This window comes from Glycomyces halotolerans, from assembly GCF_054779575.1.
This window is the reverse complement of sequence record NZ_BAAGXZ010000012.1, coordinates 1-57,671: the sequence shown is the minus strand read 5'-3', so window position 1 is coordinate 57,671 and position 57,671 is coordinate 1. Positions and strand designations below refer to the sequence as shown.

Sequence of the window (57,671 nt, the reverse complement as noted above, 5' to 3'; positions counted from 1 at the left end):
GGCTCCCACGGCGACACCATGGTGCCCGTGCCCAGCCAGTCCTCGGTCGACGGCAAGCCGCTGGCGGATCTGCTCCCGGCCGAGAAGATCGACGAGCTCGTCACCAAGACCCGCAAGGGCGGCGCCGAGATCGTGGCCCTGCTCAAGACCGGCTCGGCCTACTACGCCCCGTCGGCCGCCGCGGCGCGCATGGCCAAGGCCGTCGCCGAGGACTCCGGCGCGGTCATGCCCGTCTGCGCCTGGGTCGACGGCCAGTACGGCATCGAAGGCGTCTACCTGGGCGTCAACGCCCGCATCGGTGCCGAAGGCGTCAAGGAGGTCGTCGAGACCCCGCTCACCGACACCGAGCTCGCCAACCTCAAGGAAGCCGCCGAAGCCGTGCGCGCGAAGCAGGCGGACGTCGCGGACCTGTAGGAGCGGTCAGCAGGTCGACACCGCCGGCCGGCAAGTGCCTGCCGGGCCGATAACGGTCCGGTATTTCACCGCGATCGCCGGCCCGTATCAGATTGGCGGCGTTTTCTGATGTCGCTAGGCTTACGGCCGTGACCGTCATGGACCAACGTCATACTCGAGCCCCCAAGAGCGACTGGAAGCCGTTCCTGGTCAAACAGCCGCGCTCGTGGGGGCTCGAGATCGCCATGGCCGTGGCGTTCGTCCTGTGGACCGTCCCGCTGACCTGGCCGAGTCCCGTCGTCCACCTCGACATCCGACTCCGCGACTTCTTCGGCGCCCACCGCCCCGACTGGGCCTTCGACCTGGTCGACCAGGCCAACAGACTCGGCCAAGGCGGCGCCCTCGGCGGCATCGCCCTCGGCCTCGCCGCGCTCATCGCCTGGCGGGCCCGCACCGTCAGACCACTCGTGGCCTTCCTGGCGACCTACTTCATGGCCGGATCGGTCCTGATCTTCAAATACCTGCTCACCCCCCGCGTCTACCCCTACTGGCCCGAACGCGGCGACCCGCCCTACGCGGACGCCTCCCAGGCCACGATCTTCACCGCCCTCGAACCGGACCACGCCTATCCCTCAGGCCACGTGCTCAACACGATCGTCTGGTACGGGTTCATCATCCTGCTCGTCGGCGCCGCCATCCGGCCGTGGCTGCGGCACCTGATGGTGTTCGCACCCCCGGTGATCGTGACCTTCTCGACCACCTACCTCGGCTACCACTGGTTCAGCGACACCCCGGCGGGCATCTTCATCGGCGTGCTCATTCTGAGAATCGTCCAACGCATCCGCTGGGGCACAGTCGAACTGCCGCGCTGGCTCGAACCAGAGAAGCGATATCTTTAGGACATGCCCGCACAGTCGCCCCGAAACCGCCCACTCGAGCCCCTTCGGCGCCGACTCGGGCTGCCCTCCGCGATAGTCATCGGCCTGGCGTCCATGCTCGGCGCCGGGGTCTTCTCGGTCTGGGGCCCCGCCGCCGCAGCCGCCGGCAGCACGCCGGCGCTGCTCACCGCTCTCGTCATCGCCGGATTCATCGCCTACTGCAACGCCCGAGCCTCCGCCCGCCTGGCCGCCGTCCACCCGCGCGCCGGCGGCGCCTACGTCTACGGCACCGAGCGCCTCCACCCGACCGCCGGTTTCGCCGCCGGCTGGGGATTCCTGGTCGGCAAGACCGCTTCGGCCGCCGCGATGGCCCTGACCCTCGGCCACTACCTCGTACCCGACCATCCCCGCGTCCTCGGCATGGCCGCGGTGGTGGCCTTCTGCGCGGTCAACCTCCTCGGCGTCAAGAAGACCGCATTCGCTTCGGCGGGCTTCGCCGCGATCACCATCGCCGTCCTCTCGGCGGTCGTCGTCGCCGGACTGACCGGCCCGGTGGCGGTGCAGGACCTCGACGGCGCCCGCCCCTGGGGCGTGCTCACCGCCGCCGGATTCATCTTCTTCGCCTTCGCCGGCTACGCCCGCATCGCCACCCTCGGCGAAGAGGTCAAGCGTCCCGAATGGACGATACCGAGGGCGATCCCGATCGCCCTGGCCATCACCCTGGTGGTGTACGCGATGGTCGCCTTCACCGCATTGATCGTGCTCGGCCCCGGAACCCTCGCCGGGAGCACCGCGCCGCTGGCCGAACTGGCCGCCGCCAGCGCCCCGGCGCTCGAGCCGCTGGTCGCCGTCGGCGCCGGCATCGCCGTCGCCGGAGTCCTGTTGAGCCTGTTGGCCGGCATCGGCCGCACCGCCATGGCCATGGCCCGCGACCGGCGCCTGCCGTCCGGCCTGGCGGCGGTCTCCCGACGCTACGGAGTGCCGTGGGCCGCAGAGGCCACCGCCGGAGTCATCGTCCTCGTCATCGTCGCGACCTTCGACCTCGCCGACGCGATCGGCTTCTCCAGCTTCTGCGTCCTGGTCTACTACGCCGTCGCCAACGCCTCGGCGGCCACACTGAACCCCAGAGCCCCACTGCCGTGGATCGGATTGGCCGGCTGCCTGCTCATCGCCGCGAGCCTCCCGGCCGCCGCGACGCTCGGCGGCCTGGCCGTCTTCGCCGCCGGCGCGATCTGGTTCGCGGTCAGCGAGCGCCTGCGGCGCTGAGTCAACGCTCCCGGCGTCGCTCCCTGGCCTCGCGCAGCCGGCGGATGACCGCGGGCTGTTCCGAGGCGGCCTCCGGGTGGTCGATCAGCCGCGCCAGATGCTGGTAGTACTGCTCGGGCGAGAGCTCGAGCTCATCGGCGATCGCCTGGGTCTTCGCGCCCGAAGCGCGCCACCAGCGCGCCTCGAACTCCAGAATCCGCTGCTCGAGACCGGTGAGCTTCAGCTCCGGCTCGCGCGGCGCCCGGCGCGGGCGATCATCGGAGTTCCCCTGAGGCCCTGCGCTTTCAGGGCCCCGGCGCGGGCGGGGTGCGGGCACGAACTCGTCAGCTTCCCGGCGCTGGCGCGCCGTAGAGGCCGGGGTGCTGCCGGGAGGCATATCGGCTCCTCATTCGATCCAATCGACCAGGTCCGCCACCGAATTCTTCACATGGTTGGGGCGGAAGGGGTATTTCTCCACTTCCTCCATACTGTCAGTGACCCCCGACAGAACCAGGACCGTCTCCAGGCCCGCCCCGAGGCCGGAGAGCACGTCGGTGTCCATGCGGTCGCCGATCATGACCGTCGACTCCGAGTGGGCTTCGATGCGGCGCAGTGCGTTCCGCATCATCAGCGGGTTCGGCTTGCCCACGAAGTACGGGTCGGAGCCGGTCGCCTCGGAGATCATCGCCGCGACCGCGCCGGCCGCCGGCAGGATGCCCTCCAGCGACGGGCCGGTGGCGTCCGGGTTGGTGCAGATGAACCTGGACCCGGCCTTGATGAGCCGCACCGCGGTGGTGATCGCGCCGAAGTCGTAGCGCCGGGTCTCGCCGAGCACCACGTAGTCGGGCCGGTAGTCGGTGAGCACGTAACCGATCTCGTGCAGCGCCGTCGTCAGGCCCGCCTCGCCGATGACGTACGCCGAGCCCTCGGGGCGCTGGGAGTGCAGGAAGTCGGCGGTCGCCATCGCCGAGGTGTAGATCGACTCCACCGGAACGGTCAGCCCCGAGTTCTTCAGCCGCATATGCAGATCGCGCGGGGTATAGATCGAGTTGTTGGTCAGCACGAGGAACCGCTTCCCCGCCGTCTGGAGCTTCTCGATGAGTTTGTTGGCCCCCGGCACGGGGACCCCCTCGTGGACGAGCACGCCGTCCATGTCCGAGAGCCAGCTGTCGAAGGGTCCAGGTGTAGTCATGGAGAACATCTTGCCATCGCGAAAACGAATCGACGAGAGCCGGACGTAAAGTGGTCGCCGTGGAGACGGCACTGACGGCCGTGCTCGTCATCGCCGCCGGCGCGATGGCGGGGGCATTCGGCTACTGGACTATACGAACGGGGAGGAACCGATGAGCGAAGAGCAGCCCGCGGAGTTCGCATCGACTTTCGAGGCGGTCGAGCCCTACCCGTTCGAGGAGACCGCCGACCTGCGGCAGGGCCCGAGCCTGCACGACGACCTGGTGCCGCTGCTGCCGCTGGTCGGCCGCTGGCGCGGTCGCGGCCAGGGCGGCTATCCCGACAGCGAGGACTTCATGTACGCCCAGGAGGTCGCCTTCACCCACGACGGGCGGCCGTTCCTGCGCTACGAGGCGCGGTCGTGGATCATCGAACCCGACGGCAAGCCGATCCGCCCGGCCGCCCAGGAGTCGGGCTGGTGGCGCGTCATCGAAGGCGGCGACCCTAAGAAGCCAGAGGTGGAGCTGCTGCTGGCCCACCCCACCGGGGTTCTCGACCTCTACTACGGGCACGTCGACGGCGCCAGGATCGAGCTGGCCACCGACGCGGTGGTCCGCAGCCCGAAGGCCAAGGAGGTCACCGCGGCCAAGCGCCTCTACGGGATCGTCGAAGGCGCCCTGATGTACGCGGTGGAGATGGCCGCCGAAGGCCACCCGCTGAGCCCGCACCTGTCGGCCCGCCTCGAACGAGTCGCCGGGTAACTCGGGCTGCCGGCGTCTCGGCATGCCAGGCGTGGGCGACCGCGTCGACGCCCCCGGCGTCGACTTCGGTGAGATCGACCTCGACGGACTCGATCGGCACCTCGAAGACCGTCGCGAGGAGGTCCCGCGCCATGTGCTCGACTTCCGGCCGGTCTTCACCCTGCGTCACGGCCCCTTTCGCATCGGGGGATCGCGACGAGTCAGCCGCCTTCCGGCGCCGCTTCCGCGATGGCGCGATACCGCATCGCAAGCCTCCTCCGTCTTTGTTGATCGACTCTCAGCGGCGTGCGCTGGTACGGGTTCAGAAATCCCCGGGCCAGAGGTCCTCTTGCCGTTCGGCTCGCGGTTCGGAGTCCGCTCCGGTTCCCGTTGCGGGGGCGGGGGAGTGGACCACCACTTCGGCGTCCTCGCCGTCGGCCTTCAGGACCGTGTCCAGCACGGCGACCGCGTCGGCCTTGTGCAGCGGCTCGTTGCCGTTGCCGCACTTCGGCGATTGAATGCAGCTGGGGCACCCGGTCTTGCATTCGCACGAGGCGATCGCTTCTCTCGTCGCGCCCAGCCAGTCGGTCCACTTCCGGAACGCCTGCTCGGCGAACCCGGCCCCGCCGGGGTGGCCGTCGTAGACGAACACCGTAGGCAGCTCCGTATCCGGATGCGCGGCCGTGGACAGCCCGCCGATGTCCCACCGGTCGCACGTCGCCACCAGCGGCAGCAATCCGATCGAGGCGTGCTCGGCCGCGTGCAGCGCCCCCGGCAGGTCGCTCACGCCCACCAGCGTTTCCGGTTCGGCCGTCCACCACACCGCCACGGTCCGCAGCGTCTGCGGCGGCAGATCGAGCGCCTGCGTGTCGATCACCTCGCCCGAAGGCATGCGCCGCTTCTGATACGAGATGACGTTCGAGGTCACCTCCACCTCCCCCAGACACAGCGTCACCTCGCCCATCCTGCGGCTCTCCCGGGTCGCGAGGATCTCCAGGTGCGTGATCTCCTGCGCGCTGGTCGTCCACGGCGGCTTCGCGGCGTGGACCAGCGCCAGCCCGTCCTCCAGATCCAGCTCGTCGACCAGATACGACTCACCCTGATGCAGGTACAGCGCCCCGCGATGGACGATGCGGTGCGCCGCCGCGGTGTCGATCGTGCCGATGAGCCGCCCGGTGCTCGTCTCGGCGATGTCCACGGCCATCGGGCCCGACCCGCGCAGGCTCACCTGCGGCCGCTCCGAACCCACCCAGTAGTAGCGTCCGCCCGGCCGGCGCCGCAGCAGCCTGCGCTCGCACAGGTCCTCGACGACCGTTCGACTCCCCGGGATCGCCTCCAGGTCCGACTCCCGCAGTGGCAGCTCCTCCGCGGCCAGGCACAGATGCCCGGACAGCACGTACGGATTCGACGGGTCGCACACGCTCGCCTCGACCGGCCGGTCGAAGATCGCCTCCGGATGATGCACCAGATAGGTGTCCAGGGGATCGTCCTTGGCCAGCATGATCGCCAGCGCCTCGCTCTCGCCGCGCCCGGCCCGCCCGATCTGCTGCCAGAACGAGGCCAGCCGGCCCGGGTAGCCACACAGCAGGACCGCCTCGAGCCCGGTGACGTCGATGCCCAGCTCCAGCGCGTTCGTGGTCGCCACGCCCAGCAGCCTGCCGTAGCGCAGGTCGTCCTCGAGCTCGCGCCGGTGCTCGCGCAGGTACCCGGCGCGGTAGGCCGCGATGCGGTCGGCGGCCGGGTCCGCGCCCAGCCGCGACTTCGCCTCGGCGGCGACGATCTCGGCGCCTCGCCGCGAGGGCACGAACGCGAGCGTCCGAACGCCTCGCTGCACCAGCTGCGCCAGCATCCGGGCCGTCTCGCTCAATGTGGAGGCCTTCTGCGGTTCTCCCTCGATCTCGAAGGTCTCGGGCTCCCACAGCGCCACCTGCGCTCCCGGCGACGGCGACGAGTCTGCGGAGACCGCGACGGCGGGCCTGCCGGTCAGCGTCGTGAGGGATCCGGCGGGGTCGGCGGCCGTCGCGCTGGCGGCGACGACCGTGGGCGAGGCCCCGTAGTGCTCGGCCAGTCGCAGCAGCCGGCGCAGGGTCAGGGCCACGTGGGCGCCGAACACGCCCCGGTAGATGTGGCATTCGTCGACCACCACGTATTTCAGGTTCTTCAGCAGCGAGCGCCACGCGCGGTGTCGGGGCAGCAGGGAGTGGTGGACGAGGTCGGGGTTGGAGAACACGAGGTTCGCGAACCGCTGGGCCCACTGGCGGTGCGCGTACGGGGTGTCGCCGTCGACGATGGCGGGGATCAGGCCGGTCACGTCGAATTCGCCGACCGCTCGCGCCTGGTCGGCCGCCAGCGCCTTGGTGGGGGCGAGGTAGAGGGTGCGGCCGTCGCCGCCTCCGGCGGCCTCGGCCAGGATCGGCAGCAGGTACGCCAGGCTCTTGCCGGAGGCCGTGCCGGTCGCCACCACCACGTCGTGCCCTTCGAAGGCGTGTGTGGCCGCTTCGGCCTGGTGCGGCCACAGCCGCACGATGCCCTGGTCGGCGACGGCCTGACGCACCTCGTCGGGCACCCATTCGGGCCATGGGCTGCCCACCGCCGGCCGCGGCGCCAGACGCCGCAGGTGGCGCAGGCCTTCGTTGTCGGCGCTCAGAGCGCTCAGCAGCTGGTCGGACGGCACGTGACCAATGATGCCGCAGCGGCCCGACGCTCGGTCCCGTGCGGTCGGGGAACCCAGTGACCACTGACGGCTCTCCGCGTGCTCGCGGTCCGGGATCGGAGTGGCGCTACCGTCACGGTTCCACCACGGACGAAGTACGCTTATGGGCCAGGACACATCGATTCCTTGGGGAGTGCGCGTGAGGGGATCATCCAGTGACGGGGCGCCCGAGCCCGATCTGGGGCTCAGCCTGTCCACGGTCGGCGCCTACGCGGTCATCTCGGTGAGCGGTGAGATCGACATGTACACCGCGCCGAAGCTGCGCGAGGCGGTAAGGCAGCTGTCCGCCGAGGGCCGGATGCGGGTCGCCATCGATTTGACGCCCACCGAGTTCTGTGACTCGACGGGTCTGGGCGTGCTCATCGGCGCCCGGCGCCGCCTGACCGACGCGGGCGGGGCGCTGGTGGTGGTCTGCGCCAATGCCCGCATTCGCAAGCTGCTCGACCTGACCGGACTGGACAAGGTGCTCGATGTCCGGGAAGCGGTGCCCAGCGAGTGAACGCCTCGAAGCACGACCCCCGCCGTGACCCGGTGACGCTGCGGTTCGCGTTCACGCCCGCCGCCGCCTACGTCCGCGCCGCCCGGCTCGTGGCCGCCGACGTCGCCTCCCACGCCGGGGTCGCGACCGGGCTCCTCGACGAGGTGCGGCAGGCCGTCGGCGAAGCCTGCACGCGAGCGGTCCTCAGGCATCGCGACAGTGACATCGATGATCTTGTGCGCATAGAGTTTTCGATCGGTGATCGTTTCGTTGCGAAAATCACCGACAACGCGCGAGACCTGCGCGCGCAGTCCGAGAGCCGTCTCGCGCCCTCCCACTACCGAGGCGAATCGCGAGCGAACGATCATGACACGATCGAGGAGGACACCCTCTCCGAGGAGATCACCCTCATCGTCCTCGGCGGACTGGTGGAAGACCTGGTAGTGACCGGACCCGACGGCGAACACGGCACCACCGTCGCCATGAGCTGGCCCCTGCCCGGCCGCGGCCAGTCGGCCGACCACTGAGCCCGAAACGCGCTCAGCGGCGCGCGCGACCGACCACACTCGTATTGAGCTCACATCGTTACACTCCGCACGTTATGCCAGACGCGTCCGCCGTGCCGAAATGACGTCGCTCCGCGATCGGCGAGGCTGACGCGCACCCACCACCGCCCGTGCCCCGCGCGAGCGGTGTTTTATGCCATCCGAACGCGCGCCGCGCGCAGCAGTATCTGGAGGATCGACATGCACACGTTGCTCGCCAATGGCGACGGGGACGTAGGCCAGCTAAGCGGCTCCAACCTGAGCCTCGTGGTCCTGGCCGCCGCGCTCGCGCTCGTCGCACTGGGGGGTGCCGCCGCGCTCGTCAAGAACATCCTCGGAGCCGGGACCGGCACCGACAAGATGCGCGAGATCGCCGGCGCCGTCCAGGAAGGCGCTTCGGCATACCTGCGCCGCCAGTTCCGCACCCTGGGCGTCTTCGTCGTCATCGCCGTGGTGCTCCTGTTCCTGCTGCCGGTCGGCGACGCGGGCAACGACGTCCGCATCGGACGCAGCCTCTTCTTCGTCGTCGGCGCCGGATTCAGCGCCTTCATCGGCTGGGCCGGCATGGGCCTGGCCACCCGCGCCAACGTCCGCGTCGCCTCCGCCGCGCGCGACGGCGAACCGGTCGGCGCGATGCACCTGGCCTTCCGCACCGGCGGCGTGGTCGGCTTCCTCACCGTCGGCCTCGGCCTGCTCGGCGCCGCCATCGTCGTGTTCTTCTACCGCGGCGACGCCCCCATCGTCCTCGAAGGCTTCGGCTTCGGCGCCGCCCTGCTCGCCATGTTCATGCGCGTCGGCGGCGGCATCTTCACCAAAGCCGCCGACGTCGGCGCCGACCTGGTCGGCAAGGTCGAACAAGGCATCCCCGAAGACGACCCGCGCAACCCCGCCACCATCGCCGACAACGTCGGCGACAACGTGGGCGACTGCGCCGGCATGGCCGCCGACCTGTTCGAGTCCTACGCCGTGGTCCTGGTCGCCAGCCTCATCCTCGGCCGCGCCGCCTTCGGCGAGACCGGCCTGGTCCTGCCGCTCATCGTCGCCTCGGTCGGCATCGTCTGCGCCATCATCGGCGTCATCATCACCCGCATGCGCGCCTCCGACGCCTCCGGCCTGACCGCAATCAACCGCGCCTTCTACATCTCGGCGGCCGTATCCGGCGTCCTCACCACCGTCGCCGTCCTCGCCTACGTCCCGGCCGACTGGGCCGCGCTCGGCACCGGCATCGACTCCGGCGACATCCCGGTGAACCCGCAGGGCCTGGCCATCGTCGCCGTCATCATCGGCATCGCGCTGGCCGCGGCCATCATGACGCTCACCGGCTACTTCACCGACACCCGCTACAAGCCCACCCGCACCGTCTCGGCCTCGACCCGCACCGGCGCGGCCACCAACATCCTGTCGGGTTTCTCGCTGGGCCTCGAATCGGCCGTCTACTCGGCGCTGCTCATCGGCGGCGCGGTCATGGGCGCCTACCTGCTCGGCGGCGGCAACCTCCTGGTGAGCCTGTTCGCCGTCGCGCTGGCCGGCTGCGGTCTGCTGACCACCGTCGGCGTCATCGTCGCGATGGACACCTTCGGTCCCATCAGCGACAACGCCCAGGGCATCGCGGAGATGAGCGGCGACGTCAGCGGCGAGGCCGCCCAGACGCTCACCGACCTCGACGCGGTCGGCAACACCACCAAGGCCATCACCAAGGGCATCGCGATCGCCACCGCCGTCCTGGCCGCCACGGCCCTGTTCGGCTCCTACACCGACGCGGTCGCCTCCGAGGGCCTCGCGGGCAACGCGCTGTTCGAGGCGCTGAGCATCGCCGACCCGGCCAACATCGTCGGCTTCATCATCGGCGCTTCGGTCGTCTTCCTGTTCGCCGGGCTGGCGATCAACGCCGTCGCCCGCTCCGCCGGGGCCGTGGTCCAGGAGGTGCGCGACCAGTTCGCACGCTTCCCGGGCATCATGACCGGCGAGCAGCGCCCCGAATACGGCCGCGTGGTCGACATCTGCACCCGCGACGCGCAGCGCGAACTGGCCACGCCCGGACTGCTGGCGGTGCTCGCACCGGTCGCGGTCGGCTTCGGCCTCGGCGTCGGCCCGCTCGCGGCCTACCTCGCCGGCGCCATCGCCACCGGCGTGCTCATGGCGATCCTCCTGGCGAACTCGGGCGGCGCCTGGGACAACGCCAAGAAGGACGTCGAGGACGGCAACCACGGCGGCAAGGGCTCCGAGGCCCACGCCGCGGCGGTCATCGGGGACACCGTCGGCGACCCGTTCAAGGACACCGCCGGGCCGGCGATCAACCCGCTGCTCAAGGTCATGAACCTCGTCAGCCTCATCATCGCCCCCGCCGTGGTCGTGGCCACCGTCGGCGACGACGCCAACGGCCTCATGCGCTGGAGCATCGCCGGCGCCGCCGTGCTGGTGCTGGTCGGCGCCATCCTGCTCTCCAAGCGCCGCTCCGCGGTGGTGGAGGCGGGGGAAGACAAGAGCCCGGACCAGCGTGAAGCCGTGAAGGTCGGCTAGCCGTTCCGGACGAACCCGCAGCGCGCCCCGGCCGTCGAGCCGCCGGTTGGATCGGTTCGACGGCCGGGGCGCGGCCTTACCCGGACAGGGGACGGCGCTCGGGAAGGCGCGGGCCGCGGCCATACTCAGGGGACGGTCCGGTCAAGCGTGAGCTACGGTAACGAATCGAGTGCAGAATTCCCGTATCGAAATGAGTGGAGTGGTGGGAGCCGTGGCCGACCTCAAGCGCCTGGTCATCGTCGAGTCCCCGGCGAAGGCCAAGACGATCTCCTCTTATCTCGGTGCCGGCTACATCGTCGACTCCTCGCTCGGGCACATCCGCGACCTGCCCCGCAGCGCCAAGGAGATCCCCAAACAGCACAAGGACAAGCCCTGGTCCCGCCTCGGCGTCGACGTCGACAACGACTTCGCCCCGCTCTACATCGTCAACCCCGACCGCAAAGACCACGTCAAGAAACTCAAGGCGTACCTGGCCGAAGCCGACGAGCTCTACCTCGCCACCGATGAAGACCGCGAAGGCGAGGCCATCGCCTGGCACCTGCTCGAGGCGCTCAAGCCCAAGATCCCGGTCAAGCGCATGGTCTTCCACGAGATCACCCCCCAGGCCATCGCCGACGCCGTGGCCAACCCCCGCGAGCTCAACCAGGACCTCGTCGACGCCCAGGAGGCCCGCCGGATCCTCGACCGCCTCTACGGCTACGAGGTCAGTCCCGTGCTGTGGAAGAAGGTCATGCCGCGGCTGTCGGCCGGGCGCGTCCAGTCCGTGGCCACCCGCATCGTCGTCGAACGCGAACGGGCCCGCATGGCCTTCCGCTCGGCCGACTACTGGGACATCACCGCCCGCCTGGCCACCGACGACGAGCAGGTCTTCAAAGCCAACCTCGTGGCCGTCGACGGCGACCGCGTCGCCGGAGGCAAGGACTTCGACTCGGCCACCGGCAAAGTGAAAGGCAACGTCGTCCACCTCGACGAGGCCGGCGCCCGCGGCCTGGCCGACCGCCTCCGCGGCCGCGACTTCACCGTCGTCAAGGTCGACAAGAAGCCCTACCGCAGGCGCCCCTACGCGCCGTTCATCACCTCCACGCTCCAGCAGGAGGCCGGACGGAAACTGCGCCTGTCCAGCGCCCAGACCATGCGAGTCGCGCAGCGACTGTATGAGAACGGCCACATCACCTATATGCGCACCGACTCGACGAACCTGTCCGACACCGCCGTCCGCGCCGCCCGCACCCAGGCCGCGCAGCTCTACGGCGAACGGTACGTCTCGCCCGAGCCGAGGCGCTACGCCCGCAAGGTCAAGAACGCCCAGGAGGCCCACGAGGCGATCCGCCCCGCCGGCGACCAGTTCAGGACCCCGGACCAGCTCAAGAGCGCGCTGAGCGCCGAAGAGCACCGGCTCTACGAGCTCATCTGGCGGCGCACCCTCGCCTGCCAGATGGTCGACGCCACCGGGAACTCGACCTCGGTGCGCTCCCGCGCCGTCTCCACCGCCGGAGAAGAGGCCGACTTCGCGGCCACCGGCAAGACCATCACCAACCCCGGCTTCCTGCTCGCCTACGTCGAGTCCATCGAAGAAGGCGACGCCGACGACGCCGAGAAGCGCCTCCCCGAGCTCACCGAACGCCAGCACCTGGGCGAGCGCGGTCTGGACGCCGCCGGACACACCACCCAGCCGCCGGCCCGCTACACCGAAGCCAGCCTCGTCAAGGCCCTCGAAGAGCGCGGCATCGGCCGCCCGTCGACGTACGCCTCGATCATGCAGACCGTCCAGGACCGCGGCTACGTGTTCAAACGCGGCCAGGCCCTCATCCCCTCCTTCCTGGCGTTCGCCGTGGTCGGCCTGATGGAGCAGCACTTCCCGCGCCTGGTCGACTACGACTTCACCGCCGGCATGGAGAACGAGCTCGACGGGATCGCCGCCGGCGGCGAGCAGCGGCTCGACTTCCTCCGCAAGTTCTACTTCGGCGGCGACGACAAGGAAGGCACCGTCGCGGCCTCCGGCGGCCTGCGCCGCATGGTCGAAGAGGAACTCGGCCGGATCGACGCGCGCGGGGTCAACTCCATCCCGCTCTACACCGACTCAGAGAACCGCAAGGTCGTCGTCCGCGTCGGCCGGTACGGGCCCTACCTCGAACGCACCTCGCCCGAGCAGGCCGAGGCCGGCGAGAACGGCGAGCGCACCTCGATCCCCGAATCGCTCGCCCCCGACGAGCTGACCCCCGAGAAGGTCGAGGAGCTCTACGAACTCGGCGCCGGCGAAGGCGAACTCGGCACGCATCCCGAGACCGGGGAGCCGGTCTACGCCAAGACCGGCCGCTACGGGCCGTACGTGACCTCCGGCGAGAAATCGTCCTCGCTGCTGAGCGGCCAGAAGCTCTCCGAGATCACCCTCGATGACGCCGTCAAGCTCCTCACTCTGCCGCGCCTGGTCGGCCGCGACGCCGGAGGCGAGGAGATCCGCACCGGTCTGGGCCCGCACGGCCCCTACGTGGTCAAGAAGCGCGACTACCGGTCCCTGGAGAACGAGGAGCAGCTGTTCACGCTGACTCTCGAAGAGGCCGAGAAACTCCTGGCCCAGCCCAAGCAGCGCGGCCGGCAGCGGGCCCGGACCCTCCTGAAGGAACTGGGCACCGACCCGGTCACCGGCAAGGAGGTCACCCTCAAGGACGGCCGCTTCGGCCCCTACGTGACCGACGGCGAGACCAACGCCAGCATCCGGCGGACCGACACGGTCGAGGCGATGACCATCGACCGCGCCGCCGAGCTGCTGGCCGAGCGCCGCGAGAAGGTCGCCGCCGGCGGCGGGGTCAAGAAGACCGCGAAGAAGGCGGCGAAGAAGACCGCCAAGAAAGCCGCCGCCAAGAAGTCGGCCAAGAAGGCGGCGAAGAAGACCACGGCCAAGAAGTCCACCGCCAAGAAGTCCACGGCGAAGAAGACCGCCAAGAAGGCCGCGAAGCGGGCCCCGAAGAGCGGCGACTGACCCGCACGTTCGCCCGAGCTCGCCGACCTGACCCCAGTCCTCGATGTGGGTTCGAGGCTGACCCGCACACCAGTCCAGGGTTTCGCGCGGGTCCGAGCCCTCGTCGTGAGTCTTGGGACCGACCGACCCGGACGACAGCCGCAGCCGTCTCCGGGACGGCCGTCACTACCCATCGAGCCCACGCTGCACGCGGGCGCCCGAAGGCTAGTGTGCCCGTCGAACCAGAACATTCTTCATTCGGAAGCCGCGTGTGATCTCGGTACGAGACGGGCAACCGAATAACTGTTCTACGGCGTCGTGTAGCAGCGCCTGTATTTGGGTAGTTCGAGTACGGCTCGAGTCAGGCTTCCGGGAAACCCAACTGAGAATGGACTTCTCTCCATGCGAATTACATTTCTCGTCCGCAACGTCTGGGGCATCGGCGGAACCATCAGGACCACCATCAACACCGCGGAAGCGCTGGCCGAACGGGGCCACGACGTGACCCTGATGTCCTGTGTCCGAAACAAGGAGACCCCCGACTTCCCCATCGACCCGCGGATCACCGTGGAAGCCCTTTGGGACGTCCGGGATCCCGACCAGGGCGGCGAGCAGCTGTCGCTGGCCGACCGGCTCCGGGCACGGAGGCCGTCGTATCTGGACGCCGACAGCGTGAACAACATGAAGGAGTCCTCCGCGCTGCTCGACCACCGAGTCAAGCGGTTCTTCCGCGAAGTCGACACCGACATCCTCGTCACCACCCAGGTGACGCTCAACCTCTACGCCGTCAAGTACGCCCGGCCGGACACCATCGTGGTGGGCCAGGAGCACCTGTTCCTCGACAACTACAAGCCGGCCGTACGCCGGCGCATCGTCTCCGGCTACCACCGCTTGAACGCGCTGGTCACCGTCACCGAGAGCGACGCCGACTCCTACAGAGAAGCTCTCGGCGAATCCGGGCCCGTCATAGAGGCCATCCCGAACTCCGTTCCCGCCCCTTCGGGCGACCCCTCGCCGCTGACCGAGCCGGTGATCATGACAGCGGGGCGACTGACCAGCATGAAAGGCTTCAACACGCTGATCGACGCGTTCGGTGAGATCGCCGATCGCTATCCGGACTGGCGCGTGCGGATCTACGGCCGCGGGCCCGAACGCAAAAAGCTCCAGCGGATCATCGGAGAGTACGGACTGCGCGCCCGTATCAAACTCATGGGCCCGGTGTCGCCGCTCGACGACGAGTGGCGCAAGGCCTCGATCGCGGTGGTGACCTCCCACTACGAGGCTTTCGGACTGGTGCTCGTCGAGGCCATGGCCGCCGGGATGCCGGTCATCTCCTCCGCGGTCAGGCACGGCCCGCTCGAGATCGTCGACGACGAGGTCAACGGCCTTCTGGTCCCCGCCAAGAAGCCCGAGCCGCTCAGCGAGGCGCTGAGTCGGCTCATGGACGACCCGCACCTGCGCCGCAAGCTGGCCGAAGGCGGACTGGCGACCGCGAAGCGCTACGAGCCCGAACAGGTGATCGGCCGACACCTGGCGCTGTTCGAGCGGCTTCGGGAGCGGCCACGAGCCTGACTCCGGCCGTCCTAGGTCACCAAATGCAACGCTCGCGGAGCGGCGCATGCCGGCTCGTGGTGGGATGCACATTAGGAAGCCTCGGGTTACGAGAGGGTGTCTCGGTGATACGCTCAGGGAAACCAGGCGTTAACGGGCCAATATGGTCGAATAAGCAAACTAATGGTGGGGGTCTTCGGTTGTCCACGAATATTGTCATCCTGGCGGCTGGTGTGGGTTCCCGGCTGGGTAGGCCGCATCCGAAGCCGTTGACGCCGCTGAGTACGGGCGAGACGATTTTGGGGCGGTCGTTGCGGCTGCTCACTTCGCGTTTCAGTCGTCATTCGCTGCATCTGGTGGTCGGTTTCAAGAAGGAGATGATCATGGAGGAGGTGCCCGACGTCGGTTTCATTTACAACCAGGCGTACGGGGACACGAACACCTCCAAGAGCCTGTTGAAGGCGTTGAACATTCTGGGTCCGGGCGGTGTGCTGTGGCTCAACGGCGATGTGGTGTTCGATCCGCAGGTGTTGGACGCGCTGCTGCCGCATATCGCGATGGACCGGTCGTTCATCTCGGTGAACACCGCGTCGGTCGCCGAGGAAGAGGTCAAGTACACCCTCGGTGCCGATGGTTACATCAGTCGGCTTTCGAAGCAGGTGGCCGAGGGGGCGTTGGGGGAGGCGGTCGGTATCAATTACGTGTCCTCCGAGGATCGTGCCACCTTGGCCAGGCGGCTGGAGGAGGTCGGTGAGCAGGATTATTTCGAGGCCGGTATCGAGACGGCGATCGAGAAGGACGGTCTGCGTTTCGAGGCGATCGACATCTCGGCTCACAATGTCATCGAGATCGACTTCGCGGAGGACTTGCAGAGCGCCAACCAGCGGTTCGGATAAGACTTCTCAGTGACCGATGCGCACACCACCGTGCCGCTCGGTGATATTCGAGAACCCCGGAACACAGTGCTCGATCTGCCCTGATCTGCTGGAACTTGTCAAGGGAGTCGCAACCGCAAATGAAGAGCGTCCTCACATCCTGGGCCTCCAGGATGAACTTGCTGGCACTCGCCGCCATGACGGTCGCGGTGGCCATGCGTTCGCCGTTGCCCGCGTTCGTATTCGCTGTAGCCGTCTTCGGCATGGTCCTCTGGCGCGACCGCCATGCGGTCGCAGGGATGCGCATGGCCCGCATCCTCGCCGCCCTCGCCATCCTCGTCGCCGCATGGGACGACTCCGGTGTCGATCGGTGGCCGCTGCTCGTCGCAGGACTCCTCATTGTCTTCTATCTGATCTACGCCGATGTCGTCAAGCGCGCCCTCGACGTCCGTTTCCTCGAGACGATCAATCTCGACGTGAGGCGGAGCTGGCGGGAGCGGTTGAAGACCCCGCCGGTGATCGCCGCGATCATGAACTCGCTCATCGCCGCCTATGGGCTGGCCGCCATCGCCGGCATCTGGCCCGCCGTTGGAGCGGCCGACCCGGTCGTCCTCGTCCTCACTGTGGCCGCACTGCTGTGGACCGGCTCGGTTGTACTGGCCAACGCGCTCAGTCGCCGTGTCGACGCACACCCAATTGACGCTGCCGTGGCCGAGGCCATCACGCGCCTCGAACCCCGCTTCGTCATCCACTTCGCCGGCGCGCGGCGCTCCGAATACCAGATACGGATGTGGTTGCCCTACTTCGACCTGGTCGGCGATCCCTATATCGTCATCGTCCGCGAACGCTATCTCATGGCCGGCGTCGCCGAGGCGACCACCGCCCCGATCGTCCTGGTTCCCGCCCAGTCCGTGCTCGACCGCCTGCTGCCCGAGAGCGTCGGCGCCTGCTTCTACTCCAACCACGCGGTCAAGAATGCGCAGCTGGTCAAGCTCGACCAGTACACCCATGTCCAGCTCATGCACGGTGACTCCGACAAGGCCATCAGCCGCAGCCCCGTCTCGCAGATGTACGACCGGGTCTTCGTCGCCGGACAGGCCGGCATCGACCGCTACCACCGCCACGGCGTCGACATCCCGAACTACAAGTTCCGCAAGATAGGGCGCCCGCAACTCCACCAGATCCAAGTCGGCCCTCGCGTCCGCGAAGAGTCCGAACTCCCCACCGTCCTGTACACCCCGACCTGGGCTGGACTGAACAGCGACGTCGACTACTCCTCGCTCAACGAGGCCCGTCGGGTCGTGGAGGCGGTGCTGCGCCGCGACGTGCGGATCATCTTCCGGACCCATCCTTACACCGCTTCGAACCGCGCCTACCAGGAGCTGGCCGACCAACTCAAGGAGCTGATCGCGGCAGACGCGGCCGCCACTGGACGCGACCATTGGTGGGGGCCCCGCGCAGAGACCGAATCCTCTCTCACCGACTGCATCAACGCCGCCGACGTCGCGATCTCCGACATCAGCGGAACCGCCTCGGACTGGCTCTACTGCGGTCGCCCGCTGGCCATGACCGACCCGCGGGGATTCGGCGGCGACTACCTGGAGGAGTTCCCGCTGGCTCGCGCCGCCTACCTGCTTGAGACCGGCTCGGGGAACATCGAGGCGGTCCTCGACGAGCTCCTCGTGACCGACTCCCTCGCCGAGGTCCGCGCCGAAGTCCGCGAGTACTACCTCGGCGACATCGCCCCCGACGACCTCATCGACGTCTTCCGCCGGGCGGTCAAAGCGACCTACGATCCGACGGTCGCGGATGTGGCCGAATCCGGCTTCGCGGACGACTCGGCGGCGGAGCTGGTCGATAAGCAGTAAGCAAGGGAGCAGCGGGGGTAGTCGGCGGTGGCGCTGCTCGAGAAGCGGTACCACGGGCAACGCGCTCACGGCCGACGGGATCTGCTCAAGAGCGCTTCTGCGACCGCCAGGTCGGCCGGTTCGGTCACCTTCAAGTTCCGCTCTTCGCCGGAGACGACCCGAACCGGCACCCCGGGCAGGTACCGCAGGACCACCGAGCAGTCGTCGGTGGCGCTGAAGGACGGATCGGCCGAGGCCGCGGCGTAGGCCCGACGGATCACGGGCAGCCGGAAACCCTGCGGGGTCTGCACTCGCCGCAGCCTCTCGCGCGCCAGCGAACGGGCCATGTACGCCTCGCCGCCATCCGTCCGGACCTCCACAACGGTGTCCGACGACGGTACGGCCGCCGTGACCGCCGCATCGGTGTCGAGCGCCGCTGCAACAGCCGCGATCACCTCTTCGGAGACCAGCATCCGCGCGGCGTCGTGGACGAGGAGCCGGCATTCGGTCCCCGTGTCGCAGTGCTGTTCGGCCCAGTCGACGGCGATCATTGAAGAGGCCGAGCGGGTGGCACCCCCCGGGACGACGTCGACCAGCTTGCGCAAGTGCGCCTCGGCGGCCATCGCGCGGACCCGTTCGGCGTGCCCCGCGGCGATCACCACGAGCACCGCATCGACCGCCGCAGCGGCCTCGAACGCCTCCAGGGTGTGCAGGAGCACTGGTTTGCCGCCGACCTCGAGGAACTGCTTGGGCAACTCTGATCGCATGCGGGTGCCGGTGCCGCCGGCGAGCACTGCGGCCACGGTCGTCGATCGGGACGGTCCTCTCGTCGGATCTGGCACATCGGCTCCCATCGGTCCGGACACGGGTCGGGGCTGCCGCGAAAGGATACCGGGCCGGCCATCACGCCACCCGGCACGAGGTGCGAGTTCACTCGCCGGTACCAACCATTGGGCAGTGTGGGGACCGAACGAACGACAGGTAAACTTCAGCGGACCTGCTCACGATCATTTGAGGAAATTCGCGTGTCCACGAATATTGTCATCCTGGCGGCTGGTGTGGGTTCCCGGCTGGGTAGGCCGCATCCGAAGCCGTTGACGCCGCTGAGTACGGGCGAGACGATTTTGGGGCGGTCGTTGCGGCTGCTCACTTCGCGTTTCAGTCGTCATTCGCTGCATCTGGTGGTCGGTTTCAAGAAGGAGATGATCATGGAGGAGGTGCCCGACGTCGGTTTCATTTACAACCAGGCGTACGGGGACACGAACACCTCCAAGAGCCTGTTGAAGGCGTTGAACATTCTGGGTCCGGGCGGTGTGCTGTGGCTCAACGGCGATGTGGTGTTCGATCCGCAGGTGTTGGACGCGCTGCTGCCGCATATCGCGATGGACCGGTCGTTCATCTCGGTGAACACCGCGTCGGTCGCCGAGGAAGAGGTCAAGTACACCCTCGGTGCCGATGGTTACATCAGTCGGCTTTCGAAGCAGGTGGCCGAGGGGGCGTTGGGGGAGGCGGTCGGTATCAATTACGTGTCCTCCGAGGATCGTGCCACCTTGGCCAGGCGGCTGGAGGAGGTCGGTGAGCAGGATTATTTCGAGGCCGGTATCGAGACGGCGATCGAGAAGGACGGTCTGCGTTTCGAGGCGATCGACATCTCGGCTCACAATGTCATCGAGATCGACTTCGCGGAGGACTTGCAGAGCGCCAACCAGCGGTTCGGATAAGACTTCTCAGTGACCGATGCGCACACCACCGTGCCACCCGGTTGCGGTTGCTCGGCCGCCGAAGGCTCCGGTTCGGCGGGAGCGCCACCCCGAATCACCGCCGACGATCGTGTACACGGCGTGAACACCGTCGTCGCTCCAACAGAAGAGGTCAGTACATGCCCCTGAGCCCGAAGAAGACCGCGGTGGCCGCCGTTACGCGGCTGCCGCTCTACCATTTGTTCCCGCCGGGAGCGATGCGAGCGTTCGCATGCCTGCGGTACTACGGTGAGAACCGATCCGTCCAGGAGACGGTCGAGCTGATCGAGTCCATGGGCGGCATCTCGACCCGGTACTTCTCGATCGCCATCGTCGCCGCACGCGCCGCATTCAGGGCCGGTGCGGACGAGCACATGGAACGGGCGATGGTGGATCTGGACCAGCGGTTCCCCGAAAAACCGGAACTCCACAACCTGCACGCCGATGTACACGCCTTCCACGGCCGTGACGAGCAGGCCTACCTCGCCGCTCAACACGCTCGCCTGCTCCAGCCCTCGTCGGCCCCGGCGGTCTACCGCTCGGTCAAATACGGGTACCGTGTGCTGCCGCACGCTGAGGCGGACGCAGCGGCCGTGGCGGCGATCCGCCGCATGCCTCGCACCTCGACGGTGCTCTGGGCCATCGCCAAGTTGTGCGATTCTCCGGAACAGTACGGCAGGCTCCGTGACGCCTGGGAGTCAGCGGTGGACGAGCCCGCGGACCTCGGCTACGCGGTACGGCAGCTGTCCACGGCCGCAGCCCGTGCCGGCGAGATCGACGACGCGATCGAACTCTACCTACGGGTCATCGCTCTCATGCGCGACAACGTGGTACCACAGGAACCCGCGAACGAGACCAAACTGGCCGGGCTCGGACCTTGGAGCGCCATCGAAGACCTGCACTCGGTGCTCGAGCAGACCGGCATCCGCTACTTCTTCGCAGCCGGCACCACCCTGGGGCTGGTGCGTGAGGGCAGGCCGCTCAGCGCAGACGGCGACATCGACGTGGGCATCTTCGAAGAGGACTACGATCAGGAAGAGCTCGAGCGGTTGTTCGCGGCGCACCCGAAGTTCGACTTCGACGAGGTCCACCCAAAGACCAAGAAGGTCGGCCTGCGACACCGCGGAGGCGCGCCTGTCGACCTCTTCCGCTTCTATCGCGACGGCGATCGCATGTGGCATGATGCGGTCTTCGTGCGCTGGGGGAATCTCCCCTTCGAACTCGACCGGCTCGAACTGCGAGGTCGGTCGCTGCCGGTGCCCGCCCAAGCGGACCGCTATCTCACGGAGAACTACGGGGACTGGCGCACGCCCAACTCGGCTTTCGACGCATTCACCGACGAGGCACCGAACATGGAGCCGACCTGGCCGGAGTACCTCAGATTGCACTACGTCCGGCGGGCGTACAAGTTCATGTGCGCCGGTGACTCGGAGGCGGCGGCAGCGGAACTCGTTCGCGCCGAGCAGGACGAACTTGCCGACACACTCAACGGGGGACGCTGAATCATGGAGACGGAAGCCAAGCCGATGATCGAATCGCTCCCGGAACCGCTGCCCGAGGACCGAGAGCACCGCGAACAACTCGTCGAGGAGCGGTTGGCGCTGTCGCGGTCACTTCGAAGCGCCGGTGACCGCACCGCCGCTGAAGCCGTGCTAGCGGATTCCTTGCGCGCTGGTCTCTGGGGCTACCAGCGGCTGTGGTCCGAGCTCTGGGCTCTCATGGAGCGCCCAGAGGACTACGGCGTGATCCGCGAACTCTGGCTGGCGAGCCCTCGGCGCTGCCACAAGCGCATCCCGCTGCTTCGGACCGTGGCCCGGGCGGCAAGCGTCGCCGGCGAACACGACGAGGCGCGCGCACTCCTGCGGAAGGCGATCGTAATCCAGGCCGCCCGAACCCGGCGGCTCCGGAGCCGACTCAACCGGATCCGCCGCAAGGCGCTCGGAAAGGTGGGGGGGCTCTTGTCCCGGCCGAATCCGGAGGCGTTCGAACACCGTGCCCAAGTCGCGCTGGCCGCGCTGGACGAGGAATTCGCGCGCATAGGGGTGCGCACCTTCCTGATCTCCGGCACCCTGCTCGGGCTCGTCCGGGAATCCAAGTTCATCGGCTGGGACAAGGATATCGACCTGGGGTTCTTCACCTCCGAAATCGATACCGATGACCTGCAGAGCGCCTTCGAGCGCTCCGAGTGGTTCCATGTCCGCAGGCTCGACTTCAACACCGACCGGCTCCGGGTCAACCACGTCAACGGCATGATGGTCGACATCTTCCCGCACTATGAGGACGCGGACGGCCGCATCTGGCACGACGGCACCGCGACGCGGTGGGCCAACGCACCATTCGAGCTGCGTCGCGCCGAATTCCTCGGCCGGAGCGTGTTCGTGCCCGATCCACCGGAGCAGTACCTCGACGAGAACTACGGGGACTGGCGCACTCCGGACCCGGATTTCGACGCCCGATTGGACGCCCCGAACGCCGAGGTCACCGATCAGAGGTTCCTGGACACCTTGCTCTACTTCAGCCTCCTTGACGCCGTGAACAAGCGTGCCGTGCACAAGCGGGATCGCTATCGGGCTCTGCTCCGCGACCTGGGAGAACAAGGCTGGCTCGACCGCATCGGTGACTGATCCGCCGACGAGGGATCCGACAAAAAGATAGGCCTCAACATATGAAGAAACTCCTTGCAGCGATGCTGTTGAGGCTCGGAGGTCTCCTGCACCGCTTCAGAAGACTGCGCACAGCCGCGTTGGTCTACGCCGCTTCCGCGGCTCTGTGCCCGGCGAATCCGCAGCCGTCCTACCGTCTCGCGGTCGTACGCCAATCAACCGGCAGTCTCACGGCCGCTCGCGACGCGTATACCGCCGCTCTCGAAGCGGGCATCGGCGACCGAGTCTCCTGCCTTCGTCGGCGCGCGAAGGTCAACCGTCGTCTGAAGGACTTCGAGGCGGCACGGGCCGACTACGAGCTCCTCATCGAACTGGACCCTGGAGACCAGCAGTCGTGGAAGGGGTTCGCAAGCAGCCTCGAACGCCTAAGCCGCCTGGAGCACCTCCCGGATATCGTGCGTGCACTCGACCGCGCCTCCGAAACCGGGGAAGAGGCCGATGCGGAGACCCTCCACCGTGCGAAGCTCAAGGCCGACCTCGGTGACTGGGCGGGCTCGCTTCAACTGTATCGAGCACTGATCGCGCGGCATCCTGACGACTCGAAGCTCAAGTTCGACGCAGGATCGATCGCCGAACGCCTCTACCGCGTCCCGTTCCGGCTCACCGACGGCGGCATCACTCCCGCCGGGAGCTCGGAGCGGCGGGCGGCACTTGCAGAGGGCGTGGACCTCTTCGAAGGTGCCGCGACCGACCCGGACCGGGTTTGGGCACCGTACCGGATGGGTCTGCTCCATGAGCACGCCGGGAATCCTGAAGCCGCCGCACAGGCGTACCAGGACGCGATCAACCGGGCCGAGGCGGCCGACAAGTCCTGGTCCGAACTCCAGATGGCCATCTGGAGTTTCCGCCGCGACCGGACATTGCACGGCGGTGACGCCGACGCGGCCGATGACCGGCTGGCGTTCGAGCTCCACGAAGGAGAGCCGCTCGCGGACCCGGCGAAAGCAGTGGGCTACTGCAGCGTCGCACTCTCCAATTTCGGCCTCGTCGTGACGGGCTTCGTGCTGCCCGGCGCTGCGAAATCGGTCACCGTGTCCTTCGACGGCGAGCCGGTCAGCACGGTCAAGGTCGACACCGCCCATTGGCGGCCCGAGTACAAGCTCGCGATCAAATTCGATGTCCTGAAACGCCTCGGTCGGTCGACGACGCTCACGTTCTCGGCGGACGGGCGTCCGCTGGTGACATCGGAGATGTCCGACCACGTCCGATTGGAGAACCCTCGCGGCGACGGATCCTTCCTGGCGCTGCGTTCGGCGGGGCATACCGTCAACAAGAAGGGCCACTGGTCGCCTCGTCCCGACGCCGCCGACTGGAAGCCCGGTGCGGCGGTGGACGCATACGTCCGTCTCAGGGATTTCTTCGAGCGTCGGTTCGACCGCAAGCTCTTCGTCCTGTACGGGACGCTCCTGGGATGCCACCGCGACGGCACCCTTATCCCCGGAGACGACGACTTCGACGCCGCCTACGTCGCCCGAGGCGACACGCCCGAAGAGGCGAAGCGGGACAGCATGGAGATCATGCGGGTGTGTCTCGAAGCCGGCTTCGACGTAGGGCTCGGCTTCGAGGGGAGGCCGTTCAACATCCGCGTGGACGGCTACAGCATCGACGTGAACCCCGTGTGGTTCTACCGGGGCAAGGCCTGGGCGTTCAATTCGCACAAGCTGGCGCCCGAGCACTTCGAACCTCCCGTGCTCGGCACGCTGGAGGGCCGCGAGGTCTACGTCCCGGCCGACACCGAGGCGTTCCTGGAGGAGAACTACGGCCCCGACTGGCGCACGCCCAACTCGCGCTTCAAGTACTACCGGTCGAAGCGGACGGTAAACACGATCAGGCGCACCCAACTAGTGCTCAGCGAGGTGAGGGCCATTCGAGAGCTTGCCGAGCAGGCCCGGAAGGCCTCGCCCAATGCCGGGCGCTTCTACGGCTGGGTGGACCAATGAGCGATCGCGGACGCGCGGGCGGATCCCGCCCGCGCGTCCGCTCAGTCGATTGCGGTGAGCAGCTCGGTGAGTTCGTCGGTGGTGAAGAGGACCGGATTGTTCCCCAGCCGCTGAACATTGACGGACTCGGCCAACGCCTGGCGTGCCGCCCGCGTGTCGGCCCCCGCCTTGTCGAGACTGGTCTCGAGACCCAGTCGCCGCATCAATTCGGTGAAACTCGACCGCGCTCCGGCGCCGTCGGCGGCACCGAATGCGGCGAGGACCTCGCTCATGACGGCGCTGTGGCCCGCCGGATCGATGCTCGCCTGGAGGCGGTCGGCGCCGGCATCGGCGTGTGTCTCGATGAACGAGCCGAGCGTCACCCCCACGGCGTGGCCGTGGCTGAGTCCGTGGCGCTTGGTGATGCCGTAGGACAAGGCGTGGGCTGCGGTGGTCTTGGAGACGTCTATCGCTCGACCGGCCAAATGAGCTCCGAGGGCCATGGCCCTTGACGATTCGGCGCCCGGCCGCCGCACGAATTCCTCTATGGCGGGCATCAGCAGCCCGAGTGCCTCCCGGGCGAAGCCTCGGCTCAGTTCGGTGGCGTCGCGCGACCAGAGGCTCTCGACGGCTTGACAGATCGCGTCGATCCCGGAGGTCGCCCGCTGGTAAGGCGATCCCGAGAGGGTCAGAGTCGGATCGAGGATGACGGCGTCCGGCAGCAGCGCAGGCGAGGCGACCGAGAATTTCTTCTCACCGATGTAGACCACCGCGAAGTGGGTCGCCTCGGCCCCTGAGCCGCTGGTGGTCGGCGCGAGTACGAGCCGCGTGGAGCGCTCGGCGGGTACTTCGCCGTCGCTGATGCGCCTGCGAAGGTCTTCGCCGTCGGGGCTTCCGCGGAAGATGCACAGCAGTTTCGCCATGTCCATCGCCGAGCCTCCGCCGACGGCGAGGATGAGGTCCGGGTCGAACCGTTCGACCAGCCTCAGCCCGACCTCGAGGTCGGCGGCGTCGGTATTGGGCGCGAAGTCGCTCCACTGTTCGACCTTCGCGGTCTGTTCTAGGGCAGGCAGGAGCCGGTCGGCGCCCGATTCGGTGAACGACCGCTTGCCTCGGACCAGCATGACGCGGCGGCACTCCAGTTCGCCGGCGACGGCGCCGGCGAACTCGACTGCACCGCGGCCGAATCGGACGTCGCGGTCGGCGAATGCCGAGGTCGCCATCACCGTCAGCCCTGCTTCCGAAGAGCGGACATGAACGCCGCCTTCGCCTCTGCCGGAGAGCGGGTGGGCCGGCCGATGTCCTTGCGGTTGCCGGGCTTGACCTTGAGCTCCAGCAGCGCCGGGCCGCCGGCCTCGCGCAGCTTCGCTACCTGCTCGTCGAGGCTCTCCAGATCAGCGGTGGAGGCCGCGTAGCGATAGCCCATCGACTTCGCGGCCTCTGTCACGTCGACCTGTCCGATCGACGTCGGTTGGCCGCCGACCGAATCGTGGACGCCGTTGTTGAACACGACGTGGAAGAACGTCGCCGGGGCATGGTCGGCGATGACCGCCAGGGTCCCCATATGCATGAGCAGGGCCCCGTCCCCGTCGAAGCACCACACCTCGCGGTCGGGCTCGGCCATGGACACACCGAGTGCGATCGAGGAGGCGTGCCCCATGCCGCCGACGGTCAGGAAGTCCCGGTCGCCGTCGAGCTCCTCGCGCTGGCGGTACTCGAACAGCTCGCGGCTGAGCATGCCGGTGGTCGACACGATGGCGGCGTCGTCGCCGACGGCTTTCGCGGCGGCGATGAGGGCGTCTTCGCGGCTGGCCAGGTCCGGCTTGGGAGCCTGCACTTTCTCGCCGTCGGTGAAGGTGCCCTTCTCGACCAGCAGGAAGTAGGGCGTCGAGCGTTCCACGGCGACGGCGAAGGCGTCGGCGACGGTCTTCTCGGCCGCTTCGGGATCACTCGGCAGTACCGCCCACGGCAGGTCGGCGGCGTCGAGCAGCGCCTCTTGGACCCGGCCCTGCTTGACGTGCTGCGGCTCGTCCTTGACGCCGGGTTGGCCGCGCCAGCCGACGACGACGAGCATCGGGACCCCGTAGACGTCGGGATCGGCCAGCGACAGCACCGGGTTGACGAGGTTGCCGAAGCCGGAGTTCTGCAGGTACACCACGGCCGGGGACTCGGTGCGCATATAGTGGCCGATCGCCAGTCCGACCGCGGCGCCCTCGTTGGCGGTGATGACGTGCTGCTCGCGCGGGAGCGTCGCCATGATGTGGCTGCCCAGCTGCTTGAGCAGGCTGTCGGGAACGCCGGTGTAGAGCTTGACTCCGAGCCCGGAGAGCTGATCGATGAAACGTGCCGGATCGATCATGAAGCGTTCTCCGGGATGATCGCGAGCGCGTCCTTGATGGGGGCGATCATCGGGTCGACTTCGAGCGCCCGTCCCGATTCCAGGATGGTGTGGGCGACGGTCGACATCGCCGGGTAGGCGGCCCGCATCATGTGGTTGGCGTAGATGACGACGTTGACGCCGTGGTCGATCAGTTCGTCTTCGGTGACGTGTCGGTAGCTGGTCGGCACCACCACGAGCGGTTTGCGGTTCGAGAACTTCGCGTACTCGTCGCAGAAGGTGAAGACTTCGTTGGACTCCTTCTGGCGCGAGTGGATCATGATGCCGTCGGCGCCTGCCTCGATGTAGGCCTGAGCGCGCATGAGGGCGTCGTCCATGCCCTGATCCAGGATCAGGCTCTCGATGCGGGCGATGATCATGAAGTCGTCGGTGACCTGCGCGTTCTTGCCGACCTTGATCCGGTGCGAGAAGTCCTCGATCGACGACTGAGTCTGCGCGACGTCGTTGCCGAACAGGGAGTTGCGCTTGAGCCCTTCCTTGTCCTCGATGATGACCGCGCTGACGCCGGTCCGCTCAAGCGAACGGACGGTGAACGAGAAGTGCTCGGGCTTGCCGCCGGTGTCTCCGTCGAAGATCAGCGGTTTGGTCGTGACCTCGAAGAGCTCGTTGATGGTGCCGAGTCGCGACGAGATGTCGACGGCCTCGATGTCGGGCTTGCCGCGAGCGGTGGAGTCAGTCAGTGACGAGGACCACATGGCGTCGAATTCGACTTTGACGCCGTCGCGTTCGGCCGCGGCGGTCTCGATGATGAGCCCTGAGATGCCGGAGTGGGCCTCCAGCACCCGAACGATCGGCTTGGCGTCGATCAGGCGACGAAGGCGCGACAGACGCACGTTGGGTGTGGTTCCGACCTGCTTGATCGACTCGTTCAGCTGCGTGGAGGAGATGCCCTCGGTGTAAGGCACCTCCACCAGCTCGCCGCCCCATTCGCCGAGGGCGTCGATGACCCGCTGCCGGGTGTCCTTCTGGATCCCCGACTGCCAGTCGTCGCCGTGCACGACGAAGTCCGGTTTCACGGCCCTGAGGTTCGGCACATAGTCCAAGGTCTCCTGCGGTATCACCGAGACCACGCCCTTAAGGCTTTGGATGACGGCCTTACGCTGCTCGTACGTCATGTGGGGCAGGCGCTTGTAGCTGGCGATCGCGGCATCGGTGAGCAGACCGATGGTGATGTCCCCGAGTTCGGCGGCGCGGTTCAAGATGTTGATGTGTCCGGGGTGAATGAGGTCAGCGCTCATCCCCACGTAGACGGTCGGTCTGGGTGCCAAGGGTGCTCCTCGCAGTTCAATTGTCCCGGGGGCGTTTGGGCATACCGGGGGTACCGTTCGTTGCGCGTTCACCGACGTAACGACAGCCCCGAGGTGAACTGGGCGGACACTTCACGCGTCGGCGTCCACGCGCAACGTTGAGTCTTCCTAGTGGTTGATTGATGTTAACCTCTCGCCCACTCGTGTGGAAATGCAGTATCTCTTCGTCAGGCGGTTTCGTGAACCGGCCGATAACAGGCCCGCGCCGCCTCCAAGAACGTTTCGACGCAGTGTTCCGGGGGGATGTCGCCCAGGTAGTAGGTCCGCGTCGCCTCTCTCGCTCCGGCGAGCGGATCTCCTCCGAGGAGGTCGGTGACGACGGCGCCGATATTCGCGGCGTCGGCGTCGATTCGGTAGGCCCCGCGAGCGAGAGGGAATTGTTCGACGAATTTGTCGTATTTTCCGTGAACGTCCGTAATGGCGAAGGGCTTTCCAGAGTAGAGCCAGTCGGATGCCGCGCCGCTGACATCGGTGACGGCGGCGTCGGCGGCGTTGACGCAGTCGGCCAGCGACATCCGCTCCGAAGCGGCGGTGCCCCACAGGTGCCGCCTACCGGTCCGCTCGCCATCGGCGGCGAGCAGCCGCTCCAGTTCGGTCAGCCGAGCGGCCGCGGCGGAGTTGTGGCGCGTGAACGGGTGCGCCCGCAGCACGACCGTGGCTCCGTGATCGAGCAGCGCCGTGATGATCGCCTTGCCGATGTGCAGCGACGAGTAGTTCACTCCATCGGAGGTTCCGGACCAGGTGGGCGCGTACAACACCACTTGGCCGTCGTCACCGTTCCGAGGTCCGACGGCGACCGACTCCAGCTGAGGGCGTCCGACGATGCGGAACTTCTCGTCCGGGATGTCCACACCGTGGGCGCGGTACCGGTCGATGCCGGCCTGCCCGGCCACGAAGATCAGGTCGTACATCGCCGAGACCGGGTTGCGGCTGGCGACCTTGTCGCTGTCGCCGTGCATCAACTGGACGTGAGTGAGTCGACCGGTCCTCACCAGTTGCGCGTTCTCCATGCTGTTGTTCACGTAGAACACCGCGCGTGCCGAGTCGGTGAGCAGTCCTTCCACATCAGTGATGCGAGGGGCCACGACTATGGGGGTCTGGGTCGCGGTCAGCAGCCTGGGCAGCAGGCGCGGGCTTCGCAGCACGATCAGGTACGGATCGCCGATACGGTCGAAGTACTCGAGCCACATGAGCAGATGGAAATCCGACTCCGGAGGTCCCGCCAGATGGACGAGGAACCGCGGCTCTAGGGCGCTCACCGCATCGCGTACCGCCGCGTCGCCGGAGTGGGCGCTCGCTCTGCGCTGCCGCCACGCTGCGGCCGTGCCGACCGCGAGCGCCGCGATGACACCGGTCACCGCCGCGCCGAGCAGCCATGAGGCCCATGCCGCGCTCAGTCCCATCTCGACGGCCGACGCCAGCGCGGCGGCGAACCCGAGTGCGGTGATCAATCGGCAGACGGTGGTGGAGTCGAACCACTTGAGCAGCCGGTCGCGATGCACGACGAGATGAGCCGAGTCGAGGCGCACGGCGCCGATGACGCCGGCGACCACCCCTTCGGCCGCGATCAGCGCCAATATTGCGCTTCCGGCGAGGGCCAGCACGAGCGGCGTGCCGGAGGACGAGGAGTTCGCGGCGGCGATGACGAGCGCCGCGACGCCGAGGGCCCTGGCGGCCTGATCGACCGCCAGCTCATTGAGCGGATTCAGCCGCCAAGCCAGAAGCAGCGTCAGCACGGCCAGACCGAACCCGGCCCACGTGAGCCCCGTGAACAGTGTCGCCGTCACAGCCAGTGCGGCCAGACCGCCGGTCGTCGCAGGGGCCAGCGGGGAACGTGTGAGCTTCAGAGGCATGTGGGGGCGGGTTCCTAGGGGGCGAGCGATTCGGGTCAAGGCGAATCGTACCTGAATGAAAGGTTGCTGAGAGGTGAAGCGTCACCGGGCTGTCGGAAGGCGCCGACGGCGGAGTCTTCGCACGCGGGACCGGGCTCAGGGGCGGCCCGCCGGCCGTCGCATCAGAAGGCTGTCAGCGGTGATCTGAGGACCCGGTTCCAGACGCGGCAGGCCTCCCTCTCAGAACGGCTGGCCGTCAGCGGCGCTTCGGGGACGGGAGCCGCTCGAAGGCCGGGGCGCTGGCCGGATGGGGAGCGGTCTGGCCGCGCTCTTCGCGGTCGGCGCACAGTTCGGCGAGCCGGTCGTAGGCCGCCTTGCCCAGCAGTTCGGTCAGCTCGGTCGCGTAGGAGCGGTACACCGGCTCGGCGGCGGTGTGCGCCAGCGGCGAGCCGGTGCACCACCAGTCGAAGTCGTGACCGCCCGGACCCCACGAGGCCCGGTCGAACTCCGTGATGAGTGTGACCTCGACGCTGGTGCCGTCGGCGCGCTGCTCCGACTTGAAGTCCCGTTTGACCGGGAGCTGCCAGCACACCTCCGGCTTGTACTCCATCGGATGCACGCCGTCGCGCATCGCCTGCTGGTGCAGGGCGCACCCGCTTCCGGTCGGGAATCCGTCGCGGTTGTGGAACACGCAGGCGCCGTCGACCACCGCGGTCTTCTTCGCCGGCTCCTCCTCACCGTCGTCGTTCTCCAGGATGTCGTCGACGATGGTGTCCTTCCAGCGCCGATGCAGCTGCCAAGTCTCGGGCGTCAGCTTCTTGGCGGCCTCGCGCACGCGCTTGATGTCGTCGCCGTCGGTGTAGAACGCCCCGTGCAGACAGCAGCCGTCGGCGGGCCGGTTGTGGTCGATGCCCGGACAGCCCCCCGCTTCGGGGGCGCGACCGAAGATGCACCCCCAGCGCGAGAGCAACCAGGTCAGATCGGCCCGGACCATGGTCTCGGGGTCGTCGGGATCGAAGAATTCGACCCATTCGCGGTCGAAGTTCGGTTCCACCTCATCGGTCATTCGACCACGGTACCTGCGTGAACCCGACGTGTGCCCTGTATACGGGGTGCGGCGGGCCGAGTTCTCGGGGAACCCGCCCGGAAGCCCGCCCCGCGTGGACTCCTCGGGTCGTCAGCGCCGATTCCGGCCGGTGTCGTACCAGGTGGCGCGGCCATGCACCGGCGTCGCCGCTCACCTGTCGGCCCGGAATGCACCACCCGGCGTACCCTGGTTGTCGTGACCCAGTCCGTCCCGGTCCTGCTCTCGACCACCTCCGTGTACCCCGAGCCGACCTCGGTGGGCTTCGAACTGGCCGCCGAGCTCGGCTACGACGGCGTCGAGCTGATGGTCTTCACCGACCGGGTCTCCCAGGACCCGTCCGCGGCCGCGAGCCTCTCGCGCCATTACGGGATCAAGATCGGCGCCGTCCACGCCCCATGCCTGCTGGTCACTCAGCGGGTGTGGAGCCCCGACCCGTGGACGCGGCTGCGGCGGTCGGTCCAGGCCGCCCAGTACCTCGACTCGCCGACCGTGGTCATTCACCCGCCGTTCTCCTGGCAGCGCGACTACGCCCGCAAGTTCTCCAGTGTGCTCGCCAGCCTCCGGGCCCGCTACCCGGAGATCACCATCGCCGTCGAGAACATGTTCCCGCTCAAGCTCGGCCGGCGCAAACTCGTGCCCTACAGCCCCCACTGGGATCCGACCCGGCACGGCTACGACTCGTACACGCTCGATCTGTCCCACTGCGCCGCTTCGGGCGCCGACGCGATGGCCATGGCCGAGCGGATGGGCGACGGCCTGCGCCACATCCACCTGTGCGACGGCACCGACCCGGGCGCGGACGCCCACATGGTTCCGGGCCGCGGCACCCAGCCGTGCGCCGAGCTGCTCGGGAAGCTCGCCGCCGCCGGCTGGGACGGATCCGTCACCGTCGAGGTCTCGACTCGCAAGTCCGGCAACCGGACCCGCCGCACCGCCGATCTGGCCGAGTCACTGCGCTTCGCACGCGACGGCCTGTCCGCCGATATCAGTTCCTGAGCCGCACGACCCGCATTGCCGGATGAATGTGTCGGCCATGGGAGTGTGTCTCCGTTCCTGAGCTGTACGGCTCGCGTGGACGGCCGGAGGTTCTTGCCGTATGCGTGGCTTTCAGCCCCTGAGCCGCACGGCCCGTGCGACCGGCCCAGTGTTCTGGCCGGCCCCCAAGTTCTGACCGCCGCTCGCGACACTCCCGACACTCCCCAGAAGCCCGGCGTTCATCTAGGTGAACAGCAAGATGGACGTTGCGCGAACGCCGACGATTCCAGCGTGCCGAAGGCCCTCCACCGGTCACCGGAAGTTTCATCCGGATTCACGTTGGTGAATTACCGTTTGCGGCCGTCGTTGATCAACGGAACCGACTGAGGTGGCCTCATGCCAAGCGAGGAACGCAACTTCATACCCCCGGCCCGGCCGCACATAGGCCAGGCCGAGATCGACGCGGCCGTGGCCGTGCTGCGATCCGGCCAAGTGGTGCAGGGCCCGGAGGTCGCCGCGTTCGAGGACGAATTCCAGAAGGTCGCCGACACTGCGCACTGCGTCGCGGTCAACTCTGGAACCTCCGCCCTCCAGCTCGCCCTCATGGCGCTCGGCCTGGGACCTGGCGACGAGGTCATCGTCCCCTCGTTCTCCTTCGCCGCGACCGCCAACGCCGTCCGGCTCGTCGGAGCCGAGCCCGTCTTCGCCGACATCGAGCCCGCCAGCTTCTGCATCGACCCCGACTCGGTCGCCTCCCTCATCGGCCCCAACACCGCCGCGATCATGCCGGTGCACCTCTACGGGCACCCCGCCGACATGACCCGCCTGGTCAGCCTCGCCGAACGCCACTCCCTGACCATCGTCGAGGACGCCTGCCAGGCCCACGGCGCCGAGCTCGACGGCCGCCGCGTCGGATCGTTCGGCGCCCTCGGCGCCTTCAGCTTCTACCCGACCAAGAACATGCACGCCCTCGAAGGCGGCATGATCACCACCGATGACCCCCAGCTCGCCCGCCGGTTGCGCCTGTTGCGCAACCAGGGCATGGAGACCCGCTACGCCAACGAGATCGTCGGCGCCAACATGCGCATGACCGACGTCGCCGCCGCGATCGGCCGCGTCCAGCTCGGACGCCTCGCCGAATGGACGGAGCAGCGCCGGTCCAACGCCGCCCGCCTCGACGCCCGCCTCACCGCACTCGCGCCCCCTCCGGTCGCCGCCGGAGCCCACCACGTCTACCACCAGTACACCGTCCGAGCCGCCGGACGCGACGACGTGCAGGCCCGCCTCAAAGACGCCGGGATCGGCAGCGCCGTCTACTACCCGGTCCCGATCCACCGGCTCGCCCCCTACCGCGACTCGAAGGCCGACCTGCCCGAGACCGACCGCGCCGCGGACGAGGTCCTCTCACTGCCCGTCCACCCCTCGCTGACCGTCGACGAACTCGACCGCGTCGCCGACGCGGTGAACTCCTTGGAGCAGCAACCGTGACCGCACAGCAACTGCGCGCCGGCCTCGTCGGCCTCGGCGCCATGGGCCGCAACCACGCCCGCGTCCTCTCCGGCCTCGACGGGGTCGACCTGGCCGGCGTCGCAGACCCCGTCGCCGACAAGCGCGCGGCGCCCGCCGGCGCTCAGCTGGTCGAAACCGTCGAACAGCTCATCGACCTCGGCATCGACTACGCGGTGGTGGCCTGCCCCACCGCCTTCCACGAACAGGTCGGACTCGCGCTGGCCGAGGCCGGCGTGCACGCCCTCATCGAGAAGCCGCTGGCGCACACCGTCGCGGCCGCCGACCGCCTGGCCGAGGCCTTCGAGTCCCGCGGCCTGGTGGCGGGGGTCGGCCACATCGAGCGGTACAACCCGGCGATCATCAGCCTCCGCTCGCGTCTGGAGGCCGGGGAACTCGGCGAAGTCCTCCAGGTCGTCACCCGCCGGCAGGGACCGTTCCCGCACCGCATCGCCGACGTCGGGGTCGTCAAGGACCTGGCCACGCACGACATCGACCTCACCTGCTGGGTCACCGGCCAGCTGTACCGGTCCATCACGGCCAGCACCGTCTCGCGCTCCGGGCGCGAGCACGAGGACCTCCTGTCGGCCATCGGGCAGCTCACCGACGGCGTCATCGCCAACCACTCGGTGAACTGGCTGAGCCCGTTCAAGGAACGCACGACGGTCGTCACCGGCGACCGCGGCTGCTTCGTCGCCGACACCCTGACCGGGGACCTGACGTTCTACGCCAACGGTGTCGAGGACACCGAATGGGAGGCGCTGCGCGCCTTCCGCGGCGTGTCCGAAGGCGACATGATCCGCTACGCCATCCGCAAGCGCGAGCCGCTGCTGGTGGAGCACGAGCGCTTCCGCGACGCGGTCCTGGGCCTGACCGACGACATCGTCGATCTGCGGCAGGGCCGCGCGACCGTGGAGGTCTCGGAGATGATGCTCCGCTCGGCCGAGCGCGGGGAGACCATCGCGCTCGAGGGCTCGCGCAGTGTCGTCAAGGGAGAGTGACCGTGGAGTTCCGTATCGAAGTTCGACCGTCGGAGACGGCGGTGGGGGAGTGCCCATGAAGATCTGCGTCGTCGCCCTCGGGAAGATCGGGCTGCCGCTGGCCGTCCAGTTCGCCTCCAAGGGACACACTGTGATCGGCGCCGACGTCAATAAGCGCGTCGTCGACAGCGTCAACGACGGTGTCGAACCGTTCCCCGGCGAGCACCTGCTCGCCGAGCGCCTCAAGGAGTCCGTCGAGGCCGGGAGGCTGCGGGCCACCACCGACACCGTCGCCGCGGTCCGCGAGTCCGAGGCCGTGGTCGTGGTGGTGCCGCTCTTCGTCGACGCCGACGGCGTCCCCGACTTCGGGTGGATGGACAACGCCACCGAAGCCGTCGCGGCCGGTCTCCAGCCCGGCACGCTGGTCTCCTACGAGACCACGCTCCCGGTCGGCACCACGCGTGAACGCTGGGCGCCGATGCTCGAACGCGGCTCGGGGCTGGCCGCGGGAGAGGACTTCCACCTGGTCTTCAGCCCGGAGCGGGTCCTGACCGGCCGCGTCTTCGCCGACCTGCGCCGTTACCCGAAGCTCGTCGGCGGCATCGACGAGGCCTCGGCGAAGCACGGCGTCGGCTTCTATTCGGCGGTCCTGGACTTCGACGACCGCGAGGACCTGTCGGCGCCCAACGGCGTGTGGGACCTGGGTTCGGCCGAGGCCGCCGAGCTCGCGAAGCTCGCAGAGACGACCTATCGAGACGTCAACATCGGCCTGGCCAACCAGTTCGCGCGTTTCGCCGACAAGCACGGCATCGACGCGATGAAGGTCATCGAGGCGTGCAACACCCAGCCGTACAGCCACATTCACCGGCCGGGCATCGCCGTGGGCGGGCACTGCATCCCGATCTACCCGCAGATGTACCTGTGGAACGACCCGGAAGCGACGGTCGTGCGCGCGGCCCGGCAGGCGAACGCGGCCATGCCCGCCTATGCGGTCGACGTCCTCGCCGCCGCCTACGGCGACTTGGACGGCGCCTCGGTCCTGGTCCTCGGCGCGGCCTATCGCGGCGGGGTCAAGGAGACGGCCTTCTCGGGCGTGTTCCCGCTGGTGGAGTCGCTGCGCGAGCGGGGGGCGAGCCCCTTCGTGTCCGATCCGATGTACACCGCCGAGGAGCTCGAGGCCGAGGGGCTGCCCGCGCACCGAGGTGAGACGGTCACCGCCGCGGTCGTTCAGGCCGACCACCAGGAGTACCGGGGTCTCGTCCCGGCCGACCTCCCCGAGGTGAAGGTGCTTCTCGACGGCCGCCGGGTCACCGACCCGGAGGCGTGGCAGGGGCGACGCCACATCGTCCTCGGCGCCTAGAGCGCCGACCACGCACTGCAGGGGGGCGGCGCCGACGGCGCCGCCCCCCTGCTCGCGTCTTCAGACCGCTCGAGCTTCGAGGACCTTGAGGACCTCGAACCCGGCGCGGCCGTCTCCGTACGGCGTGCCGGTCGGCGTGTCCGGGGCCGGGCGGGAGGCGGTCGTCCGCCACTGATCGGCCGGCATCTCGCCGGGGTGCGGCACGAGGACGTTCCAGCCGTCGTGGAGGGTCTCCACCCACTCGGTCTCGGTCCGCAGGGTCGTGCACGGCCGGTCCAGCAGATACGCCTCCTTCTGCAGTCCGCCGGAGTCGGTGACGACGCCGGTCGAGGCGAGTACCGCGGCGACCAGTTCGGCGTACGGCAGCGGCGGACCGGCGACGATCGCACCGGTTTCGAGCTTGAGCCCGTGCTGCTCGGCCTTGGCCCGCAGGCGCGGGTGCGCCAGCAGCGCGACCGGCACCGGCAGGTCCGCCAGCGCCGCCAGCAGCGAAGCCAGCCGCTCGGGGTCGTCGGTGTTCTCGGCGCGGTGGAGCGTCGCGACCAGGAAGGGCGCGTCGGTGTCGATCTGCTCGGGCAGGCCGGGCCGCCGGTGCTCTCGGGCGAGGACGGTGTCGCGGGTGTTGAAACACACGTCGACCATGACGTCGCCGACGCGTACGGCACGGTCGGCGAGTCCCTCGTTCGCCAAGTGCCGCATGGCCTCTTCGGTGGGAGCCAGCAGCAGGTCGGCGCAGTGGTCGGTCAGGACCCGGTTGTGCTCTTCGGGCATCCGGCGGTTGAACGAGCGCAGGCCGGCCTCGAGGTGGGCCACCGGCACGTGCTGTTTGACGGCGGAGAGCGCGCCGGCGATGGTCGAGTTGGTGTCGCCGTAGACCAGCACCCAGTCGGGCCGTTCCTCGTCGAGGATCGGGTCGATGGCGGCGAGCATCGCACCGGTCTGTGCTCCGTGGCCGCCCGACCCGACACCGAGGTGGAAGTCCGGTTCGGGGATGCCGAATTCGGAGAAGAACACGTCGGACAGCTCGGGGTCGTAGTGCTGCCCGGTGTGGACGACGCGGTGGGAGTGGTCGGTGCCGTGGAAGGCTTTCGCGATAGCGCCGAGTTTCACCAATTGCGGCCTGGCGCCGACGATGCTGAGGACTTTCATGCGGACTCCTCCAGACGCAGCCGGCCCGCCGCCTCGTGGTAGTGCTCGCCGCTGACCGGGCAGCGCCAGCGGTGGTCGCCGTCCGCTTCCAGTCGTTCCCCGGATCGGCCGACCCATCCCGTCCGGCGTGCCGGGACGCCCATGACGAGAGCGAAGTCGGGCACGTCCTTGGTCACCACCGCGCCGGCCGCCACCATCGCCCATCGTCCGATGCGGATCGGGGCGACGCAGACGGCCCGGGCGCCGATGGAGGCTCCTTCGGCGATGTCGACGCCGACCGCCTCCCAGTCCGCGGCTCGTTTGAGCTGCCCGTCGGCGTCGACCGCGCGCGGGTTGTGGTCGTTGGTGAGCACCGCTGCCGGTCCGATGAAGACGCCGTCGGCGAGCCGCGCCGGTTCGTAGACCAGCGCGTAGTTCTGGATCTTGACGTTGTCGCCGACTGTCACGCCGGTACCGATGTAGGCGCCGCGCCCGATGACGCAGCCGCCGCCGAGGCTGGCGTCCTCGCGGATCTGCGCGAGCTCCCAGATGCTCGTTCCGTCGCCTATCTTGGCGCTCTCGTGCACCTGGGCGGTGTCTTGGACCCTGTAACGCATATGTCGCCTTCGCGGTGTGTCTGGTGAGTGGATAGAGCGGCCGATCATACGGACCGATGCGGTCCGCCAGCCTGTCCCACGCCGGAGAACACACTCCCAACTGGCCGGTTCAATTGCTCTAATTCCAGGGAAACGCTGCGTAAACTCACTGGTTTCATACGATGTGGCGCGTGCGTCGTCGACCGCGGTGTCGGTGGCCGCGATATACGGAGGACCAATGAACATTCACCCTCAGCGCATCCTCATGATGCCTCTCGTCCGGGAGGCCGCGTGAGCGATTCCGTCATTCGCGCTCAACACCTTCCGATACCGATCCCTATGGGGGAGGCCGCGTGAGCGTATCCGCCATTCGCCCTCACCACCCCCGCATGTTTTCCCATCCTGGGGGTCGCGTGAGCGATTTGAACTCGCGCCCGCGGGGAATCGCGATGCCGAGCCTCGGACGGGAGGCGACGTGAGCGATTCGGCCGCCCGGCCCCGGCGCATAGTGATGCTGGTCCAGAACGGCGTCGTCGGCGACTCCCGCATCCAGAAGGAGGCAGAGTCGGCCGCGCGAGCAGGCTGGGACGTCGTGCTGCTCGGACGTAGCACCACGAGCCGGCCCGAGGAATGGACCGTCGGCGACGCCCGCATCCGTCTCCTCCCCGCCCCCCGGACCTTCGAGAGACGCCGCCACGAAGTCCGCCGCGCCTGGCTCCGCAGCCCCCTGGCCTACCCGCCCGGCCCGCTCCAGGAGTACCGCCGCAAGCAGGTTCGCGCCTGGAAGACCGACCTCCGCACCGCCCGCGACCGCCTCGCCTTCGACGCCCCACGTGGCGCCGAGGCGATCGCCCGCCGCATCGGCCTGGCCGCACGCCGGACCGCTGTCACCGCGGCGTGGGCCTGGATCGGCGTCCGCAGCCGACTGACCGACCGGCTCCGCGAACGCCGCTCCAACGCCACGGGATGGCCCGAGAAGATCGCCGGGGCCTTCTGGAAACGAGTTCTCGGCGACCGGGCCTGGAGGCGACTGGATCCGGCGTTGTGGGACCTCGAACTCGCGTTCGGCCCGGTCATCGACGAGCTCCGGCCCGACCTCATCCACGCCAATGACTTCCAGATGCTCGGCGTCGGCGCGCGCGCCAAACTCCGGGCCGCCGCCTCCGGGCGCGACGTCAAGCTCGTCTGGGACGCCCACGAGTTCCTGCCCGGCATGAAGCCGTGGAAGCAGCACCCGTGGTGGCTGGCTGCCCAGGAAGCCCACGAGCGCGAACACGCCCCCTGTGCCGACGCGGTCGTCACCGTCTCCGAGCCCCTGGCGGACCTCCTCGTCGACGAGCACGGGCTGGCTGAACGACCCGCCGTGGTCATGAACGCCCCGGATGTCTCCGGCGAATGGGACGCCGCACCGAGCCTGCGCGAGCACTGCGGCATCGGTCCGGACACGCCGCTGATCGTGTACTCGGGAGCGCCACTCGAACAGCGCGGCATGCACCTCATCGTCGAAGCCCTCCCGGAGCTGCCGGAGATCCACGCCGCCTTCGTCGTCTCCAAACCCCATTGGCGGTACGTCAGACGCATGGAGGCGCGCGCCGCCGAGCTCGGCGTGGCGGACAGGACGCACGTCCTGACCTACGTCGCCTACCGCCAGATCGTCCCCTATCTGTCCGAAGCCGACGTCGGCGTCCATCCGCTGCGCGCCGGCATCGTCAATCACGAGATAGCGCTGGCGAACAAGTTCTTCGAGTATTCGCACGCGCACTTGCCTATCGTCGTAAGCGACGTCAAGACGATGGGGGAGATGGTCCGCAGGACCGGCCAGGGTGAGGTCTTCAAGTCCGGCGACGTCGACGACCTCGCCAGGGCGATCAAGCAGATCCTCGACGATCCCGAGCGGTACCGAAAGGCCTACAACGGCCAGGTCCCATTGGACGAGTGGACCTGGGAGGGCCAGGCCGGCCGGCTCGCGGAAGTGTACGCACGCCTGCTCGGCAGGCATCACGAGAAAGACGTGTCAGCGCAGTGAACGAAGATCGGCAACGGCGGGTCGCGGTCGTGACCCCGTGGTACCCGGAGGCGGAGGTGCCCTTCCGGGGGTCCTTCGTCCGCGGCATGGTCGAGGCCGTCGCCCCCGGCTGCTCCGAGCTCACCGTGTACCACCTGAGCAACTGGGGCGTCGTCCGCCCGGCCGAGCGCCGGGCGGTGATCTGGGAGGCGCAGCGCCTCCTCCTGCCGCGCTCGGTCCCGCCCATCGCCACCGTGGGCGGCGCCGCGCTCTACCGCATCCCGGCGCTGATCCCGCCCACCGAGGACTGGCGCGCCAAGTCCGACGAGTTCGCCGGCTGGCTTGGCACCGCCCTCGGTGGCGAGCCGATCGACGCCCCGATCGTCCACGCGCACGTGCCGCTGACGGCCGGGTACGCCGCTCTCCAGAACTGCTGCCCAGACGCGAAGGTCTTCGCCACCGAGCACTCTTCGTTCCTCGCTGACGTCCTCGCCCAAGCGCCGGCCAGGGAGCGCTACGACGAGATCCTCCACCGGCTGGCCGGATTCTTCGTCGTCGGCGAGCCGCTGCGCGACCTGGTCGCCGAGACCTTCCCCCACCACGCCGACAAGATCGAGTTCATCGCCAACCCGATCGACTTCCGCACCAGGCGCGCGCGCCCGCCCACGGCGCTGCGGCGCTGGCTGTCGGTGGCGTCCCTGGTCGAACGCAAACGCGTCGACTACCTCCTGCGCGGTTTCGCCCGCTGCCTCGCCGACGACGCCGACCTCACCTTGACACTCGCCGGCGACGGCAAGGACCGCGAGGACCTCGAAGCGCTCGCCGACGAACTGGGCATCGCCGCCTCGCTCGACTGGCGCGGCTCGGTCGAGCCGGACGCGATCCCCGGCGTCATGGCCGAGCACGACCTGCTGGTCCACACCAGCGCGCACGAGACCTTCGGCATGGTAATCGTCGAGGCCGCCGCCGCGGGCATCCCGGTGCTGGTCAGCCGCTCCGGCGGCCCCGAGCATGCCCTGGCGGGCATCGAGTCCGCCGCGGGTCGCCTCTTCGACGTCGACGATGACCCGGCCGTACTGGCGAAGGGCTACGCCGAGCTGCGCAGCGCCTACCCCGGCGGCCTCGACCTGGAACGCGCCCGCTCCCGACTGGAGGAGCGCTACTCCTACGAGGCCGTCGCCCGGCAACACTTCCATGCCTGGGACCGGATCGCCGAGCCCGAGGAGGCCCTCCGGTGAAGATCCTCTACGCCGCCCCCGTCGCCAAGCGCTACCGCGCCATGGAGCACGAGACGCGCCTGGCCGCCGACCACGGCCACGAGGTTCACCTGGTGGCCGACCACCGGCTCTACTGGGAACGCCACGAGGTCGATCCGCGCGTCCGGGCGCACCTGCTGCGCGTCGGAGACGTGCGCGCGCGCGAGTCGGCGCTGGTGACGTGGCTGCTGTGCCGCATGCCGCGCGGGGTGCTGCGGCGGTTGCGCCGCGGCCCGCTCACCCGCGTTGCCGGCGGCGTGCTGCGCCTCTGGAACCGCAAGGTCGCGAACCCGATCGAGAAGCGCCGCAAGCGCCGCACCCACCGGATGCGGCAGGGCCTGCGCCGCGACGCGATCATGGACCTGCTGGAGACGCATCGCTTCGACTGGCTCGTCATCGGCGGGCCCGGCGTGATCGACGTGCTCGCCGACGACCTGCCCGCCCTGCTCGAACGGCGGCCCGAGCTGCGCACCACCTATTCGTACGAGCACTTCGCCGACGAGGAGGCCGCCAGTGTCCGATGAATCCCGCCCCCGCCTGCTCTACCTCGCCTTCTACTTCCCGCCGTCCAGGGCCTCGGGCGTCTACCGGGCGCGGGCGACGGCCAACCACTTCACCGCCGCCGGCTGGGACGTCACCGTCATGCGCGCCCCCGACCGCTTCTACCGGGAGGTCACCGGCTCCACCGACGATGCCCTCACCGACGGCCTGGACCCGGCCATCGAGGTCGTCCCGCGGCCGATGGACTTCTTCGCCTGGGAGACCGACGTGTCCCGCTACGGGCGCTTCCGCGGCAACGCGCCGGTCCTGGCCCGGCGGTTCAACGAATGGAAGCTGCGGCGCATCTTCCCCGAGCAGTACGAGTCCTGGGCGCGCTCCTGCGTCGCCGAAGGCTGGCGTCGGCACCGCCGCGAGCGGTTCGACCTCATCCTGTCCACCGGCAACCCCTTCGCCTCCTTCGCCGCGGCCTGTGCCCTGTCGCGCCTGACCGGCGTGCCCTACATCCTCGACTACCGCGACTCGTGGACCCTCGACCTGTTCACCAACGCCGACGCGTACGGGCCGGAGCACCCGGCCTGGAAGTGGGAGCGCCGGGTGATGCGCCGCGCCGCCGCGGCGGTGTTCGTCAACGACGCCCTGCGCCAATGGCACGCTGAGCGCTACCCGGAGACGGCCGAGCGGATGATGGTCGTCCCCAACGGTTGGGACCCCGACTGCCTCGACCCCGACGCGCTCGACGGCACCCCGACCGGGCCGCTATCGTATGCCTACGTCGGCACCCTCACCGTCAACCAGCCGGTCCACGCGATGGTCGACGGGTTCCGCACCATGACCGGCCGCGGCGACCACGCCGACGCCACCCTCGACCTGCACGGGCACCTCGGGTTCTTTTCCCACAGCCCCGGCAAGCTCCGCGCCGAGTTCGGCCTGGAGTTCGGAGAGGAAGGCGACGTGCGCTACCGCGGCCCGGTCTCCAAGACCGCCATCGGCGACACCTACGCCGCCAGCGACGTGCTCGTCTTCCTCGCCGGCGGCTCCAAGTACGTCACCTCCGGCAAGATCTTCGAGTACATGGCGACCGGCAAGCCCATCGTCTCGGTCCACGAGCCAGGCAGCGCCGCGGAAGCCCTGCTCCGGCACTATCCGCTATGGTTCCGTCCCAAGCGGCTGGAACCGGAGGACATCGCCCGCGCCATGGCCGAGGCCGGCGACGCTGCCCTCAAAGCCGATCCCGAGGTCGCCCGGTCGGCCCGTGACTACGGCGCGACCTTCACCCGCGAGCGGGCGCTGCTGCCGCTGGAAGAGCGCGCCCGAGCCGTCATCGGAGGCGCGCAGTGAGCACCGAGAACCACAGAGTGGTCGTCGTCATCTTCACCGGCGGGCAGGTCCGGCGCGTCAACCGCTTCATCGAGACGGTCGGCCCCCGCGGCGTCGACGTGACCGTGCTGACCGCCGAGGGCGGCCAGGCGTGGAAGCGCGGCAGGGAGCTCCACCCCGCCGCCCGCACCGTCTCGATCGGCCAGGCCGAGAACCGGCAGCCGCTGGTGTGGCTCTACCTGGCCTGCATCGAGCGCGGGCCGAACATCATCCTGCGCCGCGCCGCCGGCACGCTCCCCGGCGCCCTCGGCAAGGCGGCCGGGAGGGCCGCCTCCCTGCACGGCAAGGTCGCCAGGCGGACCCGCCGCAGGCTGTTCTGGCCGGTCTACAAGATGGTCCGTGGCCAGGCGCTGCGCCGCCTGGCCCGCCGCCGCATCGACCGGCTCGAACTGGACCGCGCCGAGCGGGTCATCGTCGTCGACGACACAGCCGTCCCCTTCGGATGGATGCTCGCCCGCCGCTACTCCGGACTCCAAGTGACCCGGCAGCTCGACCGCAACCTCTACGACCCGCCCGCACCTCCCGAGGACGAGGCGGCCGCCCTCCGATGACCCGAGACGGAGTACAGATGGAACAGCCCTCGACCGCGAAGCGGCGCATCGTCATGCTCGTCGACAACCCGGTCGACGGCGACTCGCGTGTCCAGAAGGCCGCCCGCTCGATGGCCGACGCCGGATGGGACGTCCACCTCATCGGACGCTCGGCCAGCACCGAGGCCGACACCTACATGCTCGGCCGGGCGCGCGTCCACCGCCTGCCGCTCCAGGCGCTCTCGCCGCGCAAGTCGCTGCTCGACCGGGCCATGCGCGTGCGCCACCCCCTCGGCTGCAAGAGCACCGCGATCGCCAACATCCTCCAACGCGAGATCGCCGTTTCCAAGACCGAGGAGCTCCAGCGCCGCTACGCCCCCGCCACCCGCGGCGGCCGCGGCGTCCCGCGCACGGTGCGCGACCTTGCCGGGAAGGTCCGCCGCCGCTTCTTGGCCGCGCGGGTACGCCAGACCAAGGCGGGCTTCAAGTGGCGGGGGCAGCGCACCCACGGCCGCATCCAGCGCATCGACGCGGCGCTGCAGCGGGCCCTGCACGGCACGCGGGCCTGGCGCCGCCTCGACCCCACGCCGCTGCGCTACGACGCCTCCTACGCGAAGCTCATCGACGAGCTGCGCCCCGAGCTCATCCACGCCCACGACTATCGCATGATCGGCGTCGCGGCCCGAGCCGTGGCTCGGGCCCGCGGCAAGGGCCGGAAGATCCACCTGCTCTACGACGCCCACGAGTTCGTGCCCGGCATGACCAACCCGGCGGGACACCGCTGGCTGGTCTCCCAGACCCTGTACGAGCGCGAGTACTTCCGCTGCGCCGACGCCGTCGTCACCGTCTCCGAGCCGCTGGCCGACCTGCTCGTCGCCGAGCACCGCCTCGCCGAGCGCCCCGCGGTGGTCCTCAACACCCCGCCGAGGGACGCCTCGGCACCCGAACGCACCTGCACCGACGTCCGCGACGCCTGCGGGCTCCAACCCGGACAGCCCCTGGCCGTCTACTGCGGCGGCGCCTCGGAGCAGCGCGGCCTCCACACCCTCGTCGGCACCCTCGAACACCTGCCCGAGTTCCACGTCGCCCTGGTGGTCAACACCCTGGACTCGGACTATGTGAAGCGCTTGCGTGGCATCGCGGCTGATGTCGGGGCGACGGAGCGGCTGCACCTGATGGGTTACGTGCCCTACGACGAGCTGCCCGACTTCCTCTCCACGGCGGACGTCGGCGTCCATCCGCTGCGACGGGGCCCGATCAACCATGAGGTCGCGCTGAGCACCAAGTTCTTCGAGTTCATGCAGGCGAAGATCCCAGTCGTGGTCAGCGATGTGAAGGCGATGTCGGAATCGGTGAGGACGACCGGCATCGGCGAGGTCTTCGCCTCCGAGGACACCGGCGACCTGGCCGCAGCGCTCAAGAGCGTCCTGTCCGATCCCGGCCGCTACCGCGAGCCCTACTCCCGGCCCGAACTGCTCGACCAGTACACGTGGGAGCGCCAGTCCGAGGCCTACGACGCGATCTACCGCCGCCTCCTCATGCCCTAGTCCGACCTCGTCGTTGCCGCCTTCACGCCGGTGGCCGGAACCGACCCGTACCACCGTGATCGCGTGCTTGATCTTTCCACGGACGAGAACGGCATTCACCTGTACGAACGCAACGGCGAACGGTACCGGCACCCGGTGCAGCAGACGCAGTACGCCATCTCCCTGCTGGGGGAGTAGTACGCGGCCACCGGAAACGCCGACAGGCTCGCACGGGCCGACGCCACCCCGCATGACCGGCGGCGACCGGTTCGGGGAACTGGCCGACATCTTCCGCGGGGACTTCACCTAGGGCCCCCTCCGGCCAGCGGTTTCCCCGCGACCGTGGCCGCCCGCGGCCCCGACTGCATCGCCGTCCGTTCCGGTCGCCGGTCGCCAGGGCTGGAGTCGCTATGCTCTTTGAAAGATTAGATTGTGCCGCAATATTCCTTTGTTTCTAATGTCTCGATCCACGTGTTATGACACCGTGACCAGATATTGAACCGCGGCGGGCTACGCTGCAGGCATGCTGCGTTCTGTCATACTCGCCGCCGCCCGGTCATCGAAGATCGAGCAGCTCGTGGGCACCGCTCCGGTGAGCCGGTCGCTCGTCCGCCGCTATGTCGCCGGCGAGGCCACCGCCGACGCGGTCGCCGCCGCCCGAACCCTGGCGGCCGACGGGCTGCTGGCCACGCTGGACTATCTCGGGGAGGACACCGTCGCGGTCGAACAGGCCGACTCCACCCGGGACGAGTATCTGCGACTGCTCGCGGCCCTCAAGGCCGAGGGCCTCTCGCGCACCACCGAAGTCAGCGTGAAGCTGTCGGCGGTCGGGCAGCGCATCGACCCGGAGCTGGCCTACGACCGCGCCCGGGAGATCTGCCTCGCCGCCCGCGACGGCGGCACCACGGTCACCATCGACATGGAAGACCACACCGTCACCGACTCCACCCTGGAGATCGTCGCGCGGCTGCGGGACGACTTCCCCGACACCGGCGCGGTCCTCCAGGCTTACCTGCGCCGCACCGAGGACGACTGCAAGGCCATGGCGACCAGAGATTCCCGGATCCGGCTGTGCAAGGGCGCCTACAAAGAACCCGAGTCGGTCGCCTATCAGCGCAAACTCGACATCGACCGCTCATACGTTCGATGCGTCAACGCCCTCATGGCCGGCGACGGCTATCCGATGCTGGCCACGCACGACCCGCGCCTGGTCGAGATCGCCATCGACCGCTCCCGCTGGTTCGATCGCGAGCCCGACTCGTTCGAGTTCCAGATGCTCTACGGCATCCGCCCCGCCGAGCAGCTGCGCCTGGCGGCCGAGGGCTACCGCATGCGCGTCTATGTGCCCTACGGCGACCAGTGGTACGGATACCTCATGCGCCGCATGGCCGAGAAGCCCTCGAACGTGGCGGTCTTCACACGGTCATTGTGGAGCAAGTCCTGAGGCCGAAACCACGTCTCAGGCTCGGAGCGCGCGCGTAGCCGAGAGCCCCTGCGGGGAACCCGCGGGGGAACAGCCCCGCGTGTGGGCTGCTCGGGAATGCGTGCGCCGAGGTCGTTCTCGGCACCGAGTCCGGCCGACGTCCGCGGTGTAAAAGTGGACAGCCGGCGTATCGCCGCGGTAGCGACCAGAGACTAAAGTTGCGAGGGTGACTCAAGCCCCCGAGGACTTCCCCCCTGGGCAGCCCGCCCGCGATCCGGGCTACGAAGCGCACCCCGCCGCGCATGTCCCGGCGCAGCGCCCCTCCCACGAGGAGGCGGCGATGGCGGCGCCGGCGACCGAGCAGCCGGCCGCGCCCCCGCCGGTCGAGATGGCGCCACCGCCGTACTACCCCGTTTACGCGCCCTACCAGCCCCGCCCCGAACCCAAGCGGTCCCGCGTCGGCACCCTCCTCATGGTCGTCGTCCTGATCGCCGGCGCCGTCGTCGCGGGCGGACTCGTCAACGGCTGGCGCCCGGCGATGCCGGCCGCCGAGACCGGCACCATCTCCGGCGCCCCGGTCGCCCCCGGCGAAGGCACCCTCCCCAGCCCCGGACCGGACGCTCCCAGCAGCGAGGTCCTGGCCTACCTCAAGGAACAGGCCCAGCTCGTCCTCGACGCCCACTCGCAGTCGCTCATCTCCGGCAGCCTCGAAGGCTGGCTGGCGGCGTTCGACCCGACGCTCGGCGACCGCATGACGACCCGCTACGACAACCTGCGGGCGATGCAGGTCAGCCGCTTCGACTACCGGATCACGTCCGGCCCGCTCGAGGACGACTCCGGCGCCGTGCCCCTCTACGAGATCTCCGTCGTCGTCACCTACTGCTTCGCCGAGCCGGCCGGCGAATGCTCGCCGGCCGACGTCGTCTTCGCCACCACCTGGCGCGCCGGCGAGGACGGCATGGTCATGGTCGAGGTCGAACCGTCGGCCGGCCGCGACGGGCCGCACCCGTGGGAGACCGACGAACTGGTCGCCGCCGTCGGCGACCGCACCGTCGTCGCCGCCCCCGCCCACATGTCCGAGGACCTCGACCAGGCCCTGGAGATCTCCGAGGCCGCCGCCGTCAACGCCGACAAGTGGGCGCTGTGGGCGGAGCCCGACCGGTACGTGGTCTACATCGCCTCCGACGACGAGTTCGGCACCTGGTTCGGCGGGCTGTTCGAGAGCGGCGACGTCCTCGGCTTCGCCCTGCCCCTCGAAGGCACCGTCGACGGCGAGCGGATCCCGACCACCTACGCCACGGTCATGAACGTCGACCGGACCGGCTGGGGATACGACCTCACCAGCGTGATCCGCCACGAACTCGGCCACGCGGTCACCCTGTGGGCGGCGGAGTCGGAGAACTACACGAACGACACCTGGTGGATGGTCGAGGGCATCGCCGAGTACATCGACCACGGCGACAAGCCCCTCGACGACTACGACCGGATGTGGGACGTCGAGGACCACGTCGCCGACGGCGGCTGCTCCGACGAGATCACCCCGCCCGAAGAGGACGACGACACCCTCGCCGGCTCCGGGAAGTACGGCTGCGGGTTCCTCGGCGTCCACTACATGATCGAGACCTACGGCCTCGACGCCTTCGCCGAGTGGTTCGGCCTCACCGCCCGGGAGGGGCAGCAGGCCTCCTCGACCGCGGAGGACGTCTACGGCAAGAGCTACACCGAACTCATGGACGAGATCACGGCCTTCATCGACCAGACTGTCTAAACTGGCCGTGATGGTGTCGGGGCCGCCGGTGGGTGTTCGGAGTCGAACCCCGCCCGAGAGGAAGCCACGGGACGGGTCCGCTGGTGGGGGCCGCGTCGGAGGGTCGCGGCACTCGTGCGGGGCGCTCGGCGGGCGTCGAGTCCAAGATCAACTTGTGGCGTTGAAGGAGATTACGGTTTTCACCGCCCAGATCCGCCTAGACCGCCTGTTGCCCAATGAGCCGGACTGTCGTAACATGAGCAACATCCCAATCGAAAGACATCAACGTCACGGACAGTGACGACCGACTTGTTTCGGTTCATATGGGCATTCGCGTCCACCGCACCTCCTAACACATCACAGAACCCCACTCTCGGCGAAGCTTGCGAGCCGTAAGTTAGCCGAGTCCTCGCAACAGCCCTCGACAGAACGGTGAGACACATGAGCGAACCCGGGGACCTCCTCGACGAGGTCAGATTCTTGACGGTGACGGAAGTGGCCGACCTGATGCGCGTCTCAAAAATGACGGTGTACCGGCTCGTCCACAACGGTGAGATCGCGGCCGTGCGGGTGGGGCGCTCGTTCCGCGTCCCCGAAAGCGCCGTGAAGACCTACCTCTCCGAGGCGCTCCAATCTGAGGAGTAGTCCGGCCTCCCGATCCGAGGCGCTCCCGACCGAGGGGCGGCCCGGCCTTCAACCGCAGGCCCCGTCCGCGCATCCGCTGTGACGGGGCCTGCGGTCGTGCAATCCCGGCGAGGTCCAGCCGCCGCGCCCGAGCTAGGCTAGTTGCGCTCGAAATATCGTCTACTGAATGTTCTGTGAGTGAGGAAGCTTTATGGGCTCGGTCATCAAGAAGCGACGCAAGCGCATGGCCAAGAAGAAGCACCGCAAGCTGCTGCGCAAGACCCGAGTGCAGCGTCGCAAGCTCGGTAAGTAACCGAGCCGACCGGCTCTCGACATCCTCCTAGTAGGCTGGAGCCATGCCAGAGTTCGAAGCCGCCCCGTTCGTGTTCGAGATCCGCGCCATCGTGTGGATGGTCATCGGCTACGGCGCCGCGCTCCTGTCGCTGATCGCATCGGTTCACTGTGCGGTGCAGAAACCCGAAGCCTTCAACGCCATCGGGACGCTCACCAAGGGCACCTGGCTCGGCCTGCTGGTCATCAGCTTCGGTCTGGCGCTCATCTTCGGCGGCTTCGGGGGCCTCGGCCTGTTCGGCCTCATCGCCCTGTGCGCCGCCCTGGTCTACCTCCTCGACGTCCGAGGCGGCATCAAAGACGTCGGCGGCGGCGTCTACTAGCGCCGCGCGACCAGCGCGCTTCAAGGTCAACGCTTCAAGGCTTCGCAGCCGTGCCCCGGCCGGGGCACGGCTGCGCCTGGTTTCTCACGAGGCTCTCGACGGAGCCTCGATGCCTTCCAGCCGGCCCCGTGAGCAGCGAGCTTCGCGGGACTCGCGTCCCCCGCCGTTCCAGCCGGCTCAGCGGACGGTGCCGCCGGCCATCTGACGCAGCCGGGCGACCCGCTGCTCGGTCGGCGGGTGGGTCGAGAACAAGGTCGACAGCCCCCCGCCGCGCAGCGGCGACTCGATCATCAGATGCGCCTCGCCGGCGATCGGGCTGTCCGAACGCGCCGGCATCCGGTCGACCCCGTGCGAGATCTTCTGCAGCGCGCTGGCCAGCGCCAACGGGTCCCCGGTCAGCCGCGCGCCGTCGGCGTCGGCCTCGTATTCGCGCGACCGGCTGACCGCCATCTGGATCACGCCCGCGGCCATCGGCGCCAGCAGCATCGTCAGCAGCAGCGCGAGCGGGTTCGGCCCGTCCTCGTCGCTGCCGCCGAAGAACGGGATGAACCAGACGATGTTGGCCAGCATGGTGATGATGCTCGCCAGCGCCCCGGCGACCGAGGAGATGAGGATGTCGCGGTTGTAGACGTGCGAGAGTTCGTGGCCGAGCACCGCGCGCAGTTCGGCCGGGGTGAGCAGTTGCACGATCCCCTCGGTGACCGCGACGGCGGCATTCTCGGGGTTGCGGCCGGTGGCGAAGGCGTTCGGCTGCATCGTCGGCGCGACGTAGAGCCGCGGCATCGGCTGCCCGGCCCGCTGCGCCAGTTCTCGGACGATCGCGTACAGCTGGGGGGCTTGCGCCTCGTTGACCGGTCGGGCCTGCATCGAGCGCAGGGCGATCTTGTCGGAGTTGAAGTAGGCGTAGGCGTTCATGCCCACGGCGATGACGGTGGCGATGACCAGGCCGGTCGTGCCGGCGATGAAGTAGCCGATCGCGAGGACCAGCCCTGACAGTGCGCCGAGCAGGACCGCGGTCTTGAGGCCGTTGCGGTGTCTCATGGTGTCTCGTCTCCCCTTGTTGTGAGGACACAACTCCCTGATACCGGCAAGTATTCCGCGTTGAGCTGGGAAATCACCGAGAAATAGAGGTGAATTCCAGCACGGCCTGAGGTGCGAGACTGACCGCGACGAGGACCGCGCCGATGGCCAGGACGGCCAGGCCGAAGCGGCGCGGCGACGGCCGCGCGCCGTGGCCGAGCAGGACGGTCCGGGCCAGCGGCAGGTAGTAGGCCAGACCGGCGACGGTGCCGGCTACGACGACGACGGCCAGCCAGATCGCGGACGAGGCGAGCCATTCGAGGATCGCGACCTTGGCGAACGTTCCGGCCAGCGCCGGCGGAAGCCCCGCGAGGCCGACCACGGCGATGAGGAAGACGGTCGCCGGGCCGGGCGCGGTCCGCCAGAGGCCGCCGAGGTCGGCGATAGTGCCGCCGTCGTCCTCGCGGACGGCGGTGAGCGAGGCGAACGCCCCGGCCTCCAGCAGCACGAAGAACACCGCATAGGCGAGTGCCGCCGAGGCGGCCGCGCCGGTGTCGTCGAGGACGGCCAGCGGTGCGAGGACGTACCCGGCGTGGGCGATGCCGGACCAGGCCAGCACGCCGACCGTGCGGCGCTGGACGAGCGCGCCGATGTTGCCGATGCCTATCGAGGCGACCGCGAGTCCGGCCACGACGATCCCGGCGGGGAGGCTCGCGGCGCCGGGAAGCCCGAAGTGGACGACCCAGATGATCGCGACCGCGCCGCCGAGTTTGGAGGCGCTGGCGAGGTAGGTCGCGACCGGCAGCGGCGCGCGTTCGAGGACGAGCGGGGCCCAGGAGTGCAGTGGGGCGGCGGCGAGTTTGAAGGCCAGTCCGCCGATCAGGAGCGTGGTCCCGGCGGCGACGAGGCCGGGGTCGGTGCCGACGAGCGCGCCCGGGAGCCCTTCGAGGTGGACGGTCCCGGCGGCGGTGTACAGCAGCGCTGCGCCCATGAGCGCGGTGGCCGAGGCGGTGATGGAGGCGATCAGGAACGTCACGCCCGCTTCGGCGCCTCTGCGTCCGGGGCCGGCGACGAGGACGTACAGCGGCACGGTGAGGGTCTCGACGGCGACGATGAGGGTGATGAGGTCGCGGCCGGAGGCCAGGGTGATGCCGCCGGCGGCGGAGATCGCCAGGAGGAAGAAGTATTCGGGTTCTCGGCGTCCGCCGATGGCGGCTGCCAGGACGGTGAGTCCGGCGAAGAGCGCGGCGAGTCCCATCGCGGTGTCGTCGGCGACGAACGAGTGCCAGGGTCCGACCGCGAACGTCTCGCGCACGGGCCCGAAAGCGAGCCAGACGGCGGCGGCTCCGGAGGCGGTGAGGCCGAGCATCGTGGCGGCTTTGGCCGCGCGCCCCGCGAAGAGCGCCACGGCGGCGGTCGCCGCCGCGAGGTACAGCGGCAGCAGCGCGGCGTGGTCGATCGCTTGGGAGTTCATCGAGCGCACCTCCCCTCGGCGGCGACGGCGGAGGGCGGCAGCGGCAGACCTGGTCCGAGCATCCCTGCTCGCCTCGGCCCTGCCGGAGCAGCGGCCCGGCACCTTGAGCGCGAGGGAGTGGGTCCGGCCATCACAGCACCCCCGCCGCGAAGAGTTCGAGCAGCGGTCCCGGCGCGAGGCCCAGCAGTACGGTGGCGGCCACGAGGGGCGACCAGATCGCCAGTTCGGCGGCGGTCGCGGTGCCGATGCCGTCCACGACCGCTCCGGGCGGCCCGTGTGCGACGTGCTTGAGCATGCGCAGCAGGTAGGCGGCGGTCAAGAACGCGCCGATCGCGGCGATCACCGCGAGCGCGAACCAGCCGCCGCCGCGTTCGGCGGCGGCGTAGACGGTGAACGCCTCGCCCCAGAACCCGGCCAGGCCCGGGAGCCCGAGTGAGGCGAGGGAGGCGAATCCGAGCAGTCCCGCGAGCGCGGGGGCGGCGACTCGGAGTCCGCCGAGTTCGGCGAGCAGGCCGGTGCGGGTGCGGGCTTTCAGCGCCCCGGCGAGGAAGAACAGCAGCGGGGTGATCAGGCCGTGCGCGAGGTTGGCGAACAGGGCCGCGCGGACGCCGGCCTCGGTGCCGGTCGCGAACGCCAGGACGACGAATCCCATGTGGCCGACCGATGAGTAAGCGATGAGGCGTTTGATCTCTGCCTGCGCCAGGCACACCAGTCCGGCGACGATGATGCCGATGGCGGCGAGGACGCCGAGCACGGGCGCGGCTCGGGCGGCGCCGTCGGGGGCGATGCCGCCTGCGACTCGGATCAGCCCGTAGGTGCCGAGCTTGAGGAGCACTCCGGCCAGGAGCACGGACCCGACGGTGGGTGCGGCGGTGTGCGCGTCGGGCAGCCACGAGTGCAGGGGCCACAGCGGCGCTTTGACGGCGAAGCCGATGGCGAGGAGGGCGAACACCGGCAGCGCGGCTTCGCGGCTGACGCCGCCGGCGGCGATGATGGCGCCCAGATCGGCGGTCCCGGTGTCGGCGACGGCGGCGAACAGGCCGGTGGCCATGATGAGGGAACCGGCGACGGTGAACAGAGCGAACTTTCCGGCCGCGCGCCGCCGCGCGGACTCGTCTCCGTACCGGTGGATGATCGCCCACATCGGCAGGAGCACCGCCTCGAAGGCGATGAAGAACAGGATCAGGTTGTCGGCCAGGAACACCGCCGTAGAGGCGGCCTGGACCGCCAGGAGCAGTGAGGTGAGCGTCGGCGACCCGGCGCGCGCGTTGTGGAGGCAGCACAGCAGGCCCAGAAGCGCCGTCAGGAGCGCGAGCGGCCAGGACACGCCGTCGACCGACAGCGAGAAGTCGAGGTGGATCAGCGGCGCCCACACGAAGTCGACCTCGTGCCACCAGCGCTCGCCGCGCCCGACCGGCAGAACCGCCACGGCCGCGAACGCGAGCACCGCCGCGGCCACGCCGACATCGTTGCGCCGCAGCCACCACGTCAGTGCCGCCCCGGCCAGCGGCAGCGCCACCGAGAGGATGAGGATCAGGTCCATGAGGGCCTCCCCCCGATCGCGGCCGCGGTGACGGACAGCTGACCTCGCGGGGAGGGGCCGCCCCGACGCTCGGCCCGGTCCGGGCGAGGAGCACAGTTCAGGGCCATAGGTTCACCCCGATCGCCACGACCGCGACCACGAGGGTGCCGGCGACACTGAGTCGCAGGTACCTCACCAGGCCGCCGCGATGTCCCTCTTCGGTCCGGCGGCTCGCCGCGAGCACGCCTCGCGCCGAGCCCTCGACGGCGGCCCGGTCGACCAGCTGCTCGTCGAGCAGCCGCGCCGCCCCGGCCGCGACCCGCGCGGTGGCCCGGGAAGCCCTGGTGGCGGCCGCGTCGGCGAACAGGCCTTGCGCGAAGGCGCCCTTCGCGCGGCCCAGCAGCCGGTTCGGATCCCGGGCCCGGTCCCGCCACCACGAATCGGCGACCGGGTAGAGCCCGGCGAGCATCGCGATCAGCATCAGCGCCACGAGATCGAGGTGCAGCTCAGGCAGCCGCAGCGGCCCTGTGAAGTAGAGCGCCCCGGCCCCGGCGGTCGCGACCGCGAGTGTCCACAGCCCGGCCGCCTCCGGCCGGGGCGGCGCGTACCGCTCCTCCGCTCCGCCCCGCCAGAACAGCAGCAGCCACAGCCGGCCGCTGTAGGCGGCGGTGAGTATCGTGGCGACCACCCCGGCCCAGAACACGACCACTCCGGCCGGTGTACCGGCCTCGTAGGCCGCGCCGAGGACCGCCTCCTTGCTGTAGAACCCTCCCAGCGGCGGCACGCCCGCCATCGCGGCGAGACCGATCGTCATCGACCAGAACGCCAGCGGCGTCGTGCTCGGCCGCACCCGTGTCGTCTTCAGCGACCCGTCGGTGGCGGCCTGCGCGATCACCACGCCCGCGGTCAGGAACAGCAGCGCCTTGAACGCCGCATGCGACAGCAGGTGGAACAGCGCCGTGTCGCCGGCGGCGACGGCCACGGCCGCGAACATGAACCCGACCTGGCTGATCGTCGACCACGCCAGGACGCCCTTGACGTCGGTGGCCGCGAACGCGCACAGTCCGGCCCCGACCATGCTGACGGCGGCCACGACCGCGACCACCAACAACAGTTCGGGCGGCCAGACCGGCAGCAGGCGGGTCAGGACGTACGCGCCGGCGGCCACCATGGTCGCGGCGTGGATGAGCGCGCTGACAGGCGTCGGGCCCGCCATCGCCGGAGGCAGCCACACCTGCAGCGGGAACTGCGCCGACTTCCCGATGCACCCGAACAGGATCAGCAGCATCGCCGCCGTCGCGGCCCCGGCGGAGACGTCGGTGAGCTCGCTGATGCGGAACGTCCCGGCAGAGACGCCGAGGACCATCACGCCCAGCACGAAGCCGACGTCGCCGAACCGCGTCACCAGGAACGCCTTCGCCGCCGCCCCGGGCGCCTCGGGCAGTTTCGCGTAGTGGGCGATGAGCAGGTACGAGCACGCGCCCATCACCTCCCAGCCGATCAGGAGGAACACCAGGTCGTCCGAGGCGACGACGAGGAGCATCGCCGCGCAGAACAGGTTGACCTGCGCGGCGAAGGGTGCGTACCGCGGATCGTCCCGCAGGTATGCGACCGAGTAGAGCTGCACGAGCAGGGAGACCAGCGCGCTGGCGATCGCCACGGCGACGGCCGTGGGAGCCAGGTCCAGTGCGGCGGTCACTTGGACGGTACCGAAGTCGGCGAGCGGGTAGGACACGACCGGGTCGCTGAACGCGGCGGCGACGGCGCACGCCAGCGCGGCGGCCGGTCCGGCGATCGCCGGCCAGACGGCTCGGCGGCGGTGCCGCAGCAGCAGTCCGGCCAGCCCGGCCGCCGCGGGGAAAGCGATCATTCCCCATGCGAAGAAGCCCATCACCGGCACTCCTCCTCCGGCAGTCCGTCAGTGTCGATGGTCCCGGCCAGCCCGGCCGCCGCCGGGAAAGCGATCATCGCCCATGCGAGGAGCCCCATCACTGGACTTCCTCCTCGGGGAGGCCGTCGGTGTCGATGGTTCGGCGCGCGCGCCACAGGTTGAGCACGAGTGCGAGCCCGACGCCGACTTCGGCGGCGGCGATGACGACGATGAACAGTGCGAAGCTCTGACCGGTGTAGGCGTCGCGGACGACGTCGGTGGTGACCAGGACCAGGTGCACGCCGCCGAGCATGAGCTCGGCGGCGGCCAGTTGCATGACGGCGTTGCGTCTGGTGAGGACGCCGTAGAGTCCGATCGCGAACAGCCCCACGGCGACGAGGTAGCCGATCACCGGATGCACGGGGCCTCCCCGGTGACGGTGAGATCGGTCGATCGGGGGCACATGGCATCATCTTGTCCCACGCGGGCCTTGAAAGTCCAGCGTTGAGACCGTGTCGATATATCCCGATGGTGTTCGGCGACTCGGAAGGGCTCGCGTGTGGCGGGGCGTGAGTGTTCCCTGACGGGGGGAGTGTTCGCGGACATGCCGAAGGGCCCGATCCCGCTTCGGGATTCGGGCTGAGCGCCTTTGCGGGTGCTCTCCCCTCGGCACGGCCCGCATGCCGAGGGCGGACTAAGAACGGCGGATCGCCGAGGCCGGATCGTCGAGGAGGGTTCGCCACAGCGGGCTCGGGGTTCGAAACGGCTTCGCGTTCCCGCGGCCGGAACTTCGCCCGCATTTGAGCCCTTGCCTTCTCCATCGCCTTCCAGGAGTCGGCGGCGACCAGTTCGAGCAGTTCGCGCTTGAACACCGGGGAGTATTCGCCGGCGTCGAGGCCTGTCGGCAGGTCGCGGGCGAAGAGGTCCTGCTCCCAGTCGACGTCCGTGCATCCGGTCGGCGTGTGCGTGATGACCGCCTTGCCGGGGGCGGTCTTCTCGATCGCCCACTTGCCGGTGTGGATGCGCCCGTGGTGGAACCTGCACAGCAGAACCAGGTTCTCGGCGGTCGTCGCTCCGCCGTCGGCCCAGTAGAGACGATGAAGGGTCCTTGTTCCAATTCGGACTTAGCTGTAGTCCATGATGTCACTTCCTGCTAATTGGTTCGCCCCAGCGTGTTCTGCTGAGTCGGTTGAACGGCTGCCTGGACCGGAGTTGTGATCGTGCTTCATGTCGAGGGGTCTCGTTGGCACCGATTGGGAGTGACGTGACGGGATGATTCTCTCGAAGCGTGACTTCAGGGTGTTCTGACTGGGCCGCTGAAAACGCTGGTCGATCCGGATCATCGAAGGCAGCCCTGCAGGGGGCGCGCTTCAATCGTGTCGACTTCGCGAGGCAGATCGGCAGTTACTTCTCGCACTTGGTTTGCCCGACGACCTTCTCATGACGCCGTCGTTTCAAACCGGAGCCGAACCGACGCTAACTCCCAAGGTGGCTGGCCTACACGAAGCACGGCTGGTCGACGCCCACGACAGACTGTATGACCTCGGCAGCTTATTAACTCCTCTGTGGCTAATTCGTCGAAACCATGTGGCGATGGCGTGCCGCGCTTCCGGTCCTGTTCGAACTTCAAGAGCCGCTCGCTCACCGCCGCGGCGGGTTCGAGCCGCGAGTACCGCTCGTCGCCAAGCGTGCGAGCTGATCGTCCTTGAAGGCATCGAACGGATCGAGTCTGCCAGCCGAGTCGACGACCTAGCTTGATTTTTGAGGTTCACCGGTGGCGGTAAACGTCAAATGTCAAGCTAGCCTCGATTCGTCTGTGTCCTGTGTGGCTTGAATGTCGGTCTGAGTTCTCCCGGTTTGTCCCCTACCGTGTCGGGTAGTGCCGGGCCGGAGTGCGCTCCTGGTAGCGCCAGGCGGTCTCGCTTGCCTGGTGGCGGCCGCGTCTGCTCCTCTCGGCGGCGGGTCAGCGGGGTAGAGGTTTCGGTCAGGTCGGCAGCGGCGTGATCGCGCCGATCCGGTGCCCGGACAGGGTGAACGCTGCGGCCCAGGGCCAGTCCTTCGCGAGACGAAGGGTGCACCTTCGTGCGTGGTGGGCGAGGCGGCCGGGGAGGGCGTAGAGGCGGTGTCGCATCGTGTCGATCTCGGCGTCGGCCAGATCGGGCTGGTCGCGCAGGCCGAGGAGTTTCAGCCAGGTGTCGAGGTCGGCGGCCATGTTCGCGGCCAGCAGCCAGGACTCGTTCACCTCCCAGGACTGGGAGGGCAGCAGCCGCAGGCCACAGGCCTTGCCGGTCCGGACCCGGTCCTCGACCACGGCGTGATGCCGGTGGAGCACATCGAGGAACTGGACGGTGCCGGTCCCTGCCAGGCGCCCGATGCCGGTGTGGTCGATGTTGGTGGCCTGGACCGAGTAGACCCAGCCGGTGGCCCGCTCGAAGTCGGTCATGTTCTTGATCTGCCGCCGTGAGGGTCGTACCCGGCGGGCGATCAGCCGCATCCCTGCGGGCCAGCCGGTTCTGGTGGCCAGGGCGGTGAGCTCGGCGACGGCGTAGCCGTGCTGAACGTCGCCATCGGTACGGATCGCTTCGGACCAAGCGGTCTCGGGCAGGGCGGCGATCGCGGTCTCCTCAGTGGCCCGCATCGCCCAGCCGACCGTGTAATACACCCGTCGCCATCTGGTGTTCAGTGAGCTGAAGTGCTCCAGCAGTGCATGGCTGGCTC

48 protein-coding genes (1 of these 48 running past the window's edge) are annotated in these 57,671 nt (G+C 69.0%); 31 read left to right on the top strand and 17 right to left on the bottom strand.

Annotated elements, in window-relative coordinates; translation table 11 throughout:
- From mdh to ACYVL2_RS11875, 3 genes are all read left to right on the top strand, one after another.
- A protein-coding gene (gene mdh, locus ACYVL2_RS11885; protein ID WP_460543488.1) for a malate dehydrogenase crosses the window boundary here: on the top strand, nucleotides 1-414 show its 3' portion. The gene continues 537 nt to the left of window position 1, outside the view; only the last 414 of its 951 coding nucleotides appear in the window; its start codon lies beyond the left edge, outside the window; its stop codon occupies nucleotides 412-414.
- A 137-nt stretch (nucleotides 415-551) separates the two neighbouring features.
- On the top strand, nucleotides 552-1,292 hold the full coding sequence (locus tag ACYVL2_RS11880; protein WP_460543605.1) for a phosphatase PAP2 family protein: 741 nt from the start codon (nucleotides 552-554) through the stop codon (nucleotides 1,290-1,292).
- A 3-nt stretch (nucleotides 1,293-1,295) separates the two neighbouring features.
- Entirely contained in the window at nucleotides 1,296-2,537 is a 1,242-nt protein-coding gene (locus tag ACYVL2_RS11875; protein ID WP_460543486.1) for an APC family permease, read from the top strand.
- 1 nt (nucleotide 2,538) lies between these two features.
- Here ACYVL2_RS11875 and ACYVL2_RS11870 read toward each other — a convergent pair whose 3' ends face one another.
- Entirely contained in the window at nucleotides 2,539-2,913 is a 375-nt protein-coding gene (locus tag ACYVL2_RS11870) for a DUF3263 domain-containing protein (RefSeq protein WP_460543484.1), read from the bottom strand.
- Nucleotides 2,914-2,922: 9 nt separating this feature from the next.
- A complete protein-coding gene (locus tag ACYVL2_RS11865) occupies nucleotides 2,923-3,708 on the bottom strand; it encodes an HAD-IIA family hydrolase (RefSeq protein WP_460543482.1) in 786 nt (261 codons plus the stop codon).
- Nucleotides 3,709-3,859: 151 nt separating this feature from the next.
- On the opposite strand from ACYVL2_RS11865, the gene ACYVL2_RS11860 reads away from it, so the two are divergent.
- Complete coding sequence (locus ACYVL2_RS11860; protein ID WP_460543480.1) at nucleotides 3,860-4,447, top strand: heme-binding beta-barrel domain-containing protein; 588 nt, start codon at nucleotides 3,860-3,862, stop codon at nucleotides 4,445-4,447.
- Nucleotides 4,448-4,748: 301 nt separating this feature from the next.
- Here the strand turns inward: ACYVL2_RS11860 and ACYVL2_RS11855 are convergent, their stop codons facing one another.
- A complete protein-coding gene (locus tag ACYVL2_RS11855) occupies nucleotides 4,749-7,109 on the bottom strand; it encodes a DEAD/DEAH box helicase (protein ID WP_460543603.1) in 2,361 nt (786 codons plus the stop codon).
- A 169-nt stretch (nucleotides 7,110-7,278) separates the two neighbouring features.
- Here ACYVL2_RS11855 and ACYVL2_RS11850 point away from each other — a divergent pair, with 169 nt between their 5' ends.
- The 7 genes from ACYVL2_RS11850 to ACYVL2_RS11820 all read left to right on the top strand — a co-directional run bounded on the left by ACYVL2_RS11850 (nucleotide 7,279) and on the right by ACYVL2_RS11820 (nucleotide 17,935).
- Entirely contained in the window at nucleotides 7,279-7,638 is a 360-nt protein-coding gene (locus tag ACYVL2_RS11850; protein ID WP_460543478.1) for an STAS domain-containing protein, read from the top strand.
- The gene (locus tag ACYVL2_RS11845; RefSeq protein ID WP_460543476.1) at nucleotides 7,635-8,144 is read left to right on the top strand and encodes an ATP-binding protein; all 510 of its coding nucleotides are present in this window, start codon (nucleotides 7,635-7,637) and stop codon (nucleotides 8,142-8,144) included. Before ACYVL2_RS11850 ends, ACYVL2_RS11845 begins: the two co-directional genes overlap by 4 nt.
- A gap of 219 nt (nucleotides 8,145-8,363) precedes the next feature.
- Nucleotides 8,364-10,682 (top strand): proton/sodium-translocating pyrophosphatase, encoded by a 2,319-nt coding sequence (locus tag ACYVL2_RS11840; RefSeq protein WP_460543474.1) that lies wholly within the window; start codon nucleotides 8,364-8,366, stop codon nucleotides 10,680-10,682.
- 190 nt (nucleotides 10,683-10,872) lie between these two features.
- The gene (topA, locus tag ACYVL2_RS11835; RefSeq protein WP_460543472.1) at nucleotides 10,873-13,662 is read left to right on the top strand and encodes a type I DNA topoisomerase; all 2,790 of its coding nucleotides are present in this window, start codon (nucleotides 10,873-10,875) and stop codon (nucleotides 13,660-13,662) included.
- 381 nt (nucleotides 13,663-14,043) lie between these two features.
- Nucleotides 14,044-15,213: a glycosyltransferase family 4 protein gene (locus ACYVL2_RS11830; RefSeq protein ID WP_460543470.1), complete on the top strand. Its 1,170-nt coding sequence runs from the start codon at nucleotides 14,044-14,046 to the stop codon at nucleotides 15,211-15,213.
- A 179-nt stretch (nucleotides 15,214-15,392) separates the two neighbouring features.
- Complete coding sequence (locus ACYVL2_RS11825) at nucleotides 15,393-16,088, top strand: phosphocholine cytidylyltransferase family protein (RefSeq protein WP_460543464.1); 696 nt, start codon at nucleotides 15,393-15,395, stop codon at nucleotides 16,086-16,088.
- 152 nt (nucleotides 16,089-16,240) lie between these two features.
- Entirely contained in the window at nucleotides 16,241-17,935 is a 1,695-nt protein-coding gene (locus tag ACYVL2_RS11820; RefSeq protein ID WP_460543468.1) for a CDP-glycerol glycerophosphotransferase family protein, read from the top strand.
- Nucleotides 17,936-18,000: 65 nt separating this feature from the next.
- Here ACYVL2_RS11820 and ispD read toward each other — a convergent pair whose 3' ends face one another.
- Complete coding sequence (gene ispD / locus ACYVL2_RS11815; RefSeq protein WP_460543466.1) at nucleotides 18,001-18,756, bottom strand: 2-C-methyl-D-erythritol 4-phosphate cytidylyltransferase; 756 nt, start codon at nucleotides 18,754-18,756, stop codon at nucleotides 18,001-18,003.
- A gap of 183 nt (nucleotides 18,757-18,939) precedes the next feature.
- On the opposite strand from ispD, the gene ACYVL2_RS11810 reads away from it, so the two are divergent.
- From ACYVL2_RS11810 to ACYVL2_RS11795, 4 genes are all read left to right on the top strand, one after another.
- On the top strand, nucleotides 18,940-19,635 hold the full coding sequence (locus ACYVL2_RS11810) for a phosphocholine cytidylyltransferase family protein (RefSeq protein ID WP_460543464.1): 696 nt from the start codon (nucleotides 18,940-18,942) through the stop codon (nucleotides 19,633-19,635).
- A 158-nt stretch (nucleotides 19,636-19,793) separates the two neighbouring features.
- A complete protein-coding gene (locus ACYVL2_RS11805; protein WP_460543462.1) occupies nucleotides 19,794-21,155 on the top strand; it encodes a LicD family protein in 1,362 nt (453 codons plus the stop codon).
- A gap of 93 nt (nucleotides 21,156-21,248) precedes the next feature.
- Nucleotides 21,249-22,277 (top strand): LicD family protein, encoded by a 1,029-nt coding sequence (locus ACYVL2_RS11800; protein WP_460543460.1) that lies wholly within the window; start codon nucleotides 21,249-21,251, stop codon nucleotides 22,275-22,277.
- A gap of 41 nt (nucleotides 22,278-22,318) precedes the next feature.
- Nucleotides 22,319-24,256 (top strand): tetratricopeptide repeat protein, encoded by a 1,938-nt coding sequence (locus ACYVL2_RS11795; protein WP_460543458.1) that lies wholly within the window; start codon nucleotides 22,319-22,321, stop codon nucleotides 24,254-24,256.
- 41 nt (nucleotides 24,257-24,297) lie between these two features.
- On the opposite strand, the gene ACYVL2_RS11790 is transcribed toward ACYVL2_RS11795, so the two are convergent.
- The 5 genes from ACYVL2_RS11790 to ACYVL2_RS11770 form a co-directional block, all read right to left on the bottom strand.
- Complete coding sequence (locus ACYVL2_RS11790; protein WP_460543456.1) at nucleotides 24,298-25,458, bottom strand: phosphonoacetaldehyde reductase; 1,161 nt, start codon at nucleotides 25,456-25,458, stop codon at nucleotides 24,298-24,300.
- A gap of 5 nt (nucleotides 25,459-25,463) precedes the next feature.
- The gene (gene aepY, locus ACYVL2_RS11785) at nucleotides 25,464-26,594 is read right to left on the bottom strand and encodes a thiamine pyrophosphate enzyme family protein (RefSeq protein ID WP_460543454.1); all 1,131 of its coding nucleotides are present in this window, start codon (nucleotides 26,592-26,594) and stop codon (nucleotides 25,464-25,466) included.
- Nucleotides 26,591-27,871 carry a phosphoenolpyruvate mutase gene (aepX, locus tag ACYVL2_RS11780; RefSeq protein WP_460543601.1) on the bottom strand — a complete coding sequence of 427 codons (1,281 nt, stop codon included), beginning with the start codon at nucleotides 27,869-27,871 and terminating at the stop codon, nucleotides 26,591-26,593. The genes aepY and aepX overlap by 4 nt, the downstream gene beginning before the upstream one ends.
- 236 nt (nucleotides 27,872-28,107) lie before the next feature.
- Nucleotides 28,108-29,793 (bottom strand): CDP-glycerol glycerophosphotransferase family protein, encoded by a 1,686-nt coding sequence (locus ACYVL2_RS11775; protein WP_460543452.1) that lies wholly within the window; start codon nucleotides 29,791-29,793, stop codon nucleotides 28,108-28,110.
- 235 nt (nucleotides 29,794-30,028) lie between these two features.
- On the bottom strand, nucleotides 30,029-30,838 hold the full coding sequence (locus ACYVL2_RS11770) for a hypothetical protein (protein WP_460543450.1): 810 nt from the start codon (nucleotides 30,836-30,838) through the stop codon (nucleotides 30,029-30,031).
- Between the two features lie 216 nt (nucleotides 30,839-31,054).
- On the opposite strand from ACYVL2_RS11770, the gene ACYVL2_RS11765 reads away from it, so the two are divergent.
- The 4 genes from ACYVL2_RS11765 to ACYVL2_RS11750 all read left to right on the top strand — a co-directional run bounded on the left by ACYVL2_RS11765 (nucleotide 31,055) and on the right by ACYVL2_RS11750 (nucleotide 35,680).
- On the top strand, nucleotides 31,055-31,855 hold the full coding sequence (locus ACYVL2_RS11765) for a sugar phosphate isomerase/epimerase family protein (protein ID WP_460543448.1): 801 nt from the start codon (nucleotides 31,055-31,057) through the stop codon (nucleotides 31,853-31,855).
- Nucleotides 31,856-32,230: 375 nt separating this feature from the next.
- The gene (locus ACYVL2_RS11760; RefSeq protein WP_460543446.1) at nucleotides 32,231-33,322 is read left to right on the top strand and encodes a DegT/DnrJ/EryC1/StrS family aminotransferase; all 1,092 of its coding nucleotides are present in this window, start codon (nucleotides 32,231-32,233) and stop codon (nucleotides 33,320-33,322) included.
- Nucleotides 33,319-34,341: a Gfo/Idh/MocA family protein gene (locus ACYVL2_RS11755; protein WP_460543444.1), complete on the top strand. Its 1,023-nt coding sequence runs from the start codon at nucleotides 33,319-33,321 to the stop codon at nucleotides 34,339-34,341. Before ACYVL2_RS11760 ends, ACYVL2_RS11755 begins: the two co-directional genes overlap by 4 nt.
- A 55-nt stretch (nucleotides 34,342-34,396) precedes the next feature.
- Nucleotides 34,397-35,680 carry a nucleotide sugar dehydrogenase gene (locus ACYVL2_RS11750; protein ID WP_460543442.1) on the top strand — a complete coding sequence of 428 codons (1,284 nt, stop codon included), beginning with the start codon at nucleotides 34,397-34,399 and terminating at the stop codon, nucleotides 35,678-35,680.
- A 60-nt stretch (nucleotides 35,681-35,740) separates the two neighbouring features.
- Here ACYVL2_RS11750 and wecB read toward each other — a convergent pair whose 3' ends face one another.
- Together wecB and ACYVL2_RS11740 are read right to left on the bottom strand one after the other, a co-directional pair.
- Complete coding sequence (gene wecB, locus ACYVL2_RS11745) at nucleotides 35,741-36,829, bottom strand: UDP-N-acetyl glucosamine 2-epimerase (protein ID WP_460543440.1); 1,089 nt, start codon at nucleotides 36,827-36,829, stop codon at nucleotides 35,741-35,743.
- Nucleotides 36,826-37,425 carry an acyltransferase gene (locus tag ACYVL2_RS11740; RefSeq protein WP_460543438.1) on the bottom strand — a complete coding sequence of 200 codons (600 nt, stop codon included), beginning with the start codon at nucleotides 37,423-37,425 and terminating at the stop codon, nucleotides 36,826-36,828. Before ACYVL2_RS11740 ends, wecB begins: the two co-directional genes overlap by 4 nt.
- 454 nt (nucleotides 37,426-37,879) lie before the next feature.
- Between ACYVL2_RS11740 and ACYVL2_RS11735 the strand changes: the two genes are divergently transcribed.
- The 11 genes from ACYVL2_RS11735 to ACYVL2_RS11685 all read left to right on the top strand — a co-directional run bounded on the left by ACYVL2_RS11735 (nucleotide 37,880) and on the right by ACYVL2_RS11685 (nucleotide 49,067).
- On the top strand, nucleotides 37,880-39,430 hold the full coding sequence (locus tag ACYVL2_RS11735) for a glycosyltransferase family 4 protein (protein ID WP_460543436.1): 1,551 nt from the start codon (nucleotides 37,880-37,882) through the stop codon (nucleotides 39,428-39,430).
- A complete protein-coding gene (locus ACYVL2_RS11730; protein WP_460543434.1) occupies nucleotides 39,427-40,647 on the top strand; it encodes a glycosyltransferase in 1,221 nt (406 codons plus the stop codon). The genes ACYVL2_RS11735 and ACYVL2_RS11730 overlap by 4 nt, the downstream gene beginning before the upstream one ends.
- Nucleotides 40,644-41,189, top strand: a complete 546-nt coding sequence (locus ACYVL2_RS11725) for a hypothetical protein (protein WP_460543432.1) — start codon at nucleotides 40,644-40,646, stop codon at nucleotides 41,187-41,189. The genes ACYVL2_RS11730 and ACYVL2_RS11725 overlap by 4 nt, the downstream gene beginning before the upstream one ends.
- Nucleotides 41,179-42,504 carry a glycosyltransferase family protein gene (locus ACYVL2_RS11720; protein WP_460543430.1) on the top strand — a complete coding sequence of 442 codons (1,326 nt, stop codon included), beginning with the start codon at nucleotides 41,179-41,181 and terminating at the stop codon, nucleotides 42,502-42,504. The genes ACYVL2_RS11725 and ACYVL2_RS11720 overlap by 11 nt, the downstream gene beginning before the upstream one ends.
- Entirely contained in the window at nucleotides 42,501-43,094 is a 594-nt protein-coding gene (locus ACYVL2_RS11715; protein ID WP_460543428.1) for a hypothetical protein, read from the top strand. The genes ACYVL2_RS11720 and ACYVL2_RS11715 overlap by 4 nt, the downstream gene beginning before the upstream one ends.
- Nucleotides 43,095-43,111: 17 nt before the next feature.
- Nucleotides 43,112-44,620, top strand: coding sequence for a glycosyltransferase family 4 protein (locus tag ACYVL2_RS11710; protein ID WP_460543426.1), 1,509 nt, complete (start codon nucleotides 43,112-43,114; stop codon nucleotides 44,618-44,620).
- 502 nt (nucleotides 44,621-45,122) lie between these two features.
- The gene (locus ACYVL2_RS11705; RefSeq protein WP_460543424.1) at nucleotides 45,123-46,043 is read left to right on the top strand and encodes a proline dehydrogenase family protein; all 921 of its coding nucleotides are present in this window, start codon (nucleotides 45,123-45,125) and stop codon (nucleotides 46,041-46,043) included.
- Between the two features lie 205 nt (nucleotides 46,044-46,248).
- Nucleotides 46,249-47,790, top strand: coding sequence for a hypothetical protein (locus tag ACYVL2_RS11700; RefSeq protein ID WP_460543422.1), 1,542 nt, complete (start codon nucleotides 46,249-46,251; stop codon nucleotides 47,788-47,790).
- A gap of 420 nt (nucleotides 47,791-48,210) precedes the next feature.
- On the top strand, nucleotides 48,211-48,414 hold the full coding sequence (locus ACYVL2_RS11695) for a helix-turn-helix domain-containing protein (RefSeq protein WP_460543420.1): 204 nt from the start codon (nucleotides 48,211-48,213) through the stop codon (nucleotides 48,412-48,414).
- A gap of 190 nt (nucleotides 48,415-48,604) precedes the next feature.
- Nucleotides 48,605-48,706, top strand: a complete 102-nt coding sequence (locus ACYVL2_RS11690; RefSeq protein WP_081687713.1) for a 30S ribosomal protein bS22 — start codon at nucleotides 48,605-48,607, stop codon at nucleotides 48,704-48,706.
- Nucleotides 48,707-48,749: 43 nt separating this feature from the next.
- Nucleotides 48,750-49,067: a DUF2516 family protein gene (locus ACYVL2_RS11685; RefSeq protein ID WP_460543417.1), complete on the top strand. Its 318-nt coding sequence runs from the start codon at nucleotides 48,750-48,752 to the stop codon at nucleotides 49,065-49,067.
- Between the two features lie 177 nt (nucleotides 49,068-49,244).
- Here ACYVL2_RS11685 and htpX read toward each other — a convergent pair whose 3' ends face one another.
- The 5 genes from htpX to nuoK form a co-directional block, all read right to left on the bottom strand.
- Nucleotides 49,245-50,108 carry a M48 family metallopeptidase gene (htpX, locus tag ACYVL2_RS11680; RefSeq protein ID WP_460543415.1) on the bottom strand — a complete coding sequence of 288 codons (864 nt, stop codon included), beginning with the start codon at nucleotides 50,106-50,108 and terminating at the stop codon, nucleotides 49,245-49,247.
- Between the two features lie 73 nt (nucleotides 50,109-50,181).
- Nucleotides 50,182-51,561: an NADH-quinone oxidoreductase subunit N gene (locus ACYVL2_RS11675; RefSeq protein WP_460543413.1), complete on the bottom strand. Its 1,380-nt coding sequence runs from the start codon at nucleotides 51,559-51,561 to the stop codon at nucleotides 50,182-50,184.
- A gap of 130 nt (nucleotides 51,562-51,691) precedes the next feature.
- A complete protein-coding gene (locus ACYVL2_RS11670) occupies nucleotides 51,692-53,104 on the bottom strand; it encodes a complex I subunit 4 family protein (protein WP_460543411.1) in 1,413 nt (470 codons plus the stop codon).
- Between the two features lie 97 nt (nucleotides 53,105-53,201).
- Nucleotides 53,202-54,974, bottom strand: a complete 1,773-nt coding sequence (locus ACYVL2_RS11665; protein WP_460543409.1) for an NADH-quinone oxidoreductase subunit 5 family protein — start codon at nucleotides 54,972-54,974, stop codon at nucleotides 53,202-53,204.
- A 97-nt stretch (nucleotides 54,975-55,071) separates the two neighbouring features.
- Entirely contained in the window at nucleotides 55,072-55,374 is a 303-nt protein-coding gene (gene nuoK / locus ACYVL2_RS11660) for an NADH-quinone oxidoreductase subunit NuoK (protein WP_460543407.1), read from the bottom strand.
- Between the two features lie 548 nt (nucleotides 55,375-55,922).
- On the opposite strand from nuoK, the gene ACYVL2_RS11655 reads away from it, so the two are divergent.
- Nucleotides 55,923-56,045, top strand: a complete 123-nt coding sequence (locus ACYVL2_RS11655; protein ID WP_460543404.1) for a hypothetical protein — start codon at nucleotides 55,923-55,925, stop codon at nucleotides 56,043-56,045.
- Between the two features lie 892 nt (nucleotides 56,046-56,937).
- Here ACYVL2_RS11655 and ACYVL2_RS11650 read toward each other — a convergent pair.
- The coding region (locus ACYVL2_RS11650) for a transposase (protein WP_460543402.1) at nucleotides 56,938-57,671 on the bottom strand (734 nt) is incomplete at its 5' end.

What these genes read in the sequence shown, in the direction of transcription:
- ACYVL2_RS11770 (WP_460543450.1), bottom strand. Translation starts at nt 30,838, where the DNA reads ATGACCGATGAGGTGGAACCGAACTTCGACCGCGAATGGGTCGAATTC.
- ACYVL2_RS11820 (WP_460543468.1), top strand. Translation starts at nt 16,241, where the DNA reads ATGAACTTGCTGGCACTCGCCGCCATGACGGTCGCGGTGGCCATGCGT.
- ACYVL2_RS11875 (WP_460543486.1), top strand. Translation starts at nt 1,296, where the DNA reads ATGCCCGCACAGTCGCCCCGAAACCGCCCACTCGAGCCCCTTCGGCGC.
- ACYVL2_RS11860 (WP_460543480.1), top strand. Translation starts at nt 3,860, where the DNA reads ATGAGCGAAGAGCAGCCCGCGGAGTTCGCATCGACTTTCGAGGCGGTC.
- ACYVL2_RS11790 (WP_460543456.1), bottom strand. Translation starts at nt 25,458, where the DNA reads ATGGCGACCTCGGCATTCGCCGACCGCGACGTCCGATTCGGCCGCGGT.
- ACYVL2_RS11830 (WP_460543470.1), top strand. Translation starts at nt 14,044, where the DNA reads ATGCGAATTACATTTCTCGTCCGCAACGTCTGGGGCATCGGCGGAACC.
- ACYVL2_RS11740 (WP_460543438.1), bottom strand. Translation starts at nt 37,425, where the DNA reads ATGCGTTACAGGGTCCAAGACACCGCCCAGGTGCACGAGAGCGCCAAG.
- htpX (WP_460543415.1), bottom strand. Translation starts at nt 50,108, where the DNA reads ATGAGACACCGCAACGGCCTCAAGACCGCGGTCCTGCTCGGCGCACTG.
- ACYVL2_RS11840 (WP_460543474.1), top strand. Translation starts at nt 8,364, where the DNA reads ATGCACACGTTGCTCGCCAATGGCGACGGGGACGTAGGCCAGCTAAGC.
- ACYVL2_RS11880 (WP_460543605.1), top strand. Translation starts at nt 552, where the DNA reads ATGGACCAACGTCATACTCGAGCCCCCAAGAGCGACTGGAAGCCGTTC.
- ACYVL2_RS11695 (WP_460543420.1), top strand. Translation starts at nt 48,211, where the DNA reads ATGAGCGAACCCGGGGACCTCCTCGACGAGGTCAGATTCTTGACGGTG.
- ACYVL2_RS11705 (WP_460543424.1), top strand. Translation starts at nt 45,123, where the DNA reads ATGCTGCGTTCTGTCATACTCGCCGCCGCCCGGTCATCGAAGATCGAG.
- ACYVL2_RS11805 (WP_460543462.1), top strand. Translation starts at nt 19,794, where the DNA reads ATGCCCCTGAGCCCGAAGAAGACCGCGGTGGCCGCCGTTACGCGGCTG.
- ACYVL2_RS11670 (WP_460543411.1), bottom strand. Translation starts at nt 53,104, where the DNA reads ATGGACCTGATCCTCATCCTCTCGGTGGCGCTGCCGCTGGCCGGGGCG.
- wecB (WP_460543440.1), bottom strand. Translation starts at nt 36,829, where the DNA reads ATGAAAGTCCTCAGCATCGTCGGCGCCAGGCCGCAATTGGTGAAACTC.
- ACYVL2_RS11870 (WP_460543484.1), bottom strand. Translation starts at nt 2,913, where the DNA reads ATGCCTCCCGGCAGCACCCCGGCCTCTACGGCGCGCCAGCGCCGGGAA.
- ACYVL2_RS11665 (WP_460543409.1), bottom strand. Translation starts at nt 54,974, where the DNA reads ATGGGCTTCTTCGCATGGGGAATGATCGCTTTCCCCGCGGCGGCCGGG.
- ACYVL2_RS11775 (WP_460543452.1), bottom strand. Translation starts at nt 29,793, where the DNA reads ATGCCTCTGAAGCTCACACGTTCCCCGCTGGCCCCTGCGACGACCGGC.
- ACYVL2_RS11750 (WP_460543442.1), top strand. Translation starts at nt 34,397, where the DNA reads ATGAAGATCTGCGTCGTCGCCCTCGGGAAGATCGGGCTGCCGCTGGCC.
- ACYVL2_RS11675 (WP_460543413.1), bottom strand. Translation starts at nt 51,561, where the DNA reads ATGAACTCCCAAGCGATCGACCACGCCGCGCTGCTGCCGCTGTACCTC.
- ACYVL2_RS11690 (WP_081687713.1), top strand. Translation starts at nt 48,605, where the DNA reads ATGGGCTCGGTCATCAAGAAGCGACGCAAGCGCATGGCCAAGAAGAAG.
- ACYVL2_RS11710 (WP_460543426.1), top strand. Translation starts at nt 43,112, where the DNA reads ATGGAACAGCCCTCGACCGCGAAGCGGCGCATCGTCATGCTCGTCGAC.
- topA (WP_460543472.1), top strand. Translation starts at nt 10,873, where the DNA reads ATGAGTGGAGTGGTGGGAGCCGTGGCCGACCTCAAGCGCCTGGTCATC.
- ACYVL2_RS11655 (WP_460543404.1), top strand. Translation starts at nt 55,923, where the DNA reads ATGACCGCCTTGCCGGGGGCGGTCTTCTCGATCGCCCACTTGCCGGTG.
- ACYVL2_RS11865 (WP_460543482.1), bottom strand. Translation starts at nt 3,708, where the DNA reads ATGACTACACCTGGACCCTTCGACAGCTGGCTCTCGGACATGGACGGC.
- ACYVL2_RS11685 (WP_460543417.1), top strand. Translation starts at nt 48,750, where the DNA reads ATGCCAGAGTTCGAAGCCGCCCCGTTCGTGTTCGAGATCCGCGCCATC.
- aepY (WP_460543454.1), bottom strand. Translation starts at nt 26,594, where the DNA reads ATGATCGATCCGGCACGTTTCATCGATCAGCTCTCCGGGCTCGGAGTC.
- ACYVL2_RS11795 (WP_460543458.1), top strand. Translation starts at nt 22,319, where the DNA reads ATGAAGAAACTCCTTGCAGCGATGCTGTTGAGGCTCGGAGGTCTCCTG.
- aepX (WP_460543601.1), bottom strand. Translation starts at nt 27,871, where the DNA reads ATGAGCGCTGACCTCATTCACCCCGGACACATCAACATCTTGAACCGC.
- ACYVL2_RS11760 (WP_460543446.1), top strand. Translation starts at nt 32,231, where the DNA reads ATGCCAAGCGAGGAACGCAACTTCATACCCCCGGCCCGGCCGCACATA.